Origin of the sequence: Pseudomonas sp. KCJK9016 (assembly GCF_046231795.1) — a bacterium.
Lineage (GTDB): Bacteria > Pseudomonadota > Gammaproteobacteria > Pseudomonadales > Pseudomonadaceae > Aquipseudomonas > Aquipseudomonas bananamidigenes.
The window spans coordinates 168,527-224,299 of record NZ_JBJJMM010000004.1 but is presented as its reverse complement, the minus strand read 5'-3'; the positions used below and the strand labels follow the sequence as shown (position 1 = coordinate 224,299).

Here is a 55,773-nt window from a genome sequence, read left to right as displayed (position 1 = left end):
AAATCGATGACAGCGGTCGCTTCGACCGCCCGTTCTCCTTCCCCAAAGGCAGCAACAGCGTCGAAGTCCGCAGCCCCGACGGCCAGCAACGTCACCGCACCCAATTCCTCAACGCCAGCGGCGGCGCCACCCCGGCCAAACTGCGCGTGCTGCTGTCCTGGGACAGCGACGGCACCGACCTCGACCTGCACCTGATCACCCCCGACGGCGCGCACATCTGGTATGGCGACCGCGTGGCCCCCAACGGAGCGGCCCTGGACGTCGACGTGACCACCGGCTACGGCCCGGAAATCTTCGCTATGCCGGCGCCGATCAAGGGGCAGTATCTGGTGTATGTGAACTATTTCGGCGGTGGCTATCGCGGGGATGACGAGGGCGGGGAAGAGGCGGTGCAGCCGCTGACCACCGCTCAGGTAACGGTGATTACCGAGGAAGGGACGCCGAGCGAGAAGATGGAGACGTTCGTGGTGCCGATGCGGGCGGTGGGGGAGTTGACGTTGGTTAAGGCGTTTAGTTATCCGTGAGTCAATCGGGGAAAACGCCGCACAGTGCATTGCCTTCATATCCGTGAACGATGGGTCCCAGCACCATGAGTGGACCACAAGCGTATAGCGGAGATGGCACTTTTTGCTCGGTGTCGAGCAGAACGACTTCGTTTCCGAACTCGTCTTTGCCGAAGGACTGCTCGGAATACGACGCGCACACCGGCAGTTTCAACGGCACCGGAACCAGCGCCCAGATAGTAACTCCGCACCATTCTCGGACAGGTGTCGATTTTGCTGTTCTGGTGATCTGTGGGGAAGTCGAGCGGTAGCTTTGTGCTCTGTAGGCGTCGGTTTTGAGTGTGGTTTTTTCAGGGAGGGAAACGCCTACTCCCACGCATGCTGTCAGGCTGAGGTATGCAGTCGTTGTCAGGGTCGCAGATGTCAGTCGTGAATTCATGAGGTGGGTTATCAATTTTGAAACGTCCTTGTGCACTATTGTTCCTTGCTTTTCCGTGCCGGGTAACGGTGAAACTCTCCGCGAGGTCGATGTTTCCCGGGACTGAATAATGACCTCTGTCTTAATCCAAAAGGCTGGTGCGATCAGTGCTCGTCACCATTCCTCGATATGTCATCACTCGCCAGTTCACGCTCGATTTGTTCGATGCTGGGCAGGCTGGTTTGAAGTTCTACCGGCAGAGACTCTACCAATTGGTATTCCGCCACCCCGATAGGGCGGGCGTTGTCACGTAGGGCATATTCAGCTACTACCTTATTCTTGCTTTTGCATAGTAGTAGACCAATGGCCGGGCTGTCTTGGGGGTGTTTGAGCTGTGCATCGACTGCGGTCAGATAAAAGCTCAGTTGCCCCAAATGCTCGGGCTTGAATTTGCCAGCCTTGAGTTCTATCACCACGTAGCAACGGAGCTTGAGGTGATAAAACAGCAGATCGATAAAGAACTCGTCACTGCTGACCGACGAATGCAAAGCCTGCACCCAGTTCCAAGAGGAAATCAGTGACATGCTTGATTAGAGCGTTTTCAATTTCTCTTTCTTGGGCATCTACGGTCAGACCGAGGAAATCGAAACGGTACGGGTCTTTCAGCGACTCGCGGGCCAGGTCGGAATGAGGTTTTGGCAGGTTGCTGTCGAAGTTACTGATTGCTTTGCCGCTGCGCTCCAGCAAGCGGGTCTCGATTTGCATTACTAGAATGCTGCGTGACCAGTTGTGCTCGATGGCCTGAGAGGCGTACCAGAGGCGGCTTTCTGTGCAATGTAATTTGTCCAGCAGCGCCAGCTGATGATACCAAGGCAATTGTGCAAGCACCCCTTGCACAAATGTTGCGTCCGGCCACGCCTCCGCAAAAGCGCGCATGTATTTGAGATTGCGTGGGGAAAAACCTTTCATTTCTGGAAACGCTGCGCGCAGATCCTGAGCCAGGCGGTCGATCACCTTTGCTCCCCAGCCCTGTTGCGCCTGCCGAGACAGGATATCGTGGCCGATCTGCCAGTAAAGAAGCACTAGTTCGCGATTGACTGCCAGTGTTGCGCGCTGTTGAGCGCTATGGATTCGGCTCTTGAGGTCGGTCAGCCATTCGCTGTAACCCTCGGGCTGTGTACTTAGGCTGACAGGGTTGTCGAGCATGCTATTTCCGCCTGGCTATCGGTGCTGCCTTACGGGGTTGCAGGCAAGGCTGAAGATTAGCCAGCGCAATTCTCCGGTGCAAGGTGACTGGAGCGCTCTAGGAGATTTCCTTCGGCACAAAGAGATGCGACTTACACTTTCAGGCGTCTGTGCCTTGCAGGAAAGCGGTGTTGACACTATTAATGCTGAATCAGCAGCTTTTCAGCAGGCATTAAAAAGCCGGCTTGTGGCCGGCTTCTCGGGGACTGGCTTGGTTTATTTTTGGTAAACCGCGCCAGCCTTCAAAACGTACATCCGGATCTTGCGTCCGGCTGTGGGACTTGGTCAGACAGTGGTCTGCCGCGTCAGGCGTCATCTGGGCCGCAGGGCGGGGCGATGCGCGAATGTGGGGCGCAGGATACTGAGTTTTGCCGGGGATTCCCAGCTTGAACTGCGGTTTAGAGCGATCAAACTGCAGAAAATCGAGGATTTGTACCGAGTTTCAGGGCCTCATCGCCAGCAGGCCGGCTCTCACCAGGTCAAAGAAACGGCACCACCGGCCGCCGCTTGCCCAGCGTCGACCACCAGAACACCCACCCCAACACATGAATTCTCTGCTCCTCGATCTGCGCAGCCCTGAAGATCTCGTCCGGGTATTCCGCGCTGTTGTGGCTGCGCAGGCGCAGGGCGTTGCCGGGCATGCGGTGCAGGTATTTGATGCGCAGCATGCCGTCATGTTCGATGGCGTAGATTTCACCGTCCACCACCTGGGTGAGGCTGCGGTCGATGGCGAGGGTGGAGCCGTCTTCGATTTTCTCGGCCATGCTGTTGCCGATCATGTGGGTGCAGATGGCATCGGTGGGGTGGATGTCCAGGGATTCAAGATGGCTGCGGGGCAGGCGGACGGTCTGCTCCGGGTCCTTGATGACATGGGTCTTGCCGGAGCCGGCTGCCGTGGGCGCTTCCTTGTAGAGCGGCAGTTCGATGTCGGTGGATTCGAGCACCGTGTAAACGCCACTGATGGACTGGGCATCGAACGTATCGCCCGGCCCTGCCTGCAGGCGCGGGGCGTCTTTCGGGCCTTCGCCGGTCCTCAGCCAGAGACTGTTGACCGATAACAGGCGCGCCACCTCTTCCATGCGGTACGCGGGGACGCCCCGGGTGTACCAGTTATGAACGTTTTGGGCTTCCGTGCCCCAGAACTTTGCGAATCCCGTGGTGGTGATGTTCGCAGCTTCCAGGAGTGCCTTGAATCTTGGACCGCTAGTGTTCTTTCTCATAAACACGAGTCTAAGGCCGGCCCAGAGCGCTTTGAATAAACCTGGCGTTCAAAATCGAGGCAAATTTTGCGACGGGATGTAAGACGTACTTGTGGGAAATTACACACACTAAAACTTTTCTGTAGGCAGCCATAAACAGAGCGTTTAAATCCCCGCCCGCCAGGCACAAAAAACCCCGGATCAACCGGGGTTTTCTTCAAGCATGCCGCAGGTCGAGAGGCTTAGCCTTTGTAGGCGGCAACCGACTTGGTGATCGCGGCGCGGGCAGCGTCAGCGCCGTCCCAGCCTTCGATTTTCACCCATTTGCCTTTTTCGAGATCCTTGTAGTTCGCGAAGAAGTGCTCGATCTGCTGGATCAGCAGAGCTGGCAGGTCGGTGTATTCCTTCACGTCCACGTACAGCTGGGACAGCTTGTCGTGCGGGACTGCGATGACTTTGGCATCGCCGCCGCCGTCGTCGGTCATGTTCAGGACGCCGACCGGACGTGCGCGGATCACCGAACCTGGCGCAACCGGGTAAGGGGTCACGACCAGCACGTCCAGGGGATCACCGTCGTCAGCCAGGGTGTTCGGGATGAAACCGTAGTTGGCCGGATAGAACATCGGGGTGGCCATGAAACGGTCAACGAACAGGCAATCGCTGTCTTTGTCGATTTCGTACTTGATCGGCGCGTGGTTGGCCGGGATCTCGATCGCGACGTAGATGTCGTTCGGCAGGTCTTTGCCAGCCGGAATCTTGCTGTAGCTCATTGGGCGTTGCCCCCGTTAGTAGACCAAAACACTTGGCCGGATTGACCAAAAAGTGGCGGCGATTATAGGCATATTCGACCCGCGATGCCATGCACCGAAAGTCGTCCGGGCCTTACTCGTGTGCCTGATAGACCGGGTCCGTGGCCTGAAGTTGCTTCAGTCGGGCCAATGGATCCTGGCGATAGAAAAGTCGCAGCTGCGCATACACCTGTGGATAAGCCTCGTGCAGCAGGTCCGGGGCGCTGAAAAAGTATTCGCTGGTGACGGCAAAGAACTCGGCCGGGTTCTCGGCGGCATACGGGTCGATGGCCGTTTCGGCGTCGGGATGGCGGTCGAGCTGGCGGTTGAGATCATCGTAGGCCGCCTGCATGACCTCGGCCCAGTCGCTGACCCGCATGTCGGCGTGCAGCGGCGGCAGGCCATTGGCGTTGCCGTTGAGCATGTCGAGTTTGTGCGCCAGTTCGTGGATCACCAGGTTATAGCCTTCCCAGCCACCACTGGCCATCACTCCGGGCCAGGCGAGAATGACCGGCCCCTGCTGCCAGGCTTCGCCGCTATGTTCGCCATCCCACTCGTGCTCGACGCCACTGGCATCGCGATGGCGCTGCGGGCTGAGGAAGTCGTCGGGGTACAGAATGATTTCGTGGAAGCCCTGATACCAGTTCAGATCGCCGAGGTGCAAAAGCGGCAACTGCGCCTGGGCTGCGAGCAGCAGACGCTGTTCCTGATGCAGCTCGACACCGGGCAGGGCGGTCAGGTGTTTGTCTTCGAGGAACAGTACGCAGGCTTCGCGCAACCATTGGTCCTCTGCCGGGCTGATGCCGTCAAGAAAGCTCAGATGGTGGCGCACCCGTTGCCACATGTCATCGGCAATCGGGTGCCTGGCCAGAATGCGCCGGCGTCGCCAGGCGCTCAGTGACCACATCGGATCAGCGCGACTCGGCTTTGGAACCGGCACCGCCAAGGCGGCTGCGCAGCATGCCGATGATCATCGGCACCAGCGACAGCAGGATGATACCGACCACCAGCAGCGACAGATTCTTCTTGATGAACGGTACGTTGCCGAAGAAGTAGCCCAGGGTCACCAGACCGCCGACCCACAGAATCGTGCCGAACACGCTGAAGCCGAAGAAACGCGGGTAAGGCATTTTCGCGACGCCGGCGACGAACGGCGCAAATGTGCGGATGATCGGCAGGAAGCGCGCCAGGGTCACGGTCTTGCCGCCGTGCTTGTCGTAGAAGTCGTGAGTCTGTTGCAGATAATCCCGACGGAAAATTTTCGAATCCGGATTGCTGAACAGCTTCTCTCCGGCCGTCCGTCCGATCACGTAGTTGGTGCTGTCGCCCAGGATCGCCGCCAGCATCAATAGACCGGCCAGCAATACCGGGTCCATGCCGCCGCCGGCTGCGACTGCGCCAGCGATGAACAACAGCGAATCACCTGGCAGGAACGGTGTGACCACCAGTCCGGTTTCGCAAAAAATGACCAGAAACAGGATGGCGTAGATCCAGGTCCCATAGTTATTCACCAGCATGTCGAGGTAGACGTCGAGATGCAGAATGATGTCGATCGGGTTGAAATCCATGTGGGCACCTGTGGTGATGGCCCGACTCGGCAGGCCTGTGCGGATGATTCGGTGTAAGCCTACAAGCGGGTGTAGTTTTTCTTACAAGCCGGAAAGCACAGGATTATACGATCTGATAGGTGAAAAGCGCGTTGGTTTTGTAGCGGGGCGTTTCGAGGGGAAACGACGCGCAGGCCTTGGTGGCGAGGAAGACTGCTCCTTCGCCACGATGGCCTGTTAGAAAAAATCAGAGTTCGTCGCTGATCGGCAGAATGTAGTTCTTGAACTCGGTGTCTTCCTTGAAGCCGATGGACTCGTAGGTTTTCTGCGCCACTTCGTTGTCGCTGCTGGTGGACACGCGCATGCGCACAGCCTGGGTTTCCTTGGCCATACGCTTGGCGGTGCGGATCAGATTGTCGGCGACCAGCTGACGGCGGGCATCTTCGGCAACATAGATGTCGTTGAGGATCCACACGCGCTTGAGCGACAGCGAGGAAAAGCTCGGGTAGAGCTGGCAGAAGCCCATGAGCTTCTTGTCGTCATCATCGGCCAGGGCCAGGTAAATGACCGATTCCTTGCGCCGCAGACGCTTTTCGAGGAAGGCCCGGGACGAGTCCGGATAAGGCAGTGCGCCGTAGAACTCACGATATTTGACGAACAGCGGGGCCAGCAGGTCCAGGTGTTCGAGGGTCGCTTGAATAATCCGCATGATAGGTCTCGTCTTCAAGTGGCTGTCTTCAACTGCTCTGACGGCGATGGGAAACCCGGGCGGCCGTGCGTCGATCCTGCCTGAAAGCGGCGCAGTAAGGCAATGCGGAAACGGTTCAGGCCGGGGGCGGATCGAGTAGGAAATTACTCTTCATGTCTGCACCGGCTTCCGATTCCAGCGTCTGAACCTGCGCCTCGTCCTTCAGATTGACCCCCGACAGCTGCCGTCGACAGGCTTCGCGCATCAGATACAGCAGGCGATGGGCCGCCATGCCGTAGCTCAAGCCTTCAAGCCGCACATTGGAGATGCAATTGCGGTAGGCATCGGTGAGGCCGACCTTTGGATTGTAGGTGAAATATAAACCGAGGCTGTCCGGCGAACTGAGGCCGGGGCGCTCTCCGATCAGCATTACGACCATTTTGGCGCCCAGTAACTGGCCGATTTCGTCGCCAACAGCCACTCGACCTTGTTCAACCAGCACCACGGGCGCGATAGACCATTCGTCGGCTGCCATCTGTTCTTCCAGGCGGGTGAGGAATGGCAGGGTATGCCGATGCACCGCCAGCGCCGAGAGACCATCGGCCACTACGATCACCAGATCCACGCCGCCCGGATTCGCCAGGGCGTATTCGCGCAAGGTTTGCGCCGATTGATCGCTCAACTTGCGCCCCAGATCCGGACGTTGCAGGTAACTGTTGCGATCCGTCGCCGCGCTGTGCAGCAGCAGGCTGTCGCGCTGGCGTTCGGCCAGTTGGGCACTGAGCCCGGCGTGATCGAAGGGCAGATGCACGGCATCCCGGGCCTGCGCGTGGGCGTACTGGAAATCCAGCTGTGCGCGGGTCGGCAGGCTGGTGCCGGTGCGGCCGAGGGCGATCCGCGCCGGGGTCAGGCGACGCAGCTCATGCCAGGGGTTTTGTGGATCGACGGGCGGTTTTTCCATCTGAATCATCCCAGTTGCGCCAACGCCTGGCGGAACGCCGGCGGCAGGTTGTTGCCGAAGCGGACCTTGCCGTCCGCCTGGGTGAAGATGCCCATGTTTGCCAGCCACTGCTCGAACTCCGGCGCCGGTTTCAGGCCCAGAGTCTGGCGCGCATAGAGCGCGTCGTGGAACGAGGTGGTCTGGTAGTTGAGCATGATGTCGTCGGAGCCGGGGATACCCATGATGAAATTGATCCCGGCCACGCCCAGCAAGGTCAGCAGGGTGTCCATGTCATCCTGGTCGGCCTCGGCGTGGTTGGTGTAGCAGATGTCGCAGCCCATCGGCACGCCGAGCAGCTTGCCGCAGAAGTGGTCTTCGAGGCCGGCACGGATGATCTGCTTGCCGTTGTAGAGGTATTCCGGGCCGATGAAGCCTACGACGGTGTTCACCAGAAACGGCTTGAAATGCCGTGCCACGGCGTAGGCCCGGGTCTCGCAGGTCTGTTGATCGACCCCGTGGTGGGCGTTGGCCGACAGCGCGCTGCCCTGGCCGGTTTCGAAATACATCAGGTTCTGCCCGAGCGTGCCGCGATTGAGGCTCAGTCCCGCTTCATAACCTTCCTGCAACACGTTCAGATTGATACCGAAACTGGCATTGGCCGCCTCGGTACCGGCAATCGACTGGAACACCAGATCCAGCGGCACTCCACGGTTGATCGCTTCTATGGAGGTGGTGACGTGGGTCAGCACGCAGGCCTGGGTCGGAATGTCGTAGCGCTGGATGATTGCGTCGAGCATTTCCAGCATCGCGCAGATCGAGGCGATGCTGTCAGTGGCCGGGTTGATGCCGATCATCGCGTCGCCGTTGCCGTACAGCAGACCGTCGAGAATGCTCGCGGCGATGCCGGACGGCTCGTCGGTCGGGTGATTGGGTTGCAGCCTTGTGGATAACCGTCCGCGCAGGCCGAGGGTTCCGCGAAACTTCGTCACGACGCGGATCTTCTGCGCCACCAGCACCAGATCCTGCACGCGCATGATCTTCGACACGGCGGCGACCATTTCCGGTGTCAGGCCGGGGGCGAGGGCGCGCAGGCTGGACTCGTCGGCCGCCTCGCTCAACAGCCAGTCGCGAAAGCCGCCAACCGTTAGATGGCTGACAACCGCGAAGGCCTGTTTGTCATGGCTGTCGATGATCAGCCGGGTGACTTCATCAGCTTCGTAGGGAATCAGCGCTTCCTGCAGGAAATGCGTGAGCGGGATGTCGGCCAGCGCCATTTGCGCGGCCACTCGCTCGCCATCGTTGAGCGCGGCGACGCCGGCCAGGAAATCCCCGGAACGTGCCGGACTGGCCTTGGCCATCACGTCCTTGAGGCTGTCGAAGCGGTAGGTCTGGGCGCCGACGGTATGGGCAAATGCGGCCATTGGGCGCGTTCCTCCTGAATGAATGCTTTTAGTGCAGGCACCGAGCCTGAGGCCCGGTGCCGGTGCAATCCGGATAACGTTCAGACACTTTCGAGCATAGCGTCTGCCGGTGCTTCGGAGCGTTGTTTGGCGGTCAGCTGGAAATACAGGTAACCGGCGGCCATGAAACCGACGAACACACAGCCGATCAGCGTGTTGAACCAAGCCATTGCCACCAGACACACCAGCGCCAGAAACAACGCAATTCCCGGCACGATCGGATAACCCGGGGCGCGGAAGGTGCGCTCCAGGTTCGGCTCGGTTTTACGCAGTTTGAACAGGCTGAGCATGCTGATGATGTACATCACGATAGCGCCGAACACCGACATGGTGATCATCGCGGCGGTGAGGCTCATGCCTTGCAGATTGACCAGGCCGTCGCTGTAGATTGCGGCAATGCCGATCACACCGCCGGCCAGAATCGCCCGGTGCGGGGTCTGGAAACGCGAGAGTCTGGCCAGGCTTTTCGGCAGATAACCGGCTCGGGCCAGTGCAAAGAACTGCCGCGAGTAGCCGAGGATGATCCCGTGGAAACTCGCCACCAGCCCGAACAGGCCGATCCACACCAGCATGTGCATCCAGGTCGAATTGTTGCCGACCACCGCTTTCATCGCCTGAGGCAGCGGGTCATTGATGTTCGCCAGTTGTCGCCAGTCGCCGACGCCGCCGGCCATCACCATGACGCCGATGGCCAGGAACACCAGGGTCAGGATGCCGCTGACATAAGCCTTGGGAATCGTGCGTTTCGGGTCCTTGGCTTCTTCGGCCGCCATGGCCGCGCCCTCGATGGCGAGGAAAAACCAGATCGCGAAAGGAATGGCGGCGAAGATCCCGGGAATCGAGCCGAGGCTGAATTCGCTGGAACCCGACCATCCGTTAAGTACGAAGTTGCTGAAGCTGAAGCCCGGTGCGACCACGCCCATGAACACCAGCAATTCGGCGACGGCGAGCACGGTGACCACCAGTTCGAAGGTCGCGGCAATACTCACGCCGAGGATGTTCAGGGTCATGAACACAAAGTACGCGCCGACCGCCGCGACTTTCGGATCGAGCTCCGGATACTGCACGTTGAGGTAGGCGCCGATGGCCATGGCGATGGCGGGTGGGGCGAAGACGAATTCGATCAGCGTGGCGATGCCGGCGATCAACCCGCCTTTCTCACCGAAGGCCCGACGGCTGTAGGCAAACGGTCCGCCCGCGTGGGGAATCGCGGTGGTCAGTTCGGTGAAGCTGAAGATGAAGCAGGTGTACATGGTCGCAACCATCAGGGCCGTGACCAGGAATCCCAATGTTCCTGCCGTGCCCCAGCCGTAACTCCAGCCGAAGTATTCGCCGGAAATCACCAGGCCGACGGCAATACCCCACAGGTGCAGGGTGCCGAGTGTGGGTTTGAGCTGTGTGGTGGAAGTCATAAGTCCTCTCTTTCTCTTTTTATTGTTCGATCTGTTGGACTTTCAGGTGCAGCGGTTGAGTGGGTGGATGCTGTTCACGCAGCGGCGATGCTCAGGCAAATCCTGAATGACGGGTACGCAAGGCCCGTGCCAGAGCGGCCAGGCCAGGGTTTGTCATCGGGGTGAAAGGGGCGACGCCGATCGTTCGGCGCCGCCCGGTTCTTTAGAAGAAGCCCAGCGGGTTGATGTCGTAGCTCACCAGCAGGTTTTTGGTCTGTTGGTAGTGGTCGAGCATCATCTTGTGGGTTTCACGGCCGACACCGGACTTCTTGTACCCGCCGAACGCGGCGTGCGCCGGGTACAGGTGGTAGCAGTTGGTCCACACACGACCGGCCTTGATGGCCCGGCCCACGCGATAGGCGCGGTTGATGTCGCGGGTCCAGAGGCCGGCGCCGAGGCCGAACTCGGTGTCGTTGGCAATCGCCAGGGCTTCGGCTTCGTCCTTGAAGGTGGTGATGCTCACCACCGGGCCGAAGATTTCTTCCTGGAACACGCGCATCTTGTTGTTGCCCTTGAGCAGGGTCGGCTGGATGTAATAACCGGAAGCCAGGTTGCCTTCGAGTTTTTCCACCTTGCCGCCGGTCAGCAGCTCGGCACCTTCGCCCTTGGCGATTTCCAGGTACGAAAGGATCTTGTCGAATTGCTGCTCGGACGCCTGGGCGCCGACCATGGTGTCGGTATCGAGTGGGTCGCCGCGTTTGATCTGGCTGACTTTCTTCATCACCGCTTCCATGAACTGCGGATAGATCGACTCCTGAACCAGAGCACGGGACGGACAGGTGCAGACTTCGCCCTGGTTGAAGAACGCCAGCACCAGGCCTTCGGCGGCCTTTTCAATGAAGCTTGGCTCGGCCTGCATGATGTCTTCGAAGAAGATGTTCGGCGACTTGCCGCCCAGTTCCACGGTGGACGGGATGATGTTCTCGGCAGCGCATTTCATGATGTGCGAACCGACCGGGGTCGAGCCGGTGAAGGCGATCTTGGCGATGCGCTTGCTGGTGGCCAGGGCTTCGCCGGCTTCTTTGCCGAACCCTTGCACCACGTTGAGCACGCCCGGCGGCAGCAGGTCGCCGATCAGCTCCAGCAGCACGCTGATGCCCAGCGGGGTTTGCTCGGCAGGCTTGAGTACCACGCAGTTGCCGGCAGCCAGCGCCGGGGCGAGTTTCCACGCGGCCATCAGGATCGGGAAGTTCCACGGAATGATCTGGCCGACCACGCCCAGTGGTTCATGGATGTGATAGGCAACGGTGTTGCCATCGATCTCGGCGGCGCTGCCTTCCTGGGCGCGCAGGCACCCGGCGAAATAGCGGAAATGGTCGGCGGCCAGCGGGATATCGGCGTTGAGGGTTTCGCGGATGGCTTTGCCGTTGTCCCAGGTTTCGGTGATCGCCAGGGTTTCGAGGTTCTGTTCGATGCGATCGGCGATTTTCAGCAGGATCAGCGAGCGGGCCTGGACAGACGTCGCGCCCCAGGCATCGGCAGCGGCGTGGGCGGCGTCCAGGGCCTTTTCGATATCTTCGGCAGTGGAGCGCGGGAATTCGGCAATCGGCTGGCCATTCACAGGCGAGGTGTTGGTGAAGTACTGACCTTTGACAGGCGCGACGAACTCGCCGCCGATGTAGTTACCGTACTTGCTCTTGAACGAGACCTTGGCGCCTTCAGTACCGGGGTGAGCGTAACGCATGACGATTTCTCCTTGGCTTTTGTATTTGTCGGGAGGCGCATGTGCGCTTGCCATAAGCGTAGAGCAAAGGCCGGGCCACTGCCGTGCAGCTCAGGAAAATCAAGGCCTTGGATGATTTCTGTCGGACAAGTGGCAAGCTGCTGTGACGGTATCGGCACAGCCCGGGTGACAGTTTGTACCGCTTCCGGCACAACCCGTGACCGGGCGGTCTTGCCGGCATTGCAAAGACCGGTTGGCTGGAGGATGCTGGGCATCTTGTGTCCATGGAGCAATTCTCTGTGGCGAGGGAGCTTGCTCCCGCCGGGCTGCGAAGCGACCCCACACGGTCTGCCGATCATGAACGTTGGCGAGCGCTGCGCACTCGAGCGGGAGCAAGCTCCCTCGCCACAAAGTGGTGCCAACCCCGAACTCAGGGGAGGCTTTCGGGGAGAATAATAAGAAATGCACGACAACCATTTGAGTCGCCATGCCCGACAGGTTCTCACCGTCACCCAGGGCAAGCCGCATCTGCATGGCCCCGGTGCCGATCCGTCGATTGCCCGATCGTGGCTGCGTTGTCTTGAGGACTATCACCTCGACCCGGCCCTGACCATGGCGCCGACGGTGCTCGAACACGGTCGAATCCTCGAAAGCCGCGAACGGCTGCAACAGGTGTTGCAGATCGCCGGCAATGAAATGAGCAGCCTGCATCAACAACTCTCCGGCGCCGGACACGCGGTGCTGCTGACCGACGCGCGCGGGGTGATCCTCAACTGCGTTACCGCTCCCGCCGAACGCAAGATCTTCGAACGCGCCGGCCTCTGGCTGGGTTCAGACTGGAGCGAGGCCTGTGAAGGCACCAACGGCATCGGCACCTGCCTGGTCGAGCGTCAGGCCCTGACCATCCATCAGGACGAACATTTTCGCGGTCGGCACACCGGCCTGACCTGCTCGGCCAGCCCGGTGTTCGACCCCCATGGCGAACTGCTGGCGGTGCTCGATGTTTCCTCGGCGCGGCCGGACGTTTCGCGTCAGAGTCAGTTTCACACCATGGCGCTGGTCAATCTGTCGGCGAAGATGATCGAGAGCTGTTACTTCCTGCGCTGTTTCGATAATCAATGGTTGCTGCGTTTCCATCTCCAGGCCGAGTCCGTGGGGCTGTTCAGCGAAGGGTTGCTGGCGTTTGACGGGGAAGGGCGGATCAGTGCGGTCAACCAGAGCGCATTGAACCTGCTGGGGCACATTCGTGGCGGCTTGCTCGGCAAACCGGTGGAGGCGTTTTTCGATTGTTCGCTGGATGAGCTGCTCGGTCGCGCCAGTGCCCAGGCCAGCGCCAGCTGGCCGTTGCGCACTCGTGACGGACGGCATCTGTTTGCTGTTTTGCGTGGAGAAGCGCGCAAGCCGTCCCCCGTCCTGCCGAAACCCGCAACTCCCGAAGCACCGCGCATGGCCGGCATTTGCCTGGGCGATGCCGGGCTGCAAGCGGATTTCCGCAAGGCCTTGCGGGTGTTCGAGCGCGACGTGCCGCTGCTGATCAACGGCGAAACCGGCTCCGGCAAGGAAGCGTTCGCCAAGGCTGTGCACAACGCCAGTCAGCGCGCCGGCAAAGCCTTCGTCGCGCTCAACTGCGCGGCAATTCCCGAAAGTCTGATCGAGAGCGAGTTGTTCGGTTATCGCGGCGGCAGCTTCACCGGGGCGCGCAAGGACGGCATGCGTGGCAAGTTGCAGCAAGCCGACGGCGGCACGCTGTTCCTCGATGAAATCGGCGACATGCCACTGGCACTGCAAACCCGACTGCTGCGAGTGCTGGAAGACCGGCAGGTGGTGCCGATCGGTGGCGAGCCGGAAGCGGTCAACGTGCGGATCATCAGTGCCACTCACCGCAATCTGCTGGAGCGGGTGGCGGACGGCAGTTTCCGCGAGGATCTGTATTACCGCCTCAATGGGCTGGAAGTGGCGCTGCCGCCATTGCGCGAGCGCAGTGACAAATCCCAATTGCTGGATTTCCTGCTGGCGGAAGAGGCGAGTGGTGAAACGATCCTGATCGAAGAACCGGCGCGCCGGGCCTTGCTCGGGTTCAACTGGCCGGGCAACGTGCGGCAGATGCGCAATGTGCTTCGCACGCTGGCGGCGTTGTGCGATGAAGGGCGGATCGGACTGGAGGATCTGCCGGCGATGTTCCGGCAGGTACAGCCGTTGTTGGTCAATGTCGATGAAGCGTCGTCCGCACTGCCGCTGGAGGACGCCGAACGGCTGGCGTTGCTTAATGCGCTGGAGCACACGCGCTGGCACATGACCCATGCTGCCGAGCAGCTTGGCGTCAGTCGCAACACCCTTTATAGAAAACTGCGCAAACACGGGATTGCCCGCAGCACCTGACCTCCTGAAAACGAGGGTGCGGTTTTCCCCTGCCTGGGCTACCCTGCGGCCATGTTTTACGAGGTCGACTATGCACATTCATATTCTGGGTATCTGCGGGACTTTCATGGGCTCGATGGCGGTTCTGGCCAAAGAGCTCGGCCATCACGTGACCGGCTCCGATGCCAACGTCTATCCGCCGATGAGCACCCAGCTCGAAGCCCAGGGCATTGAGTTGACCCAGGGTTACGACCCGGCGCAGCTCGATCCGGCGCCGGATCTGGTGGTGATCGGCAACGCCATGTCCCGGGGCAATCCGGCAGTGGAATATGTGCTGAATAAAGGTCTGCCGTACGTTTCCGGCCCGCAGTGGCTGGCCGACCACGTACTGCAGGGTCGCTGGGTGCTGGCGGTGGCCGGTACGCACGGCAAGACCACCACCAGCAGCATGCTCGCCTGGGTGCTGGAGCACGCCGGCATGAGCCCGGGTTTCCTGATCGGCGGCGTACCGCAGAACTTCTCGGTGTCGGCGCGTCTGGGCGGCACGCCGTTCTTCGTGATCGAGGCCGACGAATACGACAGCGCGTTTTTCGACAAGCGTTCGAAGTTCGTCCACTACCGTCCGCGCACGGCGATCCTCAACAACCTTGAGTTCGATCACGCCGACATTTTTCCCGATCTGGCTGCCATCGAGCGGCAGTTCCACCACCTGGTGCGCACGATTCCGAGCGAAGGTCTGGTAATCCATCCGACCACCGAACCGGCCTTGCAGCGCGTGATCGAAATGGGCTGCTGGACCCCGGTACAAACCACCGGTGCCGGCGGTCAGTGGCAGGTCAAGTTGTTGAAAGACGACGGCTCGGCGTTCGAAGTGATGTTCGAAGGCGAGTCTCAGGGCGTGGTCGAGTGGGAATTGACCGGTCAGCACAACGTTGCCAACGCCCTGGCCACTCTGGCCGCCGCACGTCACGTCGGTGTCGTGCCATCCATGGGCATTGCCGGGTTGAGCAGCTTCAAGAGCGTCAAACGCCGGATGGAGAAAGTAGCGGAAGTCCGGGGCATCACCATCTACGACGACTTCGCCCACCACCCGACCGCGATTGCCACCACCCTCGACGGCCTGCGCAAACGCATCGGCGATGCGCCGCTGATCGCGATCATCGAGCCGCGCTCCAACTCGATGAAGCTCGGCGCCCACCGTGACGGCCTGCCGGACAGCGTGGTCGATGCCGACCAGGTGATCTGGTACGCCCCGGCCAACCTGGGTTGGGATCTGGCAGGCACCGCCGCACTGTGCACCGTACCGTCGATTGTCAGCGATTCGCTGGAAGGTATCATCGAACGTGTGAAGAGCCAGGCCCAACCCGGCACTCATGTAGTGATCATGAGCAACGGCGGCTTTGGCGGCCTGCATGGCAAACTCGCCGAGGCGCTGAAATGAACACGCTTTCCCAGGATGGTGGCCCGGAACGCATCACGCTGGCGATGACCGGCGCGTCCGGCGCCCAATACGGCTTGCGCCTGCTGGACTGTCTGGTGCGTGAGGATCGCGAGGTGCATTTCCTGATCTCCAAGGCCGCGCAACTGGTGATGGCCACCGAGACGGATGTAACGCTGCCGGCCAAGCCGCAATCGATGCAGGCGTTCCTGACCGAATACACCGGCGCTGCCGCCGGGCAGATCCGGGTATATGGCAAGGAAGACTGGATGTCGCCGGTGGCCTCGGGTTCCGGGGCGCCGGCGGCGATGGTGGTGGTGCCGTGCTCGACGGGTACGCTCTCGGCTATCGCCACAGGCGCCTGCAACAACCTGATCGAACGGGCGGCGGATGTGACGTTGAAGGAGCGCCGCCAGTTGATTCTGGTGCCGCGCGAAGCGCCGTATTCGAGCATTCACCTGGAGCACATGCTCAAGCTGTCGAACATGGGCGTGACCATCCTGCCGGCCTCACCGGGTTTCTATCACCAGCCGCAGACCATCGACGACCTGATCGATTTCGTGGTGGCGCGGATTCTCAATCTGCTGGGCATCCCCCAGGACATGTTGCCGCGCTGGGGCGAGCACCATCTGAGCAGTGATGAATAAACTGCTGGTGATAGCGCTGGCGCTGCAACTGACCGGCTGCGCAACCGCGCGCACACTGGATGCCGCCAAACCTGGCGCGCCGGTGGTGTACTCCGGTACGCGGCTGGATCTGTATGCAATGAATGGCGGGTGTTGTGCGATGGATCGGTTTGGGGCCGAGGCGCCGAGCTATCCCGGCGTGGATCTGCCGGCCAGTGCATTGCTCGACACACTGCTGTTGCCGTTGTCGTTACTGACGGTGATCGGTGTGGGGTTCCAGGCGACTGGCGGACTTTAAAAAAGATCGCAGCCAATGGCTGCGATCTTTTTTACTTGCCGAGCTTCCTCAACTCATCCGACTCGACGATCCGCACCCCGTCCTGCTCCTCAAGTGCCAGGCGCCACATGGCCCGGGCCAGCTGGCAGGCTTCGATGCCGCGGTACTTGCCGGGAATCAGTTTCGAAAAAGGAGCGGCAAGCTGCTCACCCAGGCGCGGCTCACTGCGTTCGCCGAGAAGCAGCGAGGGCCGGCAAATGGTCAGTTGCGGCCAATCCTGCGCGCGCAAAGCCTGTTCCATCTCGCCCTTGACCCGGTTGTAGAAAATCGAGGACCGGGGATCGGCCCCCAAGGCGCTGATCACGATCAGGTGTCGTGCCCCCATTTCCCGGGCGCGCTTGGCGAACGCCACCACCATGTCCAGATCCACGGCGCGGAATGCCTCTTCGGAACCGGCCTGCTTGATGGTGGTGCCGAGACAGCAATACGCGATGTCGACCCGGCCGGCCAGTTGCGGCAGAAAGGTCTGCGGATCGCCGACGGGGTTTTCCAGGTGCGGGTGTTCGGCCAGCGGCCGGCGTGAAGGGGCCAGGACACGGGTAATCGTCGGCTCGTTGAGCAAGCGGTCGAGCAGGTGTTCACCGGTCAACCCGGTGGCTCCGGCAAGCAGGACATGCTGAGGCGTCAAGTACATAGTGTCTCTCCCTTGATACTGTTCAGCTTAGTTGCTGTTTGTCGCTCCGTCGTTCAACGCAGCACTTTGCAATGCTTTTCTAGCCTGTTGCTTGCGCAGTAGCTGCCAGTGTGAAAGCACGGTTTTCGGTGCCCAGATCTGCGGTTCGGACGCTTCGAAATTGTCCGCCAGCTCGCGCTCGGCCACGGTAGCCCTGGCCAGTTTGAAGGCTTGCTCCAGATCGTCTGTCTGATTCAGTGCCTGCGCGAACAGGGCGTCGCCGAAATACGTGAAGTTGGCTTCCTCCGAGCAGCCGAACGATACGCGATCAGCGCGCGAGGCGGTCATGATCAGTGTGCGTTCGTCCTTGAGTGCCGGAATGAAGCCGCCGGAATAGCAGGCCGAAATCACGATGATCTTGTCGCGGTTCTTCAGCGGCGCGAGCACGGTGGCGAGTTCGTCGGCGGGCAGATCGGCCAGTTCCATGCGCGGCTGGTCGAGGACCAGTTCGTGTTCGGCGGTGCCATGGCTGGTCAGGTAGATGAAGATCAGGTCTTCCGGACCGCTGCGTTCGGCCAGGGTCTGGGCGGCGCGACGCAGGTTTTCGCGGGTGGCCATCGGCCGGTCGCCGAGGTGGTCGCGATGGTTGACCAGACGGATCTGGCCAACGGCACCGAAACGGCTGGTGAGCATGTTGGCCACGTAGTCGGATTCGCGCAGGAACACGCTTTGCTTGCCGTCGCCGCCGAGGGTCAGGGTGTACAGCTCCACTGCCGGGGTCGAGGCCGGCACATTGGCCAGCGCTTCGTCGAGCAACCGCCCTTGGGCCAGCAGGCCGAGTTCAAGGGTGTCGGGCAATAATTTGCCATCGGCGTCGCGTACACGCTGGCCGTTGATCCAGGTGCCGCTGAGCACGGTGCCGTCGGTGAGCACCAGGGTGCCGCGTCCCGAGTAGCTGTCGCTGTCGAATCCGCCGATGTAGAAACTGCCATCGGACAGATTCAGACGGCCCTGGCCACTGAAACGCCAGTCGTTGAAGTAGCCGATGTAATGGCTGCCGTCGGCACCGATCAGTTCGCCCTTGCCGGTCAGCGCGCCTTCCTTGAACTGGCCGAGCCAGACATCGCCGTCAGCGTTTTCGTAACGGCCCTTGCCGTGCAGTTGATTGTTCTTGAAGCCGCCGACATAGATGTCACCGTCAGCGCTGTTGAAGGTGCCGTTGCCTTCGAGCTGGCCATTGATGAAGTGGCCGCTGAACTGATTTCCGCTGGCGTCGCCGCGCTGGCCTTCGCCGTTGGGTTTGCCGTGGAGGAACTGGCCCTGATAGGAGCTGCCGTCATCCAGCTCCAGGCGCCCGAGCCCGGAATACTGGTCGTCCTTGAATTCGCCGCGATAGGTCATCGCGTTTTCCTTGAGGGTGCCTTCGCCTTCGCGCCGGCCCTGCCTGAAACCGCCGGTATAACTGCCGCCATGGGTGGTCAGCGTACCCTGGCCGTCGAACAGGCCCTGCTGGAAGTTGCCGCGATAGACCTCGCCATTGCTGCCGTGCCATTCACCCTGGCCGTGCCACTGCCCCTTGTCGAAGGTGCCGGCGTACCAGCTGCCGTTGGGGTAGTCGACCCGTCCCTGGCCTTGCAGCAGACCGTTGACCAGTTCACCGCGGTAACGTCCGCCATCGGGCAGCCGTGCGTCCGGGGGCAACAGCGATTCGCCGTCGCCGCAGGCGGTGAGCATCAGGGTCAGGGCAAGCGGTGCAAGAGCAGCAAGTTGGCGCATAGCGGGATCCGGGCAATTAGGCGACCGAGTATGCCGCAGCTATGTGACCTTATACAGCCGGCAGAGAGGAGTGGATGCGAAACCGCGTGAGCCGCTTCGCATCCCGGCACTCAGACGAAGCAGAGCGACAGCGGTTCGGCGATGTAGGCCGGTTTGTCCGAGCCTTCGATCTCCAGGGTGGCGGTGGCCTTTAGCAGCCACTGGCCGGGTTTCTTCTCGGTCACTTCACCGAGATCGACCTTGAGCCGGACTTTGGAATTGACCTTGACCGGCTGAATGAAACGCACGCTGTCCAGACCGTAGTTGACCACCATCTTCACGCCTTGCGGCAGGATCAGGATGTCTTCCATCAGTTTCGGAATCAGCGACAACGACAGGAAACCGTGTGCAATGGTGCTGCCAAATGGCGTTTGCGCGGCTTTGACCGGATCGACATGGATGAACTGATAATCCCCGGTGGCTTCGGCGAACAGGTTGATGCGCTCCTGATCGATGGTGAGCCATTCGGAACGTCCGAGTTCCTTGCCGACATAATCTTTGAGCTCTGCAACTGGAACATAGGGCATTGAGACTCTCCTTGGGTTCATCGGTTTTATCGTTTTTCAGGTGGGGGATTTGCCCGCCCTGCGAACCACTGTAGATCATCATGGCGATTTGCCCAGGTCAACCGACCATGCTTTTGGCGAATGCCGATCCATAGCGCAGGCGTGCTTATAATGCCGACGACTTGCGGGTTGGAAAGTAAGACGGAGATGACGGATGTTGTTACGCGGCCTGACGTGGCTGGTGCTGTTTCAATTACTCGGCACGGCCCTCAATCATTTGCTGTTGCCGGTGCTGCCGGGGCCGATCATCGGTCTTCTGCTGTTGCTGGCGTTTCTGATCGTGCGCGGTGAAGTGGGCGAGCCGCTGAACCTGGCCGCCGGCAGTCTGTTGCGTTATCTGCCGTTGCTGCTGGTGCCGCCGGCGGTAGGTGTAATGGTCTATGCCACGGCGATTGCCGCGGACTTCTGGGCCATCGTCGGCGCGCTGGTGGTGTCGCTGATTCTGTCCATGGCCTTCGCCGGGGTGCTGATGCAACGCTTGGTCAAGCGTCACGCACCGCATTCGGAGGATTCCTGATGCTGTTCGACTGGCAAGGTGCCTGGGCGTCGGTGATTCACCATCCCCTGTTCGGCATCGGTATCACCCTGGGTGCCTATCAACTGGTGTTGGCAGCCTTCGAGAAAACCCGCTGGATTTTCCTGCAACCGGTGCTCGTTTCGATGTTGTTGGTGATCGCTGTGCTAGTGGGTTGCGGTCTGACCTACGCCGAATATCGCAAGAGCACGGAAATCCTCAGCATTCTGCTGGGCCCGGCGACCGTCGCGCTGGCCGTGCCGCTGTATCTGAATCTGCGGCGCATCCGCCAATTGTTCTGGCCGATATTTACTACGCTGGTGATAGGCGGGGTGGTCGCCACGGGAATGGGTGTGGCGTTGGGCTGGTGGTTCGGGGCCGATCACATGATTCTGATGACCATGGCGCCCAAATCGGTGACTTCGCCCATCGCGATGCTGGTGGCCGAGCAGATTGGCGGCGTCGCGGCGCTGGCGGCGGTGTTCGTGCTGATCACCGGGGTGATTGGCGCGATCTTCGGCCCGGCGTTGTTGACCCGCCTCGGCGTGCACAGTCCGGAGGCGCGGGGCATGGCGCTGGGCATGACGGCGCATGCGGTCGGTACGTCGGTGGCGTTGCAGGAAAGCGACGAGTGCGGCGCCTTCGCGGCGCTGGCGATGAGTCTGATGGGCGTGGCCACGGCGGTCTTCCTGCCGTTGGCGGTGACAATGGTGGTGTAAGGAAATGTCTATGAGTCTGCCGCTTTTCCCGCTGAACACGGTGCTGTTTCCCGGCTGCAACCTGGATCTGCAGATCTTCGAGGCACGTTACCTGGACATGATCGGTCGCTGCATGAAACAGGGCGGCGGCTTCGGTGTGGTGTGCATTCTCGAAGGCCATGAAGTCGGCGTCGCCCCCGAAGGTTTCGCGATGGTTGGCTGTGAGGCGCGGATTACGGATTTCCAGCAGCAGGACAACGGGCTGCTGGGTATCCGGGTGCAAGGCGGGCGCCGCTTTATCGTGCAGCGCACCGACGTGCAGCGCGATCAACTGATCGTCGCCGAGGTGGAGTGGCTGGATGAAGAGCCCGAGCACCCCCTGCAGGATGAAGACGCCGATCTGGTGGCATTGCTCAAGGCCCTCGCCGAACACCCGATGGTCGAAGCGCTGAACATGGGCACCGAAGCGGCAGGGCAGCAATCGCTGGCCAATCAACTGGCCTATCTGTTGCCCTTCGCCGAAGAGGACAAGATCGACCTGCTGCAACTCGACGACCCGCAACAGCGGCTGGATGCGATCCAGGCGCTGCTCGACGAGTTGCAGGGTGAACTGTTTGCCTGACACCGAACGGTTAATCCAGTTTTTATCCGGGATTGACCGTGAAAAGACTTCGGAACGCAACGTGTCACGCCTTGACGATGGTCAGATGCTCGATCGATATGGAACGGGATGGGTCGTTTTCGACCCGCCAGCGATGGGTGGCGACGTTGTAGAAAATCCTTCCGGGAGCGCCATCGTGCAGACGAAGGTTCGACACCGGCAAGTCATGGGTTTCCAGCTCTTCGCGTTGCCGGTGAGCCGCGATATCCAGAATCATCGCCTGAATCGTTGGATAACCCCGGGCGTCGACGGCGCAGAGTCCGATCACTTCAAACAGGACATTGATCCGGTAACGGTTCCCGGATGAAACCACCACCTCGACGGTTTCCAGCGGCAACTGTGGATCGTTGCTGTCCGGCAGTTGGACGTGGATGCTGCCGATCCTGAGCAGATCGTCCTTGATGGAGAGATCGGCGAGGCTGATCCGCTCCTGCAGATGCCGGGTATGAATGAGCCAGGTAGAGGAGCCCGAAACGATGGTGTCCGCCTGCGCGGTAGACAGCCGTAAGGAAATTGCTCTGGCGGGATACAGCTCATAGGTCGCGGATCGCCCCTCCAGCCAGTAGTCGGCATTGTGCTCGCCAGCCTGAAAGTCGACCCGCTGAGGTGTCGCCTTCAGGGTGCACTTCGTGATGTCAGGCCTGAGGAATGTGTAGCGGCCTGCGCGTTCACGCAGCGAAGCCAGGCTTTGAACGACGGTATAGCCGGTCTTCTTTGCATCATCGATGTACGAGTTGCGCGGGAAGTCGAGGTGGTAGGAAACACCGTCGCGCATCACCAGAACGATTGGATGAGTCACCTTCCAGCCTGAGGCCATGATGCCGCCCCCCGTGTCGGTTTTCTTGCCGGGTCTTTCTTTCACGACCCCGTGCAATGACAGCATGTTTGGCGGGTGCGCAAACGTGATTGTGAAGTGGACATTCGTGTAGCCAAGAAAGGTGAATGCATCGGTCTCGGTTTTCGAAACGCTGTAGATGGCCCTGACTTCGTTGATTTCGGTGCTGTCATGTTCGACGTAAATCGTACTGGAGGCGGTCGGTTCGTTTGACGTGGCGATCAGCATCGAATGACGGATCCTGCGGGAAATGAAGTAGGACGAATGTGCGCTTTGCGAAATCCTGCAGGGATAGTCATTGACCGGGACCGGGGAGGTCCTGCTCATCCCGGCTGTCAGGACAGCGACGCTGAGCGTCAGCTCGCCGGTTCCCACGATGTTGGCAGGCCATATCGGTTGCAGGTGGAAACCGTCCTGGGTCATGAACACCCATTTGTCATTGTGCAGTGAGCGTTTGCGGCCAACTGTCCGGTATACCCCTTCGAGCACCAGTTCCCGTCGCGGCGTTCCGGGCGAGTCATCGCGCAGTGATTCGATCACCAGCGCATCATCGCGCAAGTACCAGCGCTGGATGGCTTCAAGCGTCACACCCAGATAGACCGTGCTCGGCTCTGCACCGTCATCGGTGATGGACACGTTGCGACACATCGGGTCGAGAATATAGGTGTCGTTGCCGGGGCCCCCGGCGACGGATCCGTGGAGGCCGCGAACGGAAATCCGGTCATCTCCCGCACCGGCTTCAACGTGGTCGAAACCATTGGCGGAAATGATGTCCGCCTGATCGGAACCCGTCACGCGATTGGCCGCACCGGCGAGTGTCTCGACCTTTTCGATGGACTTGAGCGTCGTGTGCAGCACAGGGGCAAGTGTCGGGTTCGCTGGACGCAACATCAACGTGCCTTTCTTCAGGTCAATGTCATAACCGAGATAGCGCGGCGGGTCGGGAATGTGATCGAGGTGACGGTGTGTGCCTTGTAGCCATAGCAGATCGATACCGTCTCCTCCCGACAGTTCGCCTGGCTTGCCTGGATTGTATGAAAGTGCTTCTGAGGCCGACTGAAAGATAAAGGAGTCATCCTTTTCGCCGCCATGCAGCACTTTTCTGCCGGTGCCATAGTTGAAGAAGTTGGCTTTGTTCAATACGCCTTGCACGACGTCATGGCCACCGCCGAGACTCCAGAACACACCCTTGGCCGGATCATTTTTTACTTTGGAGAGGATGGAATCCGATGCTGGCAGGCCAGCCCTTGCGTCGTAAGCGTCATCAGTGTCAACGATAACCGGCAGGTTTTCGGTCTTGTACGGCGCCTCGCCCTTTTTCCACTGGTAGTAATAGAGGCGAGTGGGTTGCAGCCTGACCTCGAACCGGCCATTGACGATCACGTCGACGCTCTCCTTGAATTCATTGTCTAGCCAGCCGAGGCTGCGGGTCTTCAAGGCTTTGGCATAGTCGGCGGTGGTCCTGGCAATCAGAAAGCGATCCATCAGGGCCTTGTCCTGATCCTGACCGGTGAACGCAAACCAGCCGGCGCGCCAGCGTTCGTTCACGGTCAGTTCGATGTAGTCGTCGATGTCATCGACCGCTCGCACGGCGCCATAGATCTTCGCCCCGACAATCATGATTGCCGCAGCGGCGATGCCCACCGGGCCCGCGGCCTGGAACCCCGCCAGAGCTGCACAGCCGAGAGCCAGTGAAAGTACACCGCTGAATACACTCAGCCCGCCGGTAACATACAGGTCCTGCGCCTCCTTGCCCTGGGCCTTGGCGGCATCGTTGAAGGATTTGATCGCGGTGTAAATATCGAAGGGCAGTGTCAGTACGCTGGCGATCAACCCCGCTCCGCGACACAGCCATTTGCCCATGGAGGTCTTGCCGAACTGTTCGAAGGCCATGGAGCCCTGGCGGATCATTTGCTCGCCGGTCTTGCTCAAGGCGTATTCGACCCCCAGTGAGGTGATTTCCGAAAGACCTCCGCCAACGTTGATCAGCGCCTCGGCCGAGTCACCTTTCTTCAGTGCGTCGATGGCACCGATGTAAGCGCTGTAGAGTCCATACGCCTGCATCCCGGCGCCCATGCTGGCCATCCCGCGGCTTTTGGTCTTATCCACCCAGTCCGGCAGGTGTTCGGGCAACGGGTCTCGACGAATGTCCAGGCGTTGGGTGGCATTGAGCAAATGGTTGATTTTGTTCATCGCGTCGGCGAACTCGCCAGTCGGCAGCTCGCGCAGCAGCGGAGCGGCATCGGGTGAGCGTTGAGTGACTATTTCATACAGAAGAGGCGGGATCTGCCGGCTTTCCGGCGAGGGAATGGCTCTCATGCGCCGTTCGATCTGTGCGCTGTCGAACGCCAGGGTATCGATGAAGGACTGGTCAGGTTCGGAAAAATAGGTGTTGATCGGCGAAATGACCTGCCCATCGATTCGGCCACCCAAGGCTTGAAGGGTCTGGCGATCGACACTGAATTCGCCGATGCGCAAGGGACCGAACAGGGCATCCAGGTCTGCAAGCCCCGGTGTTTGACCCGAGGCCAGAAGCGGTGGCTCTGGCGGGATGTTCAGGTCGGATATCTTGATCGGCGCTGACGTCCTGTCAGTCCGGGAAGGGGTATTCAGTCGATTTGTCGAAGTCATTGCTCTTTTCACAAGTCCGTTTGTGGTTTATCTGCCGGAATGTTGCACGGGGCACGGACTTGTTCATGAGCATTTGCTTTGCCAAATGTTTGAGGACGCTCACCGGCGCGGAGTGCGCCGATGAGCGTTGAATGCGGGCTCAGTAGGCATATCGCAACAAGGTGTGTGGCAAATGCCGCAATACGAAGAACCCGAACAGGGCGACCAGTGCAGGCAGCACCAGCCACCAGACTTTCTGCGGCATCGCTTCGAGGGGGGAGCTGCGCTGAATCAGCCACAGGCTTGCTGCGCAGACGCAGGCCGCGAGCATGGCGCCGGCCAGGACATCCGTCGGCCAGTGGGCACCCAGATACACCCGCGACAGCGCGATTGCCAGCGCCGGCATGCAGCCGATCAACAGCCAGGTCAGGCGCAGTCTTGGCGGTTGCCCGCGCCCTGCCAGCACCGCGAGCGTCAGGAACAGCGCAAACGATCCGGACGCATGACCGCTGGGCATGCTGTAGCTGGTGATCGGATCGGTCAGCACTTCCGGGCGTACCCGGGCGAAAAACAGTTTTGTGCCGGTGTTGGCCAGTGCGGTAACGAGCAGCGTGCCGCCGGCGAAGATCGCCTGGCGCCACTGGCGGCACAGCAGCAACAGGCCGGTCAGCAAAATGCTGAACACCAGCATGTTGCGGAATTCGCCGATCAGGGTGAAGACCACCGCGACCTCGTCGAGCGCTGCACTGCGGTGCTCCTGCACAAGCGTCATGACACCTTGATCGAGTGCCGTCAGATAGGGATAACCGATGAACAGCGCGATCAGAATCAACAGGCTCATGCTGCTGATCCAGATGGTCGCCCGGCGGTGACGGCGCAGGCTGCTGTTGGCGCTCAGGCCGACCATCACCGCAATGCTGGCGGCGACGATCCCCGCCTGCAGCCAGAAACCTTCCGGCAGCGGCAGACGAATCGCCGCCCCGGTGGCCCAGCCCGGCAGCAGGTAGGCGATGCTCCAGCCGGCGGCTGCCAGCAGACTGACGGCCGCGAAGCGCGGGAAGGGCATGTCGCACATCCCGGCGACCATCGGCAGCATCGGTCGCAGCGGGCCGATGAACCGTCCGACCAGCAGGCTAGCGATGCCATAGCGCTGGAAGTAGGCTTCAGCGCCGGCCATCCATTCCGGGTGATGGCGCAGGCCCGGCAGGCGCCGGATGTTCTGGTGGAAGTGGCGACCCAGGAAATACGAAATCACATCCCCGAGAATCCCGCCGAGAAACCCCAGCAACAGGGTTTCGCTCAATGACAGCGCACCGCTGCCCGCCATGACCGCCACGGCGAACAACAACACCGTACCGGGCACGATCAATCCGGCAATCGCCAGGCATTCCACGAACGCCACAATGAGCACGGCGGCGGCGAGCCACTGCGGGTTGGCAGCCAGCCACCCGGTCACGCTATCGAGCCATGGGCCCATATACAACACTCCATTTCATTGATGTCCCTGGCCGGCGTACCGCAGAGAGGACGCTCACAGCAGAAAATAATCGCGACCTTCGACCTGACCCCGGCGTAGCGGGTTCCGGGTGCACCACTGGGCGTAGGACGCGTCGACGAAGCGATACATCAAATGCTCGTCACGCCCATGGGGAATGCCCAGGCGGGTGGTCTGGATGATGTGGCCCGGCGCGGGGCCGGTGTTTTCCACCAGCAGTATTTCGTGGTCGAAACGCTTGGCGTCCCACACCGGCACCTTCAGTCCAAGTGCCTTGCACAACAGGGTCTGCCCGGCACAGAGCTTTTGCGACGGTCGCGGGCGACCCTGAGCGTCGGGGTTGTTCAGCAGCATCTGTGCGAGGCTGGCCGGGCCGCTGACTTCATCGACCCACGGATAGGCCGATTTGATCAGTACCGCGTTGCCGGGACCCTGGGCGCTGAAGTTCAGCGAGTCGCCGCCACGGGCGTAGTACATATAGATGTGGCCGCCATCCAGAAACAAAGCCTTACGCTTTTCCGTGTAGCCGAGGGAGGCATGGCTGCCTTTTTCCTCGCAGTAATACGCTTCGGTTTCAATGATTCGGGCGCTGAGCCACAGGTCACCAACCCGGTGACGGATGACCTTGCCCAGCAGATCCTGGGCCAGCAGCTGCGCATCGCGGTCGAAAAACGCGTCCGGAAGGCCCAGCGGCAGGCGCCCGGCGCGGGTGCGAACGGTCAGGTTGGACATGGCAAACGGTGTTTATCCAGACAAAAGAGGTCGTGATGATAGCAATCCGAGCCTTAATTTCGGCTGAACATCGGCAAATCGCCGTCCATTTCGACCATCCGCCCGTCACCGCTGTTAGTCCCGGGGCACGACAGCTATAATCTGCCGCTTTCCTCTTTGCCAAGACCCCAGCAGACCATGACTGAGTCCGTTCTTGACTACATGACCCGATTGGGTCGCGCCGCCCGCGAAGCTTCCCGGGTCATCGGCCGTGCCAGTACCGCGCAGAAAAACCGCGCACTGCTGGCTGCCGCCAATGCTCTGGACGCCGCCCGCACCGAGCTTGCGGCAGCCAATGAACAGGATCTGGCCGCCGGTCGCGCCAACGGTCTGGAGCCGGCACTGCTGGAGCGTCTGGAACTGACCCCGGCCCGCATCGACGGCATGATCGTCGGTCTGCGCCAGGTGGCGGCCCTGGCGGACCCGGTCGGTGCGATCCGCGACATGAGCTTCCGTCCGTCGGGGATCCAGGTCGGCAAGATGCGCGTGCCGCTGGGCGTGATCGGGATCATCTACGAATCCCGTCCGAACGTGACCATCGACGCCGCCAGCCTGTGCCTGAAGTCCGGCAACGCAACCATCCTGCGCGGCGGTTCCGAGGCGATTCATTCCAACCGTGCCATTGCCGCCTGCATCCAGCGCGGTCTGGCCGAAGCCGAACTGCCGGCCGCCGTGGTGCAAGTGGTGGAAACCACCGACCGCGCCGCCGTTGGCGCCCTGATCACCATGCCCGAGTACGTCGATGTGATCGTGCCACGCGGCGGCCGTGGCCTGATCGAACGCATCAGCCGCGACGCCCGGGTGCCGGTGATCAAGCACCTGGACGGCATCTGCCACGTTTATGTCGGCGAACACGCCGACCTGTCGAAAGCCCAGCGTATTGCCTTCAATGCCAAGACCTATCGTTATGGCATCTGCGGTGCGATGGAGACCTTGCTGGTCGATCAAAGTGTTGCGAAGGATTTCCTGCCATCAATGGCAAAACAGTTCCGCGAAAAAGGCGTCGAGCTGCGTGGTTGCGAGCGCACCCGGGCGATCATCGAGGCTGTAGCGGCGACCGAAGAGGACTGGAACACCGAGTACCTGGCGCCGATTCTGTCGATCCGCGTGGTCGATGGCCTGGATCAGGCCATCGAACATATCAACCGTTACGGCTCCCACCACACCGATTCGATTGTCAGCGAAAACCTTGCAGACACCCGGCAGTTCGTGGCTGAAGTCGACTCGGCGTCGGTGATGATCAACACCCCGACCTGTTTCGCCGACGGATTCGAATACGGATTGGGTGCCGAGATCGGCATTTCTACTGATAAGCTGCACGCCCGTGGCCCGGTGGGTCTCGAAGGACTGACCTGCGAGAAGTACGTCGTGGTCGGTGATGGCCAGTTGCGCGGCCAGGCGACGGTCTGACTTGTCCGACCTCGACCCGAAAGTGCCGAAGTCCGGCAGAAAGTCCCGTCCCCGGCGTATTGGCGTATTGGGCGGAACCTTCGATCCGGTACATGTCGGCCATTTGCGTGGCGCGCTGGAAGTCGCCGAAGCGCTGGGGCTCGATGAGCTGCGCATGATGCCCAGCGCCCGCCCGCCGCACCGCGATACCCCGCAGGTATCGGCGCAGGATCGGCTGGCAATGGTTGAATGCGCGGTGGCCGGAGTGCCGCCGCTGGTGGTGGACGCCCGCGAGCTTCAGCGGGACAAACCGTCCTGGACCATCGACACCCTGGAGTCGCTGCGTGCCGAAATGGCCGCAGGGACCCAGGTTTTTCTGCTTTTGGGCTGGGACGCATTTTGCGGCCTGCCCACCTGGCATCGCTGGGAGGAGTTGCTCCAGCATTGCCACATCCTGGTGCTACAGCGCCCGGACGCCGACAGCGAACCGCCGGATGCCTTGCGCAACCTGCTGGCAGCGCGTTCGGTGAGCGACCCGCTGGCCCTGAAAGGGCCGGGCGGACAGATTGCATTCGTCTGGCAGACACCGCTCGCGGTCTCCGCCACCCAGATCCGTCAACTGCTGGCCAGCGGTAAGTCGGTACGTTTCCTGGTGCCCGACGCGGTCCTGGCCTACATCGATGCGCACGGTCTCTATCGTGCGTCGAACTGAACAAGGCGTGCTTCACTGATACGGGTCAACGTATCGCCAAGCCGCCGAATACATGAGCAAAACGAGTTTTATATGACTGACAAAGATGTAAGCAAAGTTAAGCGCAAAGGTACTTTCAAGAGCGCTCCGTTGCCGGAAGTGGCCAACACCCAGGAGCCGCTGAAAGGCGACGAACTGGTCAAGGTGGCCGTGGCAGCCCTGGAAGACGTCAAGGCCCAGGACATCCAGATCATCGATGTGCGCGACAAGCAGAGCATCACCGACTACATGATCATCGCCACCGGTACGTCCAACCGCCAGATCAACGCGATGCTGGAAAAGGTTCGCGAAGAGGTCAAGAAGAACGGCGCTCGTCCGTTGGGCGAAGAGGGCAAGGGTGACAGCGACTGGGTATTGCTGGACCTGGATCTGGTGATCGTGCACATGATGACCGCCTCGGCCCGTCAGTTCTACGACCTGGAGCGCCTGTGGGCCGGTGCCGAGCAAAGCCGTGCGAGTGATGGCAAGCACCACAGTCCGGAAAACACCCACGAGCATTTCGCCAAGCTCAACAAAGACCAGCTGTAAGGGATCGCTGTGCGCCTGCGACTGATCGCCGTCGGTTCACGCATGCCCAAGTGGGTGGAAGAAGGCTGGCATGAATATGCCAAGCGTCTTCCGTCCGAGCTGGCGCTGGAACTGGTGGAAATTCCGCTCAATACCCGTGGCAAGAATGCCGACGTGGCGCGCTTCATCCGTCAGGAAGGTGAAGCCATGCTGGCCAAGGTCGGGCACAACGAACGGATCGTCACCCTCGAAGTGCACGGCAAGCCCTGGAGCACCGAGCAACTGGCGGTTGAACTCGACCGTTGGCGGCTGGACTCGCGCACGGTCAATTTCATGGTCGGCGGCCCGGAAGGGCTGGCGCCTGAAGTCTGTGCCCGCGCTGACCAGCGCTGGTCGTTGTCGCCGTTGACGCTGCCGCACCCGTTGGTGCGCATCCTCATCGGCGAACAGTTGTATCGTGCCTGGACCGTGCTGTCCGGCCACCCTTACCACAAGTAATCCTGCCCTCATGTCCCAGCCGATCCGCATCAAGGACCACGAAAAAGACGCACGCCTGGTGCGTAGTCGCGTCGTGTTCGGGGCCATTGCGATCGTTGCACTGATCGGTGTGCTGATTGCCCGGCTGTATTTCCTGCAGGTCATCCAGTACGAGTACCACTCGACGCTTTCGGAAAACAACCGCGTCCATGTCCAGCCGATTCCACCGACCCGCGGCCTGATCTATGACCGCAACGGCGTCGTGGTGGCAGACAACCGTCCGAGCTTCAGCCTGAGCATGACCCGGGAACGTTCCGGCGACTGGCAGCAGGTCCTCGACGTGATCGTCGAAGTGTTGCAGTTGACGCCGGAAGACCGGGTGATCTTCGAAAAACGCATGCGTCAGGGGCGTCGGCCGTTCGAACCGGTGCCGATCCTGTTCGAACTGACCGAAGAGCAGATCGCCCGCATCGCGGTGAACCAGTTCCGTCTGCCGGGTGTGGAAGTGGTCGCGCAGCTGGTTCGTCACTATCCGCAGGGCGCGCACTTTGCGCACTCGGTGGGTTACATGGGGCGAATCAACGAGAAAGAGCTGAAGACCCTCGACCCCGTCAACTACAGTGGCACCCACCATATCGGCAAGACCGGTATCGAGCGTTTCTACGAAGCGGAACTGCACGGCCAGGTGGGTTACGAAGAAGTCGAAACCAACGCCCGGGGGCGTGTGCTGCGGGTACTCAAACGGACCGACCCGGTGCCGGGCAAGGACATTGTCCTGAGTCTCGACATCAAGCTGCAGGAAGCTGCCGAAGCCGCTCTGGGCGGGCGACGCGGCGCAGTAGTTGCGCTGGACCCGAGTACCGGCGAAGTGTTGGCGATGGTCAGCCAGCCGAGCTTCGACCCGAACCTGTTCGTTACCGGTATCAGCTTCAAGGCTTACGCCGAGCTGCGCGATTCCATCGACCGGCCACTGTTCAACCGTGTCCTGCGTGGTCTTTACCCACCGGGTTCGACGATCAAACCGGCGGTGGCGATTGCCGGCCTGGACGCGGGCGTGGTGACGGCGTCGAGCCGGGTATTCGACCCGGGTTATTACATGCTCCCCAACTACGATCACAAGTACCGCAACTGGAACCGTACCGGTGACGGCTTCGTCGATCTCGACACGGCGATCATGCGCTCCAACGACACCTACTTTTATGACCTTGCCCACAAGCTCGGCATCGACCGGTTGTCGTCGTACATGAACAAGTTCGGTATCGGCCAGAAGGTCTCGCTGGACATGTTCGAAGAGTCTCCGGGCCTGATGCCGTCCCGCGAGTGGAAACGCGCCACCCGCAAGCAGGCGTGGTTCCCGGGCGAGACCCTGATCCTCGGGATCGGCCAGGGCTACATGCAATCGACGCCGCTGCAACTGGCCCAGGCTACCGCGCTGGTGGCCAACAAGGGCGTGTGGAACCGTCCGCACCTGGCCAAGACCATCGAGGGCGAAAAGCCCAAGGACGAAAACCCGATGCCGGACATCGTCCTGCGCGACCCGTCGGACTGGAACAAGGTCAACCATGGCATGCAGCAGGTGATGCACGGCGCCCGTGGTACGGCACGCAAGGCATCGATCGGCGCGCAATACCGGATCGCCGGCAAGTCGGGTACGGCCCAGGTGGTCGCGATCAAGCAGGGCGAGAAGTACGATCGCTCCAAGGTTCAGGAACGCCACCGCGACCACGCCCTGTTCGTCGGTTTTGCCCCGGCCGACAACCCGAAAATCGTGGTGTCGGTGATGGTCGAGAACGGTGAGTCCGGTTCCGGCGTCGCCGCGCCCGTGGTGCGTCAGGTGATGGACGCCTGGCTGCTGGATCAGGACGGACGCTTGAAGGCCGAATACGCCAGCCCAATCAGTGCGGAGGCTACGGCCCGTGAAGAATAATTTCGATCGCATGCTCTCCAGCGAGGATGTGATGCGTCGCCGCGCGACGCTGTTGCAACGTCTGCATATCGACGGTCCTTTGCTGGTCCTGCTGCTGATTCTCGCCGCCGGCAGTCTGTTCGTGCTCTATTCGGCCAGTGGCAAGAGCTGGGACTTGCTGGCCAAGCAGGCCACTTCGTTCGGTATCGGTCTGGTATCGATGATCGTCATCGCCCAGTTCGAGCCACGCTTCATGGCCCGTTGGGTGCCGCTCGGCTATGTGATCGGGGTGGTACTGCTGATGGTGGTGGACATCATGGGCCACAACGCCATGGGCGCGACCCGCTGGATCAACATTCCAGGGGTGATCCGCTTCCAGCCATCGGAATTCATGAAGATCCTGATGCCGGCGACCATCGCCTGGTATCTGTCCAAGCGCACGTTGCCGCCGCAGCTCAAGCATGTCGGGATCAGCCTGATGTTGATCGGCGTGCCGTTCATTCTGATCGTGCGTCAGCCGGACCTGGGTACGTCGCTGCTGATTCTGGCCGGCGGCGCGTTCGTGCTGTTCATGGGCGGGCTGCGCTGGCGCTGGATCCTCAGCGTGCTGGCGGCTGCCATACCCGTGGCGATCGCCATGTGGTTCTTCATCATGCACGACTACCAAAAACAACGGATCCTGACCTTCCTCGACCCGGAAAGCGATCCATTGGGCACCGGCTGGAACATCATTCAGTCGAAGGCCGCCATCGGTTCCGGCGGCGTGTTCGGCAAGGGCTGGCTGCTGGGCACCCAGTCGCACCTGGACTTCCTGCCGGAAAGCCACACCGACTTCATCATCGCGGTGCTGGGCGAAGAGTTCGGCCTGGTGGGCATCTGTGCGCTGCTGCTGATCTATCTGTTGCTGATCGGTCGCGGCCTGGTGATTACCGCCCAGGCGCAGACGCTGTTCGGCAAACTGTTGGCCGGCGCCTTGACCATGACCTTTTTTGTTTATGTTTTCGTCAATATCGGTATGGTCAGCGGTCTGTTGCCGGTGGTGGGGGTGCCGTTGCCGTTCATTAGCTACGGAGGAACTTCGCTGGTGACGCTGCTGTCAGCGTTTGGGGTTTTGATGTCGATCCATACCCATCGCAAGTGGATCGCACAGGTTTGAATAAGGTGAAGAGTTCAATGCAAGTAATGCGTGACTGGGCGACACGATACGCACCGTGGCTCGGCCTGGTAGGCATCCTTGGCAGCGCGCAGGAAACGCTGGCCGGCGATTACGAAGGCTCGCCCCAGGTGGCCGAATTCGTCGGTGAAATGACCCGCGATTACGGTTTCGCCGGCGAGCAACTGATGGCGGTGTTTCGCGAGGCGCAGCGCAAGCAGGCGATTCTCGATGCCATTTCCAAACCCGCCGAGCGGGTCAAGCAGTGGAAAGAATACCGGCCGATGTTCATTACCGACGCGCGGATTGCCCGCGGTGTGGACTTCTGGCGTCAACACGAAGCGGTATTGGCCCGCGCCGAGCAGGAATACGGCGTTCCGGCCCAGGTGATCGTGTCGATCATCGGCGTTGAAACCTTTTTCGGACGTAATACCGGCAATTACCGGGTGATCGATGCGTTGTCCACGCTGGGATTCGACTATCCTCCCCGTGCCGAATTCTTCCGCAAGGAGCTGCGTGAGTTTCTGCTGCTGGCCCGCGAAGAGCAGGTCGACCCGTTGACCCTCAAGGGCTCCTACGCCGGGGCGATGGGCCTGCCGCAATTCATGCCGAGCAGCTTCCGCGCCTACGCGGTGGATTTCGACGGTGACGGGCACATCAATATCTGGAACAACCCGGATGATGCGATCGGCAGCGTCGCCAGCTACTTCAAGCGTCACGGCTGGGTGGCCGGCGAGCCGGTGGTCAGTCGTGCCGATGTGCGCGGCGAACAGGTGGATGAAGGCCTGACCGCCGGCATCGAACCGACGAAAACCGTCGGAGAGTTGCGAGCGCTGGGCTGGTCAAGTCATGATGCGCTGCGCGATGATATGCCGGTTACTGCATTTCGCCTGGAAGGCGACAACGGTCCGGAATACTGGATGGGCCTGAAGAATTTCTACGCGATCACGCGTTATAACCGCAGCGTGATGTACGCGATGGCCGTACATCAACTGTCTGAAGAGCTGGTAAAAGCACGGGGCGTCAAGTAATGCAGGCATGGCCTATCAACAAACCCCTGAAGCTGGTGGCATACGCCGCGCTGGCGATCATGGTCGCCAGTTGCTCGACCAGTCGTGCGCCCACCCAGAAATACGCCTCCAACACCGTTCGTGCCCAGCCCGGTCTGGACATCAACCGGGCCCACAAGGACGGCGCGCCATGGTGGGACGTCGATGTGTCGCGTATCCCGGATGCCACGCCGACCCTGCACACCGGTCCGTACAAGGCCAACCCGTATACGGTGCTGGGCAAGACCTACTTCCCGTTGCAGGAATCCAAGACCTACGTCGCCTCGGGCACGGCGTCCTGGTATGGCACCAAGTTCCATGGGCAGAACACCGCCAACGGCGAAGTCTATGACCTGTACGGCATGAGTGCCGCCCACAAGACCTTGCCACTGCCCAGTTACGTTCGTGTGACCAACCTGGACAACAACAAGAGCGTGATCCTGCGGGTCAACGATCGTGGGCCGTTCTATTCGGACCGGATCATCGACCTGTCCTATGCAGCCGCGAAGAAACTCGGCTATGCCGAAATCGGCACCGCGCGCGTCAAGGTCGAAGGTATCGACCCGCAACAATGGTGGGCCGCCCGGGGCCGTCCGGCGCCTTTGATGCTCAACGAGCCGCAAGTCGCGCAGAATAGCGCACCGGTGATCACGGCTTCGGCCGGCACCATCGAGCAGTGGACACCACCGCCGCAACAACATGCCTCTGACACTGTACCTGTACAGATCAGCGCAAAAAAAAACGCTTCTGCGCCAGCATCTGGCCAGTATCTGCAGGTGGGCGCGTTCGCCAACCCGGACGCTGCAGAACTCCTGAGGTCGAAGCTCAGCGGGATGGTGAGCGCTCCGGTGTTCATCAGCTCGATCGTGCGCAATCAGCAGACCCTGCACCGGGTACGCCTGGGACCGATCGGTTCGCCGGGTGAAATCGCCCAGGTGCAGAACAGCGTGCGTCTGGCCAATCTTGGTTCGCCAAGTGTGGTCACCGAGTAAACGTAGGACTTGATTGACGGTTCACCAGCGATTGGGGGGTGGACCAGGTTGTTGGCTCGTCGAAGAACAAAAGCCCGGCAAAGGGTGACTGGAGTGAGCAACTGAACCCGCGATGACTCGTTAGAAAGTCATCTGATTAGTTTTGCCTTCGGGCAGTTTCCATTAGCGATTTCGAGAGACGGATGAACATCACCACCTTTGCCAAACGCCTGTGCCTGCTAGTCCCGCTGCTCCTCTCGCCAGCCGCCTTCGCGGCCGAGATGATGCCGTCGCCACCTCAACTGGCTGCAAAAGCCTATGTGCTCATGGACGCCAGCAGCGGCAACGTGCTGGTGGAGAACAACGGTGACCAGCGTCTGCCGCCGGCCAGCCTGACCAAACTGATGACCGCGTACATCGCCACGCTGGAAATCCGTCGCGGCCAGATCGGTGAAAACGATCCGGTGACCGTCAGCGAAAACGCCTGGCGCACCGGCGGTTCGCGGATGTTCATCAAGGTCGGCTCGCAAGTGACCGTCAGCGACCTGCTGCACGGCATCATCATCCAGTCCGGCAACGACGCCAGCGTCGCGGTGGCCGAGCACATCGCCGGCAGCGAAGACGCCTTCGCCGACCTGATGAACAAGACGGTCGCCGATCTGGGCATGACCAATACCCACTTCATGAACCCGACCGGTCTGCCAAACCCCGAGCACTACTCGTCGGCGCACGACATGGCGATCCTGGCGCGCGCGATCATTCACGAAGACCCGGCTCACTACGCGATCTACTCGCAGAAAGAGTTCTTCTGGAACGGCATCAAGCAGCCTAACCGCAACCTGCTGCTGTGGCGCGACAAGACCGTCGACGGTCTGAAAACCGGTCACACCGACGAAGCCGGCTACTGCATGGTGTCTTCGGCCGTACGTGATGGCATGCGTTTGATCGCTGTGGTGTTCGGCACCAACAGCGAAGTGGCCCGTGCTGCCGAAACCCAGAAACTGCTGACCTACGGTTTCCGTTTCTTCGAAACCCAGACCTTCTATCAGAAGGGCACCGAACTGGCTCAGGCCCCGGTGTGGAAAGGCACCACCAGCCAGGTCAAGGCTGGCCTGGCTGAAGACCTGACCATGACCCTGCCGAAAGGCCAGCTGAAGAAGCTCGCTGCCAGCATGACCATGAACCCGCAACTGACCGCACCAATCGCCAAGGGCGACGTGATCGGTAAAGTCGAAGTGAAACTGGACGACAAGGTGGTGCACAGCGCCAATCTGATCGCCCTCGACGCTGTCGAGGAGGGTGGTATCTTCCGCCGCATGTGGGATAGCATCCGTCTATTCTTCTACGGCTTGTTCAACTGATACGAGTTGACCTGCAGGGCCCCGTTCCCCTCCGGAGCGGGGCCTTGTTCGTTACCGGGCTTACGCTTGAGAGGCCGTTACGCCATGACCGATACCGAAGTAAAGGCGCCAAAGATCGAATTTCCGCAGGTTGATTATCCAGTCAAGGTGATCAGCGACACGGGCGTCGGCAACAAAGACAAGATCATCGACATCGTCAAGAAGCACGCAAAGATCAACGATGAGCGTGTGGACGAGCGTCAAAGCAGCAACGGCAAGTACACCACCATCCAGTTGCACATCGTCGCGACCGACCAGGATCAGCTGTACAACATCAACAGCGAACTGCGGGCGACCGGCTTCGTACACATGGTGTTGTGATGCCGGGCACGCTGGGCTTTCGCGAACTTGGCCAGTTGGCTTACGAGCCGGTCTGGCATGCCATGCAACGCTTTACCAACGAGCGCGGCGGTGATGCCGCCGACGAAATCTGGCTCGTCGAACACCCGCCGGTATTCACCCAGGGCCAGGCTGGCAAGGCCGAACATCTGTTGCTGCCGGGAGATATCCCGGTGGTTCAGGTCGACCGCGGCGGGCAGGTGACTTACCATGGTCCGGGCCAACTGGTGGCTTATCTGCTGCTGGATGTGCGCCGACTGGGTTTCGGCGTGCGGGATCTGGTCAGCCGCATGGAGCGGTGCCTGATCGAACTGTTGGCCAGCTACGGCGTCACCGCCGTGGCCAAGCCTGATGCTCCCGGCGTCTATGTCGATGGAGCGAAAATCGCTTCTCTGGGTTTGCGGATTCGCCACGGTTGTTCCTTTCATGGCCTGGCCCTGAACGTGGATATGAACCTGGAACCGTTTCGACGGATTAATCCCTGCGGCTATGCCGGGCTGGCGATGACCCAGCTGAGCGATCACGCAGGATCGATTGAATTTGCCGAGGTAAGTGCCCGGCTGCGCGCGCAGCTCGTCAAACACCTCGACTATGCTGAGCAGACGACCCTGACGGGCGGAATCGACTGATATGACTACTGATGCAGTGCAAACCATGATCCCGACGCTCGACGTGACCGAGCGCCCGGCCCCGCGTCCCAAGGTTGAAGCCGGCGTCAAGCTGCGCGGCGCCGAAAAGGTTGCACGCATCCCGGTAAAGATCATTCCGACCACCGAACTGCCGAAGAAACCCGACTGGATCCGCGTGCGCATCCCGGTTTCGCCGGAAGTCGAGCGCATCAAGAGCCTGCTGCGCAAGCACAAGCTGCACAGCGTCTGCGAAGAAGCATCCTGCCCGAACCTGGGCGAGTGTTTCTCCGGTGGCACCGCGACCTTCATGATCATGGGCGACATCTGCACCCGTCGCTGCCCGTTCTGCGACGTCGGCCATGGTCGTCCGAAGCCGCTGGACGTCAACGAGCCGGAAAGCCTGGCCATCGCCATCGCCGACCTGAAACTCAAGTACGTGGTGATCACCTCGGTGGACCGCGACGACCTGCGTGACGGCGGTGCCCAGCACTTTGCCGACTGTATCCGTGAAATCCGCAAATTGTCGCCGAACGTACAGCTCGAGACTCTGGTTCCGGACTACCGTGGCCGCATGGACATCGCCCTGGAAATCACCGCGGCCGAGCCGCCGGATGTGTTCAACCACAACCTGGAAACCGTGCCGCGCCTGTACAAGGCTGCGCGTCCGGGTTCGGACTACCAGTGGTCGCTGACCCTGCTGCAGCGCTTCAAGCAGATGATGCCGCACATTCCGACCAAGTCCGGCCTGATGCTGGGGCTGGGCGAAACCGATGACGAAGTCATCGAAGTGATGAAGCGCATGCGCGAGCACGACATCGACATGCTGACCCTGGGCCAGTACCTGCAACCGTCCCGCAGCCACTTGCCGGTGCAGCGTTTCGTGCATCCGGACACCTTCGCCTGGTTCGCCGAGGAAGGTTACAAGATGGGCTTCAAGAACGTCGCGTCCGGCCCGTTGGTGCGTTCTTCGTACCACGCCGACGAACAGGCGAAACTGGTCAAGGCCGAGCTGCTCGGTTCCTGATTCGGCGCCGAATACGAAAATGCCCGCCGGGTTGAACACCCGGCGGGCATTTTTTTGCCCGGCCTACACTCGTCAGTGACTTTTCCCGCAATCTGCGGCGCAACTGAGCCCCTTCAGTTTGTTGCCGTTCCTGACTACTGTGTGTGCATGACCGCACACAGGGAGATCCATGGATGACCGTTCGACCCAACCACACCCTTTTTCCGCACAAGCCTGTGCCGGCGCTGCCGTCGGAAGGGCTGATAGGCGTCATTGCGCCAGCCGGCCCCGGTGCGCTGGATACCGACAAGGCCATCCAGTGGATGCGCGCCCGGGGTTACGGATTGCGGGTGTTCCCTGGCGTCTACGAGAAGGATGGCTATCTGGCCGGCAGCGATGAGGTGCGTCTGAATGATCTGCATGCCGCGTTCGCTGACGAAGAGGTCGATGCCATCATTTGTCTGCGGGGTGGTTACGGCACGCCAAGGTTGCTGGACCGGATCGACTACGATCTGCTGGCGCGCCATGCCAAGCCCTTCGTCGGCTACAGCGACATTACCGCACTGCATCTGGCCATCAGTCGCTACGCCGGGTTCGTGACCTTTCACGGGCCGCTGTTGAACGCCGACCTGTTGGGGGACAAGGAGCCGCCGACGGTGACGTCGTTCTTTGCCATGCTGCGCGGTCAATTGAGGGCTGGCAGCGTACTGAGTCATCCGGTGGCGTATCCGCTGACCACGGTCGAGCCCGGCGTCGCTCACGGGCGTCTGCTGGGTGGCAACCTGGCGATGATCGCATCGACCTTGGGCACGCCATACGAAATCGATGTCGAGGGTGTGATTCTGCTCATCGAGGATGTCAACGAGCCGCTGTATCGCATCGACCGCTTGCTGACCCAGATGCGTCTGGCCGGCAAGCTGGCCCGATTGCGCGGCGTGTTGGTAGGGGATATTGCGGGAGTGGATGTCAATGCGCTGAATCGCCTGCTCAAGCAGACCTTCGAGCCGCTGCGGATTCCGGTGTTGTCTGGCTGGCGCAGCGGGCACTGTGATCCGAACCTGACGCTGCCGTTGGGCACGCTGGTTCGACTGGATTCGGGGAAGAAGGAATTGATACTGGAGCAGGATGTGGTGATCAAGGCATAGAAACTGATCGCCTGATAGTCAGTCATCGCGGGCAAGCCCGCTCCTACAGTTTTCAGGGTGTACGCAGAACTGCGATCACCTCTAAACCTGTGGGAGCGGGCTTGCCCGCGAAGCTTTTACCGGTTACGCAAGCTTTCCAGCAGCTTGTGCGTCGGATAACCATCCGCCGGCCAGCCAAATGATTGCTGCGCACTGCGGATCGCCTTGCGCGTATTCGCGCCGATGATGCCGTCGGCGGTGCCCGCGTCGTAGTTGCGCGCGGTCAGCAGGTTCTGCAGCTCGATGCGCTCGGTACGACTCAGCGGCAGATCATCCTTCGGCCAGCTGCCGTTGATCAGGCCTGCACCGTTGAAGCGCTCGGACAACAGGCTGACGGCCAGGGCATAGGACGACGAGTTGTTGTACTTGAGGATCGCGCGGAAGTTGTCGAGGATCAGGAACGCCGGGCCACGATAGCCGGCCGGCAGCAGCAGGGCAGCCGACAATTGCTCGGAGCCGGCGGGTGCCTGGCCACCGTTGGGCAGGATCACACCCAGCTGTCGCCATTCGGCAACGCTCTTGCGAATCGCGCCATCCGCCAGGGTGTAATTGAAACCGCTCGGCAGCTGCACTTCGAAGCCCCATGGCTGGCCACGCTGCCAGCCGGAACTTTGCAGGTAGTGCGCGGTGGAGGCCAGTGCGTCAGCCGGGCTGCCCCAGATATCGCGGCGCCCGTCACCGTCGAAATCCACCGCGTGGGTATTGTAGGTGGTCGGGATGAACTGGGTCTGGCCCATGGCGCCGGCCCAGGAGCCGAGCATTTTTTCCGGTGTGATATCGCCCTGTTGCAGGATCTGCAGGGCCGCGATCAGTTGCGCATGGGCAAAGGCCGGACGGCGACCTTCATAGGCCAGGGTTGCCAGGGAATTGATCACCGACTTGGTGCCCTGGAACTGGCCGAAATTGCTTTCCATGCCCCATACCGATACCAGTGCCTGACGATCGACACCATAGCGTTGCTCGATGCGTTGCAGGATATCGGCGTACTGGTTGATCAGCGCCTGACCTTTGCGTACTCGCAGTGGCGACAGGGCGCCATCGAGGTATTCCCATACCGGCCGGGCGAATTCCGGCTGGCTGCGATCGGCGCGAATCACACTCGCGTCAAAGCTGACATTGGCAAAGGCCCGATCGAACACGTCAGGGCGGATACCGGCGGCCAGGGCGTCCTTGCGGAAACCCGCCTGCCACTCGGCGAACGTCTGGGTCGGTTGCAGGTCGAGGTCGTCTCCGGATGGCACTACCGGCGGGACGATGGCGGGGGCCGTGGCAGCGGGAGCGGCCTGAAGCGGTTGCGCGTCGGCGGCGGTGGGTTTTTCCGCGCAGGCGACAAGCAGAATGAAACTTGTGGCAGCGATCAGCTGGCGAACGGGCCAGCGACGGGAAAGACTGAGGGGCATGCACAGGTCCAGGGGATACGAATCAGGTGCAGACCTTAACATGAGGAGGGGGTGCTGCGCTTCAAGCGGCCAGAAAACAAGAAGCCTCCCAGCTGTCAGACTGGAAGGCTTCGCGGCGGTAGCTGCCCTTGCCCTTGGCGGGGCGTTCCTGGCGGCTGCGGAACAGGGGTTGGGCGATGATGGACTTGGCCTTGTTGTGGCCATGTTTCGATGGCTTCTTGCTCATGAGGTTCTCGCGAGTGAGTGGGTTTTGCGCGGCAAATGATCTGCCGATGTGGGGCATCTGTCTATAGGACCGAAGACGGCGGGTTCTGTAGGAAAAGCGGGATCGCACGCAGGGCGATCCCGAATTTCATTCGGCGGGTAATGTCAGGCGTTGACCTGCCATCAACAATGCAAGTCGACTCAGGCTCATCCACGGCGAACCGGCCGCCTGCCCCTTGATCTGGGCATCGATGCGCTGGGCTTCGAGCAACAACTGCGCCCAGCGTGGCGCCGAGTAGCGTTGCAGAGCCTTGCTCATCAGCGGTTTGCGCTTGTCCCAGACCGGTGGTTTTGCCTGGCTGAAGCACTTGTCCAGCGGCGTGCCCTGGCTGTATTGCAGGGAAATGTTGGCCAGCAGGCGCAGCTCCCGCGCCAGGGCCCAGAGAATCACTGGCGGTTCGACCCCTTCACCGCGCAGCCCTTCGAGCATGCGCAGTGCGTGAGCCGGTTCACCGTTAAGGACTGCATCGGTCAGGCCGAACACGTCAAAACGCGCACTGTCGGCCACGGCCGCCTGTACGGTTTCGAGGGTGATCTGCCCGTCCTCGGCCATCAGCTTGAGCTTTTCGATTTCCTGCGCGGCAGCCAGCAGGTTGCCTTCGACCCGTGCAGCGATCAGTTCCACGGCATCCTGAGTGGCCGACAGTCCGGCCTGGGAAAGGCGCTGGCGAATCCAGCTCGGCAGCTGATTGGCGTCCACCGGCCAGATCTGCACAAACTGAGTTTGCGATCCTTCGACCAGCGCTTTGCCCCACTTGGTTTTTTGCGCACTGCCATCCAGCTTGGGCAGGCTGATCAGCAGTACGGTGTCTTCGGCAGGACGCGAGCAGTATTCGATCAATGCGGCGGCGCCCTTGTCACCGGGCTTGCCCGAGGGCAGGCGCAGTTCCAGCAGGCGCTTTTCGGCGAACAGCGACATGCTGGCGCCGGCCAGCAGCAAGGTTCCCCAATCGAAATTGGCATCGGCGGCGAAGACCTGACGTTCATCGAAACCTTGTTGACGGGCAGCGGACCGAATGGCGTCGGCCGCTTCCTGGCACAGCAGCGGGTCATCGCCGCTGATGATGTAGACCGGCGCGAGAACACCTTGCAGGTGTTTGCCGAGTTGGGCGGGAGCGAGCTTCATAAGAAAGGGCGAAAGGGGCGCCTGAGCGCCCCGAACGTCTTATTGCTGCGGCAGTTCGAGCGGCGACTGCTGCGGCGTTTCCGCTTCAGCCTTTTGCGCCGCTTCCAGGGCGTCGGCTTCTGCCTTGGCCCGTGCATTGGCGGTCTGCTGCAGGGCGTCCAGCTGGGCCGGCGTCAGTTGCTGCAGACGCAGCATCATGCGCTGTACCAGTTCGCGGCGGGTTTCACGGCGAGCATCGTTGGCTTCCTGATCGGAGCCCACCAGGTTGTTGCCGTCATGGATGAACACTTTTTGCACTTCAAGCTTGTCGCTTTTGAGCAGCAGGTTGTTTTCGCCACGGATGTCGTAATTGAGCACGGTGCTCACCTGATATTCGCCCGTACGGCCGGCACCCGCGTAGCTGAGGATGCGTTGGGATTCCTGCTCATCGGCCAGATACAGTTTGTACGGCGCACCGGAGACGACCCTGACGCCGCTGGCCGTCAGTACTTGACGCAGCTGCGTCACGGTTTCGCCGTAGGCGTTGCGGGCGCTCAGATCGAGCTCCTTGATCGTCAGTTCGGTGGTGCCGGTGCCGCGCAGTTGGAAACCGCAGGCGCTCAACAGGACCGCGAGGCCCATCACCAGCAGATTGCGTTTGATCATTGTGTTGCTCCCCTTGAAACCACATGGGCCGGCTCTGCGACCCGAAAGGTTTTACAGGGCGCCAGGCAAGCCCGGCGCCCGATCCAATTAGCTGGCGACGATATTGACCAGTTTCCCGGGCACTACGATCACTTTGCGGATAGTCAGGCCATCGACGAAGCGCAGCACGTTTTCGTTGGCACGGGCGGCGGCTTCGATTTCTTCACGGGTGGCGGCGGCCGGCATTTCGATCTGGCCGCGCAGTTTGCCGTTGACCTGGATGACCAGGGTCAGGCTGTCCTGCACCAGTGCACTTTCATCGACCACAGGCCAGCCGGCATCGATCACCGGGTCAGCGTGGCCCAAGCGGTTCCACAGCTCATGGCTGATGTGCGGTGTGATCGGAGCCAGCAGCAGGGTCACGGCTTCCAGGCCCTCGTGGATCAGTGCGCGATCCTGCTCGGTGGCCTGGGCGGCTTTTTCCAGCACGTTCATCAGCGTCATCACCTGGGCGATGGCGGTATTGAATTTGTGGTTCTGGCCGACGTCATGGCTGGCCTGCTTGATCGCTTGGTGGATGGCACGACGAATGACTTTCTGCTCGTCGTTCAGGCCGGCGATGTCCAGTTTGCCCGGCAGGCCCTGGGTAACGTGTGCCTGAGCCAGACGCCAGACGCGCTTGAGGAAGCGGTGCGCACCTTCGACGCCGGAGTCGGACCACGCCGCGCTCATGTCAGGTGGCGAGGCGAACATCATGAACAGACGGCAGGTGTCCGCGCCGAACTGGTCGATCATCGATTGCGGGTCGACGCCGTTGTTCTTCGATTTGGCCATCTTCTCGGTGCCGCCGATTTCCACTGGCAGGCCGTCGGTTTTCAGTCTGGCACTGGTCACGTTGCCTTTGCCGTCGCGTTCCAGATCCACGTCCGCCGGGTTGAACCAGGTATAGGCGCCATTGGCTTCGCGACGATAATAGGTCTCGGCGATCACCATGCCCTGGGTCAGCAGGTTCTTGAACGGCTCGTTGGAGCTCACCAGGCCTTCATCGCGCATCAGCTTGTGGAAGAAGCGCGCATAAAGCAGGTGGAGAATGGCGTGTTCGATACCGCCGATGTACTGATCCACCGGCAACCAGTGGTCGGCCGCGGATTTTTCCACCAGGCCGCCTTCGAAGTGCGGAGAGGCGTAACGGGCGTAGTACCAGGACGACTCGACGAAGGTGTCCATGGTGTCGGTTTCACGCTTGGCAGGCTGGCCGCATTTCGGGCAGTCGCACTCGTAGAACTCGGGCATGCGCGCCAGCGGCGAACCGGCGCCGTCCGGCACCACGTCTTCCGGCAGTACCACCGGCAACTGGTCTTCCGGCACGGGCACGTCACCGCAGGCATCGCAGTGGATGATCGGGATCGGGCAACCCCAATAGCGCTGACGGCTGATGCCCCAGTCGCGCAGGCGGAACTGGGTGCGCGAGGCGCCGAGGTTCTTCTTGATCAGGGCGACTTCCATGGCGTCGAACGCGCCGGCGAAGTCCAGGCCGTCGAACTCGCCGGAGTTGATCAGCGTGCCATGCTCGCCATAGGCGTCCTGCCATGGAGCAGGGTTGGTGTCACCGGAACTGGTGCGCACCACGGATTTGACCGGCAGGTTGTATTTGTGGGCGAACTCGAAATCGCGCTCGTCGTGTGCCGGCACAGCCATCACCGCGCCATCGCCGTAGTGCATCAGCACGTAGTTGGCGACCCACACCGGCAGTTTTTCACCGGTCAGCGGGTGCTCGACGAACAGGCCGGTCGGCAGGCCTTTTTTCTCTTGAGTGGCGACGTCGGCTTCGGCGACGCTGCCGCCCTTGCATTCGGCGATGAACGCTTGCAGCTCGGGATTGTTTTTCGCAGCGAGGGCCGCCAGGTGGTGTTCGGCAGCCACGGCAACATAAGTTGCGCCCATCAGGGTGTCCGGACGGGTGGTGAAGACTTTCAGGGTGCCGCTTTCGCCGATCGAGTCGACGTTGTACGGGAACTGCACTTCCATCCCGCGGGATTTGCCGATCCAGTTGCGCTGCATGGTCTTGACCTGTTCCGGCCAGCCATCCAGTTCATCGAGACTCTCCAGCAGCTCATCCGCGTACGCGGTGATCTTGAAGTAGTACATCGGGATTTCGCGCTTTTCGATCAGCGCGCCGGAGCGCCAGCCGCGACCGTCGATCACCTGCTCGTTGGCCAGAACGGTCTGGTCGATCGGGTCCCAGTTCACGGTCCCGTTCTTGCGGTAGATCACGCCTTTTTCGAACAAGCGGGTGAACAGCCACTGTTCCCAGCGGTAGTAATCAGGCTTGCAGGTGGTGACTTCGCGGGACCAGTCCACCGCGAGGCCCAGGCTGCGCAGCTGGGATTTCATGTAAGCGATGTTTTCGTAGGTCCACTTGGCCGGGGCTACGTTGTTCTTCATCGCGGCGTTTTCCGCCGGCATGCCGAAAGCGTCCCAACCCATCGGTTGCAGGACGTTCTTGCCGAGCATGCGCTGGTAGCGGGAGATCACGTCGCCGATGGTGTAGTTGCGCACGTGCCCCATGTGTAGCTTGCCGCTGGGGTAAGGGAACATCGACAGGCAGTAGTAAGTCTCCTTGCCTGGCTGTTCACTGACTTCAAAGGACTTTTGCTCGTCCCAGAAAGACTGGGCGGCGGCTTCGATTTCACGGGGCTGATATTGTTCGTGCATGGCTACTTTTGTACTGGATAGGGGTGGCCTAATCCTCTTCAATGCGACATCCGGAGCGGGCCGGACGGGCTGGAAGTGGAGTTACAGGAAGCGCCGTAGCATACATGACCGCGCTTGGCCTAGGGAAACCCTGATTGCAGCCGTTTGACCCGCTGAAATCACGGCGGGGGCCGTTGGTCGCGGCGCGCAGCCGGTTTGTGCAGCGAAGCTAAGCTCTAACTGGGGAGTGAGTCTTATCTTCAATGAGGTGAGGGATGGTGGAGTCACGGCAAAGAAACATAACCAAACCCGAGTTGTACGAGCGGTTGATCGATCGTCTGGGTATGGCCCTGGACGCTGCGAAGACCGCTGGACGGCTGCGCGACGAGCGTCCTCTGGAGCTGGAATTGCGTGGCTTGAGCCCCGCCGAGTTCAATCTGGTCAAGGCCTATCTGGATCGCAGTGAGCGTGAATCCCACGGATACCTGTCACAGGCAGTGAAGCAACTCGATGCAGTCCACTCGGCCAAGGTCATCTGGCTCAAGGACAAGGCGCCCGGCAAAGATCCCGTCAAGGTCCGCACCCTGCAGGCCAAGTAAACCCGTGGCAGGTCAGAAAACGGATCTTTTTCAACGGGATCCGCACCTGCCGGTTGTCGCGCTGTATCAACCCACTTAGGCTTCGGGCATCTCTGGAGATGCCCGATGCCTTTTCGCTATTTCATTAAACAACTGTTGTTGCCGCCTGGCCTTCTCTTGCTGCTGTTGCTCGTCGCCTGGTGGTTGCGGCGTTCGCGGCCGCGACTGGCTGGATTGTGTTTTGTCCTGGGTTTTGGCGGATTCTGGCTGATGAGCCTGCCGGTGGTCGTGCAATGGGGCGCCAAGGCTCTGGAGCGTGAGCCGCCACTGGCCCGGGAAGCGTGGGCAAGCCTGGCGCAACGTGCCGATGCGATTGTGGTGCTGGGCTCCGGGCGTGAGCGCGGTGATCTGGCCTGGGGTGAGGATCAGCCGACCGGCGTCGGGCTCGAACGGCAGCGTTATGCGGCGCGCCTGGCCAAGGCGTCAGGGCTGCCGGTGCTGACCAGCGGTGGCCTGCATTACGGAACGCCGCCGACCGAGGCGAAACTGATGGCCGATTCGTTGCGTGATGATTTCGGCGTGACGGTGAAATGGCAGGAGGGTGAGAGCCGCACCACGTGGGAGAACGCCGAGTTCAGCGCCAGGGTGCTTTTGCCGGAAGGGGTCAAACGTATCGTGCTGGTGACCCAGGCCTGGCACATGCCGCGTGCCGTGTGGAGTTATCAACAGGCCGGATTCGAAGTGGTGCCGGCGCCGGTCGGCTTCCTCGGTACGGACAATGCCAGGCCGTTCGGCGGCTGGCTGCCTGAATTCAAGTCGATCTGGCAGAGTGGGCAGTTGCTGAACGAGGCGGTGGGGCAGATCGGTTATTCGTTGTTCTACCGCTGAAAAGATTTGTGGCGAGGGAGCTTGCTCCCGCTGCTCTGACGACTGCTGCGCAGCCGAGCGGGAGCAAGCTCCCTCGCCACAGCGACCGGTGTTGCTTCAGAGGGTCTTGGACATCCGGTTGGTCATCAGTGCCCAGCCAAACAGCACCATGCACAGAATGCTCAACGGCCACGAGCGCCATTGCAGGTACGGCGTCAGGTCATGCATCGGCACCACTTCGCCGTACAGCACACCTTGCTCGAACTGCGGAATGCGTTCGGTGATCTGGCCGAACGGGTTGATCAGACCGGTCACGCCGTTGTTGGTGGCGCGAATCATCCAGCGCCCGGCTTCAAGCGCACGCATCTGCGCCATTTGCAGGTGTTGCAGCGGGCCGATGGAGGTGCCGAACCAGGTGTCGTTGCTGATGGTCAGCAGCAGATCGCTGTGTGCGGCCAGGCCCGCTGCGAACTCCGGATACACCACTTCATAGCAGATGAACGGCGCAATCTGATAACCCTTGGCCTGCAAGAGCGGCTGTTCGGCCGGTCCGCGGGCGAAATCGGACATCGGCAGATCGAAGAACGCGATCAGCCCGCGCAACAGATCCTGCAGCGGTACGTATTCGCCGAACGGCACCAGTTTCTGTTTCAGATAGGTGCCATCACCTTCGCCGACCACGGTGATGCCGTTGAAGAAGCGCTTTTCGTGGCGAACGGTCTGGCGAATCGGCACGCCGGTAATCAGTGCCGACTTACGCTCGGCGGCAAAGGTGCCCATCATGTTCAGGTAGCCCTCGGCGGACTCCTTGAGTACCGGGACGGCGGTTTCCGGCCAGATCAGCAGGTCCACCGGTTTCGAACGGAAACTCAGGTCACGGTACAGCGCCAGTTGCGCGTTGAGCTGCGCCGGATCCCATTTCATGCTTTGCTCGACGTTGCCCTGAATCGCGGCAACGGTCAACGGTGCGCCGGAAGGGCTGGTCCAGGCATGGCCCTTCAAGGCGATGCCCACCGCCCATGGGCCGACCAGCAACAGCGCTCCGGCGGCGATAAAACCTTTGCGTCCGGTCTGCAGCAGACGTGGTGCGTTGTAGATCAGCGCAGCGGTCAGTGCCAGCACGAACGACACCAGCCACATCCCGCCCACCGGCGCGAGTCCGGCCAGCGGGCCGTCGAGCTGGCTGTAACCGGAGTACAGCCACGGGAAACCGGTGAGGAACCAGCCACGAAACGCTTCCTGGCCAACCCACAGCGCCGCGAAGGCCAGGGCGTCGGCCAGCGGCGCCTCGTTGCGACGCAGCCAGCGCGCCCACAGCCACGCGGGCAGAGCGAAGAACCAGGCAATGGCCGCCGTGAAGATCAGCATCAGGAACCCGGCCAGCAGTACCGAAGCGCCGCCGAAGTGGTGGATGCTGTAGTAGATCCAGCTGGTGCCGGCACCGAACAGGCCGAAGCCGAAGCACCAGCCACGACCCAGCGCCTGGCGCGGGCTCAGCTCGCGCAGGCCGGCATAGAACAGGCCGACCGCCAGCAGGGCCAGCGGCCAGAGATCGAACGGCGCCAGCGCGAAGGTGGTGATTGCACCGGCCGCCACGGCCAGCAGGTTACCGGGCCAGCCGGGGCGGGTTGTCCAGCGCATTTCAATCCTTAGATTTTTTACCGGGCGATTGGGGTCAGTCGCAGCAAATGAATCCGACGGCTGTCGGCGTTCAGGATGCGGAAACGATAGGCGCCGATTTCAGTGATTTCGTTGCGTTTTGGCAAGTGCCCGAACGCGCTCATCACCAGCCCGCCGACGGTGTCGAACTCGTCGTCGGAGAATTCGCTGTCGAAGAACTCGTTGAAGTTCTCGATCGGCGTCAGGGCCTTGATCAGGAAATCACCGCTGGGCAGCGGCTTGATGTAGCTGTCTTCTTCGACGTCGTGCTCGTCTTCGATGTCGCCGACGATTTGCTCGAGTACGTCTTCGATGGTCACCAGACCGGCCACGCCGCCGTATTCGTCGATGACGATGGCCATGTGGTTATGGTTGGCGCGGAACTCACGCAGCAACACGTTCAGACGCTTGGACTCCGGTACGAACGTGGCCGGGCGCAGCAAGTCCTTGATGTTGAAGCTGTCGCCGTTCTCCTTGAGGATCAGCGGCAGCAGATCCTTGGCCAGCAGCACGCCCATCACGTCGTCATGGCTTTCGCCGATGACCGGGTAGCGCGAGTGGGCCGAATCGACCACGGCGGGGAGGAATTCGCGAGGTGTCTGGGTCGCCTTGATGCTGATCATCTGCGAGCGCGGCACCATGATGTCGCGCACCTGCAGGTCAGCCACCTGGATGGCGCCTTCGACGATGGCCAGCGCTTCGCTGTCCAGCAATTTGTTCTGATGTGCATCGCGCAGCAGCTCCAGCAGCTCCTGGCGGTTCTTCGGCTCGTGGGCAAAAGCCTGGGTCAGTTTACCCAGCCAGGACTTCTGCCCGTTGCTCGATCGATCTTCGCTCATAGCGATTACTCTGAATCCTTTGTTGTAACGATAGGAGATGTTTCGGTTTCGTCGTCCGCGTACGGATCGGGATAACCCAGTTCGGCTAGCAACTCGCGTTCCAGTGCTTCCATTTCCTCGGCTTCCTCGTCCTCTATATGGTCGTAACCAAGCAGATGCAAGCAGCCGTGAATGACCAGATGTGCCCAATGGGCGTCAAGTTCCTTGCCCTGTTCTGCCGCTTCGCGCTCGACCACGGCCACGCAGATAACCAGATCGCCCAGCAACGGAATGTCGAGCAGCTCGTCGGGTACCTCGGCGGGAAAGGACAGGACGTTGGTCGCGTAATCCTTGTGACGCCAGGTGTGATTGAGTTCCCGACCTTCCTCTTCGTCGACCAGGCGAATGGTCATTTCCGAGTCGGCGGTGCGCTGGCGCAAGGCCAGTTCGCACCATCGGCGAAATTCGGCTTCGGTCGGCGCAGACGCTTCGGTCGCGACTTGCAGGTCAAGCTCAAGCATCGTGGCGAGTGTCCTTTGGCGCTGTATCAGCTGCACGCGTCTCGAAGCGCTCGTAGGCTTCGACGATGCGCTGCACCAATGGATGGCGCACCACGTCCTTGGGCTGGAAGTGGGTGAAGCTGATGCCCGGCACATCCTTCAGGACTTCGATCACATGGTGAAGGCCGGACTTGGTGCCGCGCGGCAAATCGACCTGAGTGATGTCGCCCGTGATCACCGCCGTGGAGCCGAAACCGATCCGGGTCAGGAACATCTTCATCTGCTCAATGGTGGTGTTCTGGCTCTCGTCGAGAATGATGAAGCTGTTGTTCAGTGTACGACCGCGCATGTAGGCCAATGGCGCGACTTCGATCACCTGGCGTTCGATCAGCTTGGCCACGTATTCGAAACCGAGCATCTCGTAGAGCGCGTCGTAGAGCGGGCGCAGGTACGGGTCGATTTTCTGCGACAGGTCGCCGGGCAGGAAGCCGAGTTTCTCACCCGCCTCGACCGCCGGACGCACCAGCAGGATGCGGCGGATCTGCTCGCGCTCCAGGGCGTCCACGGCGCAGGCCACGGCCAGGTAGGTCTTGCCGGTACCGGCCGGGCCGATGCCGAAGTTGATGTCGTTGCCGAGGATCTCCTTCACATAGCGCAGCTGATTCAAGCCGCGGGGGCGAATCATGCCTTTCTTGGTGCGCAGGGCGACGGAGGCTTCGGCGGGAGCATGGTTGTCCAGTTGCTCGACGGCCGACTCCTGGAGGAACAGGTGAACCGTATCCGGCGACAGCTCTGAACCCTTGGTTTCCCGGTACAGGCGGCGAATCAGGTTTTCCGCGGAAGTGGTGTGTTTGGGTTCGCCGATCAGCTCGAACTGATTGCCGCGATTGCGGATCTCGATGGCCAGGCGCTGTTCGATCAGGCGCAGGTGCTCGTCGAACTGTCCGCACAGGTTGGCGAAGCGGCGAGCCTCAAAAGGCTCGAGGATGAAACGATGAGGTTCTATGGGTGCGTTCAAGGTCGTATTTAGCCGCCCTGGGGCAATTGGGATGAAATCAAGGATAACGCCAGTGGCGTGGGTGCGAAAGCTCTTAAAAAGCCTGGCACCGATTCAGCCCTCTGGCGCGCTCTCCTTGCGGTGTCACTGGATCAGCGAGCCGCGCAGCGAGTGCGGTTGTGCCGAATCGATGTGCACGTCGGCGAACTGTCCGATCAGGGTCGGATTGTCGCAGCGGAAGTTGACGATACGATTATTCTCGGTACGCCCTTGCAGCTCGCCGGGGTCTTTCTTCGAATAATCGGTCACCAGAATCCGCTGGATCGAGCCGACCATTTGTCGGCTGATCTCGAAGCCTTGCTGATTCAAACGGTGCTGCAAGGCGTTCAAACGTTCTTTCTTCAGTTCTTCCGGGGTGTCGTCGGCCAGGTCGGCAGCCGGGGTGCCAGGGCGCTGGCTGTAGACAAACGAGTAGGAAAAGTCGAAACCGACGTCAGCAATCAGCTTCATGGTCTGTTCGAAGTCTTTCTCGGTTTCCCCCGGGAAGCCGACAATGAAGTCCGAGCTGATGCAGATGCCCGGTACGGCGGCGCGCAGTTTGCGCAGTTTGGACTTGTACTCCAGTGCCGTGTGGTTGCGTTTCATCGCCGCCAGGATCCGGTCCGAACCGGATTGCACCGGCAAGTGCAGGTGCTTGACCAGCTCCGGCACCTCGGCGTGAGCCTGGATCAGACTGTCGGAGAACTCCAGCGGGTGCGAGGTGGTGTAGCGGATGCGGTCGATGCCGTCGACAGCGGCCACGACGCGGATCAGTTCGGCCAGGTCCGCCAGGCGCCCGTCGTGGGTCAGGCCGCGATAGCCGTTGACGTTCTGCCCCAGCAGGGTCACTTCGCGCACGCCGTTCTCGGCCAGGTGGATGATCTCGGCGATCACATCGTCGAACGGCCGGCTGACTTCTTCGCCGCGGGTGTAAGGCACCACGCAGAACGTGCAGTACTTGCTGCAGCCTTCCATTACCGACACGTAGGCGCTCGGGCCATCGATGCGAGGCTCGGGCAGGTGGTCGAACTTTTCGATTTCCGGGAACGAGACGTCGACTTGCGGCAGCTTGCTGATGCGCGCGGCGTCGATCATTTCCGGCAGACGGTGCAGGGTCTGCGGGCCGAACACCACGTCGACGTACGGGGCGCGATCACGGATCGCCGCGCCTTCCTGGCTGGCCACGCAACCGCCGACGGCGATCACCATTTCCGGGTTGGCCAGTTTCAGTTCGCGCCAGCGGCCAAGCTGGGAATACACCCGGTCCTGGGCGCGCTCGCGGATCGAACAGGTGTTGAGCAGAATCACGTCAGCATCTTCGGCGCGCGCGGTGACTTCCAGGGCCTGGTGTTCGCCCAGCAGATCGACCATGCGCGAGCTGTCGTACTCGTTCATCTGGCAACCGTGGGTTTCGATATAAAGCTTCTTGGCCATGGAATAAAGTCGTCACGTGGTTCAAAGAACCGCGCATTATAGGGAACATGTCCCCAGGTTCCTACCGTTGCGCGTCCGGCGGCTATGCTATAGTTCGCGCCCCCATTTTTACCCCGATGTGTTGTCCGCCCACCATGACCAAACGCGAAGCTCCAATCTACAAGGTGATTTTCCTCAACCAGGGCCAGGTGTTCGAAATGTACGCCAAGCAGATCTATCAAAGTGATCTGTGGGGCTTTCTGGAAGTGGAAGAGTTCGTCTTTGGCGAGCGCACTCAGGTGGTCGTCGACCCGAGCGAAGAGAAGCTCAAGGCTCAGTTCGAAGGCGTGGTGCGCAGCTTTGTGCCGATGCATTCGATCGTGCGCATCGACGAGGTGGAGCGCCTCGGTACGCCGAAAATCAGCGAAGCCCGCGGCGGTGTTGGCAATGTGATGCCGTTCCCGGTACCGATGCCCGAGAAGTAAGCGGGGCGGGAAAGGCGTTAAGGCAGGGGCGAGAACGGCGTACGCCCGTCGGCGCTCTGCAGTTCCATCAGGTATTTACGGAAAATTTGCCCCAGGACCTGGGTTGCGGTCTCGAGATCTTCCCGGGACATCTTTTCAGACACTTCGTCGGCGGTGTCGAGCGCATCTTCGGCGCCGTTGACCGCGGCCATCTTCAGCACGATATAGGCCTGGATGTTGTTGGCCTGCACGCCTTCACCGTGGAAGAACATGGTGCCGAGCTTGAATTGCGCCTGGGCGTGGCCTTGCAGCGAGGCCTTTTCGAAATAGCTTAGGGCTTGATTGAGGTCGCGCGGCGCATTCTTGCCGTCGTAGTAGAACTCACCCAACTCGTATTGCGCTTGCGCATCCCCTTCATCCGCTGCCTTTTGGCAGGCAGCGAGGGCCTGCGTGACATCTTGCGGCTGAGTATTGAGGGTGCAGCGACCCATCGCCGGGATCAACAACGAGTTGCCGCCTGCCTGTGCATGTGCGAGCAGCGGCTGAAGGAGCAACAGGCAGCCCAAGGCAAGGGTGCGGCCGGTGCGGTTCATGGGAATCGACTTACCTCTGAAGGGCGCGCGGACCCGTCGAGGGATCCAATAAGCGCGCATTATGAAATAAGCAGGGGCCACCTTACAAAGTCTTTACTCGATTTTCTGCTGTGTGGGGCATAGATCACCCGGTTTGCGGGATGTTTTTGGCAGAAGTGTCGGAGAAAACGCTGGAATGTAGGTGAAAGCTGACGCCAGCAATGGCCAACGTCAGCGATCAAGCCGTTACTTCAGTTTGGCGAACGCGCGCTCGGCGGCGTCGAGGGTCAGTTTCAGTTCCGCTTCGCCGTGGGCGATCGAGGTGAAACCGGCTTCGAACGCGCTCGGCGCAAGGTACACGCCACCTTCGAGCATCAGGTGGAAGAAGCGGCCGAACAGCGCTGCATCGCTGGCCATCACGTCTTCGAAAGTCACAATGTCGTCAGCGCCGCTGAAGTACAGACCGAACATGCCGCCGGCCTGGGTGGTCACGAAGGGAATGCCCGCCGCGTCGGCGCGCTGTTGCAAGCCGTCGAGCAGGCGAGTGGTGTAGTCGGTCAGCTCGGCGTGGAAACCCGGACGGCTGATCAGGCGCAGGGTGGTCAGGCCGGCGGCCATCGCCAGCGGGTTGCCCGACAGCGTGCCCGCCTGGTAGACCGGGCCCAGTGGCGCGATGCGCTCCATGATCGAACGCTTGCCGCCGAAGCAGCCGACCGGCATGCCGCCGCCGATGATCTTGCCGAAGGTGGTCAGGTCCGGGGTCACGCCGTAGTAAGCCTGGGCGCCGCCGAGGGCGACGCGGAAACCGGTCATCACTTCGTCGAAAATCAGCACCACGCCGTGTTTGTCGCACAGCGAGCGCAGGCCTTCGAGGAAACCCGGCGCCGGCGGTACGCAGTTCATGTTGCCAGCCACTGGCTCGACGATGATGCACGCCACGTCCTGGCCGACTTCGGCGAGCATTTTCTCAACGGCGTCGATGTCGTTGAACGGCAGGGTCAGGGTGTGTTTGGCGAACGCGGCCGGTACACCGGCCGAGCTTGGCACGCCCTGGGTCAGGGCACCGGAACCGGCCTTGACCAGCAGGCTGTCGGAGTGCCCGTGGTAGCAGCCTTCGAATTTGATGATGCTGTCACGGCCAGTGAAGCCACGGGCCAGACGGATCGCACTCATGGTCGCTTCGGTGCCGGAGCTGACCATGCGCACCATTTCCATCGACGGCACCAGCGAGCAGACCAGATCGGCCATCTCGGTTTCCATTGCGGTCGGCGCGCCGTAGGACAGGCCGTGCTGCAGCTGGTTACGCACGGCGTCCAGCACCTCGGGATGGCTGTGGCCGAGGATCATCGGGCCCCAGGAGCCGACGTAATCCACGTAACGCTTGTTGTCTTCGTCGGTGACGTAGGCGCCTTCGGCGTGCTTGAAAAACAATGGCGTGCCACCAACGCTCCTGAACGCGCGAACCGGCGAGTTCACGCCACCGGGAATGTGTTTCTGGGCACTGGCAAACAGGGTTTCGGAACGAGACATGATCGGGCTCTCAGACTTTTAGTAATTCGTTGAATGCGCGGGCGCGGCGGGTGACTTCGGCGGTGCTGTCGGCGCCGAACAGGCCATGGACCACGGCCAGCAGATCGACGCCGTGGGCCACCAGCGGCGCGGCGTTGTCGAGGGTGATGCCGCCAATCGCACAGATCGGCAGGTGCAGCGTCTGGCGGGCCTGATCGAGCAGGTCGAGGCTGCAGGTCGGTGCACCGGGTT

The 55,773-nt window shown here is 61.1% G+C and carries 53 protein-coding genes and 1 pseudogene (2 of these 54 only partly in view); 24 read left to right on the top strand and 30 right to left on the bottom strand.

Annotation, left to right across the window (positions count from 1 at the left end; genetic code table 11):
- Window positions 1-524: the 3' portion of a YfaP family protein gene (locus tag ACK6BI_RS05595; RefSeq protein ID WP_409316296.1), read on the top strand. Its footprint begins 289 nt before the window's first position; the window shows 524 of its 813 coding nt (coding positions 290-813); the start codon falls outside the window, past its left edge; its stop codon occupies window positions 522-524.
- A gap of 1 nt (window position 525) precedes the next feature.
- On the opposite strand, the gene ACK6BI_RS05590 is transcribed toward ACK6BI_RS05595, so the two are convergent.
- The 11 genes and pseudogenes from ACK6BI_RS05590 to ACK6BI_RS05540 all read right to left on the bottom strand — a co-directional run bounded on the left by ACK6BI_RS05590 (window position 526) and on the right by ACK6BI_RS05540 (window position 11,923).
- On the bottom strand, window positions 526-978 hold the full coding sequence (locus tag ACK6BI_RS05590; protein WP_409316295.1) for a hypothetical protein: 453 nt from the start codon (window positions 976-978) through the stop codon (window positions 526-528).
- Window positions 979-1,085: 107 nt separating this feature from the next.
- Window positions 1,086-2,127, bottom strand: a pseudogene (locus ACK6BI_RS05585) (YhcG family protein).
- A gap of 518 nt (window positions 2,128-2,645) precedes the next feature.
- Complete coding sequence (locus ACK6BI_RS05580) at window positions 2,646-3,386, bottom strand: helix-turn-helix transcriptional regulator (protein ID WP_065259565.1); 741 nt, start codon at window positions 3,384-3,386, stop codon at window positions 2,646-2,648.
- Between the two features lie 221 nt (window positions 3,387-3,607).
- Window positions 3,608-4,135, bottom strand: a complete 528-nt coding sequence (gene ppa, locus ACK6BI_RS05575) for an inorganic diphosphatase (protein ID WP_065259566.1) — start codon at window positions 4,133-4,135, stop codon at window positions 3,608-3,610.
- A 112-nt stretch (window positions 4,136-4,247) separates the two neighbouring features.
- Window positions 4,248-5,060, bottom strand: a complete 813-nt coding sequence (locus ACK6BI_RS05570; RefSeq protein ID WP_065259567.1) for a zinc-dependent peptidase — start codon at window positions 5,058-5,060, stop codon at window positions 4,248-4,250.
- Between the two features lie 4 nt (window positions 5,061-5,064).
- A complete protein-coding gene (locus ACK6BI_RS05565) occupies window positions 5,065-5,721 on the bottom strand; it encodes a DedA family protein (protein ID WP_065259568.1) in 657 nt (218 codons plus the stop codon).
- A gap of 226 nt (window positions 5,722-5,947) precedes the next feature.
- Window positions 5,948-6,409 carry an N-acetyltransferase gene (locus ACK6BI_RS05560; protein WP_085712303.1) on the bottom strand — a complete coding sequence of 154 codons (462 nt, stop codon included), beginning with the start codon at window positions 6,407-6,409 and terminating at the stop codon, window positions 5,948-5,950.
- Window positions 6,410-6,524: 115 nt separating this feature from the next.
- Complete coding sequence (eutC, locus tag ACK6BI_RS05555) at window positions 6,525-7,349, bottom strand: ethanolamine ammonia-lyase subunit EutC (protein WP_409316294.1); 825 nt, start codon at window positions 7,347-7,349, stop codon at window positions 6,525-6,527.
- 5 nt (window positions 7,350-7,354) lie between these two features.
- A complete protein-coding gene (locus ACK6BI_RS05550) occupies window positions 7,355-8,749 on the bottom strand; it encodes an ethanolamine ammonia-lyase subunit EutB (protein ID WP_305835654.1) in 1,395 nt (464 codons plus the stop codon).
- An 80-nt stretch (window positions 8,750-8,829) separates the two neighbouring features.
- Window positions 8,830-10,200: an ethanolamine permease gene (gene eat, locus ACK6BI_RS05545; RefSeq protein ID WP_409316293.1), complete on the bottom strand. Its 1,371-nt coding sequence runs from the start codon at window positions 10,198-10,200 to the stop codon at window positions 8,830-8,832.
- A 202-nt stretch (window positions 10,201-10,402) separates the two neighbouring features.
- Window positions 10,403-11,923: an aldehyde dehydrogenase family protein gene (locus ACK6BI_RS05540; protein WP_409316292.1), complete on the bottom strand. Its 1,521-nt coding sequence runs from the start codon at window positions 11,921-11,923 to the stop codon at window positions 10,403-10,405.
- A 441-nt stretch (window positions 11,924-12,364) separates the two neighbouring features.
- Here ACK6BI_RS05540 and ACK6BI_RS05535 point away from each other — a divergent pair, with 441 nt between their 5' ends.
- The 4 genes from ACK6BI_RS05535 (at window position 12,365) to ACK6BI_RS05520 (ending at window position 16,622) form a co-directional block, all read left to right on the top strand.
- On the top strand, window positions 12,365-14,281 hold the full coding sequence (locus ACK6BI_RS05535; RefSeq protein WP_409316291.1) for a sigma-54-dependent Fis family transcriptional regulator: 1,917 nt from the start codon (window positions 12,365-12,367) through the stop codon (window positions 14,279-14,281).
- Between the two features lie 70 nt (window positions 14,282-14,351).
- Window positions 14,352-15,701, top strand: coding sequence for a UDP-N-acetylmuramate:L-alanyl-gamma-D-glutamyl-meso-diaminopimelate ligase (mpl, locus tag ACK6BI_RS05530; RefSeq protein WP_409316290.1), 1,350 nt, complete (start codon window positions 14,352-14,354; stop codon window positions 15,699-15,701).
- Window positions 15,698-16,345 carry a flavin prenyltransferase UbiX gene (ubiX, locus tag ACK6BI_RS05525; protein ID WP_409316289.1) on the top strand — a complete coding sequence of 216 codons (648 nt, stop codon included), beginning with the start codon at window positions 15,698-15,700 and terminating at the stop codon, window positions 16,343-16,345. The genes mpl and ubiX overlap by 4 nt, the downstream gene beginning before the upstream one ends.
- Entirely contained in the window at window positions 16,338-16,622 is a 285-nt protein-coding gene (locus ACK6BI_RS05520) for a YceK/YidQ family lipoprotein (RefSeq protein WP_409316288.1), read from the top strand. The genes ubiX and ACK6BI_RS05520 overlap by 8 nt, the downstream gene beginning before the upstream one ends.
- Window positions 16,623-16,653: 31 nt before the next feature.
- Here the strand turns inward: ACK6BI_RS05520 and ACK6BI_RS05515 are convergent, their stop codons facing one another.
- The 3 genes from ACK6BI_RS05515 to ACK6BI_RS05505 all read right to left on the bottom strand — a co-directional run bounded on the left by ACK6BI_RS05515 (window position 16,654) and on the right by ACK6BI_RS05505 (window position 19,616).
- Window positions 16,654-17,295: an oxidoreductase gene (locus ACK6BI_RS05515; protein ID WP_409316287.1), complete on the bottom strand. Its 642-nt coding sequence runs from the start codon at window positions 17,293-17,295 to the stop codon at window positions 16,654-16,656.
- 27 nt (window positions 17,296-17,322) lie between these two features.
- On the bottom strand, window positions 17,323-19,050 hold the full coding sequence (locus ACK6BI_RS05510; RefSeq protein WP_409316286.1) for a C13 family peptidase: 1,728 nt from the start codon (window positions 19,048-19,050) through the stop codon (window positions 17,323-17,325).
- A gap of 110 nt (window positions 19,051-19,160) precedes the next feature.
- On the bottom strand, window positions 19,161-19,616 hold the full coding sequence (locus ACK6BI_RS05505; RefSeq protein ID WP_007909575.1) for a MaoC family dehydratase: 456 nt from the start codon (window positions 19,614-19,616) through the stop codon (window positions 19,161-19,163).
- Between the two features lie 193 nt (window positions 19,617-19,809).
- Between ACK6BI_RS05505 and ACK6BI_RS05500 the strand changes: the two genes are divergently transcribed.
- From ACK6BI_RS05500 to ACK6BI_RS05490, 3 genes are read left to right on the top strand one after another with little or no spacing between them, the layout of a single operon-like run.
- A complete protein-coding gene (locus ACK6BI_RS05500) occupies window positions 19,810-20,172 on the top strand; it encodes a CidA/LrgA family protein (RefSeq protein WP_409316285.1) in 363 nt (120 codons plus the stop codon).
- Window positions 20,172-20,888 carry an LrgB family protein gene (locus ACK6BI_RS05495; RefSeq protein ID WP_065259581.1) on the top strand — a complete coding sequence of 239 codons (717 nt, stop codon included), beginning with the start codon at window positions 20,172-20,174 and terminating at the stop codon, window positions 20,886-20,888. The genes ACK6BI_RS05500 and ACK6BI_RS05495 overlap by 1 nt, the downstream gene beginning before the upstream one ends.
- A gap of 10 nt (window positions 20,889-20,898) precedes the next feature.
- Complete coding sequence (locus tag ACK6BI_RS05490; RefSeq protein WP_409316284.1) at window positions 20,899-21,489, top strand: LON peptidase substrate-binding domain-containing protein; 591 nt, start codon at window positions 20,899-20,901, stop codon at window positions 21,487-21,489.
- A gap of 64 nt (window positions 21,490-21,553) precedes the next feature.
- On the opposite strand, the gene ACK6BI_RS05485 is transcribed toward ACK6BI_RS05490, so the two are convergent.
- The 3 genes from ACK6BI_RS05485 to ACK6BI_RS05475 form a co-directional block, all read right to left on the bottom strand.
- The gene (locus ACK6BI_RS05485; RefSeq protein ID WP_409316283.1) at window positions 21,554-24,994 is read right to left on the bottom strand and encodes a calcium-binding protein; all 3,441 of its coding nucleotides are present in this window, start codon (window positions 24,992-24,994) and stop codon (window positions 21,554-21,556) included.
- A 139-nt stretch (window positions 24,995-25,133) separates the two neighbouring features.
- Window positions 25,134-26,450, bottom strand: a complete 1,317-nt coding sequence (locus ACK6BI_RS05480; protein WP_409316282.1) for a bifunctional DedA family/phosphatase PAP2 family protein — start codon at window positions 26,448-26,450, stop codon at window positions 25,134-25,136.
- Between the two features lie 54 nt (window positions 26,451-26,504).
- Entirely contained in the window at window positions 26,505-27,200 is a 696-nt protein-coding gene (locus ACK6BI_RS05475) for a DNA-3-methyladenine glycosylase (protein ID WP_409316281.1), read from the bottom strand.
- A gap of 177 nt (window positions 27,201-27,377) precedes the next feature.
- Here ACK6BI_RS05475 and ACK6BI_RS05470 point away from each other — a divergent pair, with 177 nt between their 5' ends.
- From ACK6BI_RS05470 to ACK6BI_RS05410, 13 genes are all read left to right on the top strand, one after another.
- Window positions 27,378-28,649, top strand: coding sequence for a glutamate-5-semialdehyde dehydrogenase (locus ACK6BI_RS05470; protein WP_409316280.1), 1,272 nt, complete (start codon window positions 27,378-27,380; stop codon window positions 28,647-28,649).
- Window positions 28,618-29,340: a nicotinate-nucleotide adenylyltransferase gene (gene nadD / locus ACK6BI_RS05465; RefSeq protein ID WP_409316279.1), complete on the top strand. Its 723-nt coding sequence runs from the start codon at window positions 28,618-28,620 to the stop codon at window positions 29,338-29,340. The genes ACK6BI_RS05470 and nadD overlap by 32 nt, the downstream gene beginning before the upstream one ends.
- Before the next feature lie 72 nt (window positions 29,341-29,412).
- Window positions 29,413-29,907 (top strand): ribosome silencing factor, encoded by a 495-nt coding sequence (gene rsfS, locus ACK6BI_RS05460; protein WP_409316278.1) that lies wholly within the window; start codon window positions 29,413-29,415, stop codon window positions 29,905-29,907.
- Window positions 29,908-29,916: 9 nt separating this feature from the next.
- Window positions 29,917-30,384 (top strand): 23S rRNA (pseudouridine(1915)-N(3))-methyltransferase RlmH, encoded by a 468-nt coding sequence (rlmH, locus tag ACK6BI_RS05455; RefSeq protein ID WP_011063671.1) that lies wholly within the window; start codon window positions 29,917-29,919, stop codon window positions 30,382-30,384.
- Window positions 30,385-30,394: 10 nt separating this feature from the next.
- Window positions 30,395-32,290, top strand: a complete 1,896-nt coding sequence (gene mrdA / locus ACK6BI_RS05450) for a penicillin-binding protein 2 (protein WP_065259589.1) — start codon at window positions 30,395-30,397, stop codon at window positions 32,288-32,290.
- A gap of 31 nt (window positions 32,291-32,321) precedes the next feature.
- Complete coding sequence (rodA, locus tag ACK6BI_RS05445) at window positions 32,322-33,425, top strand: rod shape-determining protein RodA (protein ID WP_409316343.1); 1,104 nt, start codon at window positions 32,322-32,324, stop codon at window positions 33,423-33,425.
- Between the two features lie 17 nt (window positions 33,426-33,442).
- Window positions 33,443-34,453 (top strand): lytic murein transglycosylase B, encoded by a 1,011-nt coding sequence (mltB, locus tag ACK6BI_RS05440; protein WP_409316277.1) that lies wholly within the window; start codon window positions 33,443-33,445, stop codon window positions 34,451-34,453.
- A complete protein-coding gene (locus ACK6BI_RS05435; protein WP_409316276.1) occupies window positions 34,453-35,463 on the top strand; it encodes a septal ring lytic transglycosylase RlpA family protein in 1,011 nt (336 codons plus the stop codon). Before mltB ends, ACK6BI_RS05435 begins: the two co-directional genes overlap by 1 nt.
- A gap of 182 nt (window positions 35,464-35,645) precedes the next feature.
- Window positions 35,646-36,803, top strand: coding sequence for a D-alanyl-D-alanine carboxypeptidase family protein (locus tag ACK6BI_RS05430; protein WP_409316275.1), 1,158 nt, complete (start codon window positions 35,646-35,648; stop codon window positions 36,801-36,803).
- Between the two features lie 84 nt (window positions 36,804-36,887).
- Window positions 36,888-37,163, top strand: a complete 276-nt coding sequence (locus tag ACK6BI_RS05425) for a DUF493 domain-containing protein (RefSeq protein ID WP_007958664.1) — start codon at window positions 36,888-36,890, stop codon at window positions 37,161-37,163.
- Window positions 37,163-37,810, top strand: a complete 648-nt coding sequence (gene lipB, locus ACK6BI_RS05420) for a lipoyl(octanoyl) transferase LipB (RefSeq protein WP_409316274.1) — start codon at window positions 37,163-37,165, stop codon at window positions 37,808-37,810. The genes ACK6BI_RS05425 and lipB overlap by 1 nt, the downstream gene beginning before the upstream one ends.
- A 25-nt stretch (window positions 37,811-37,835) precedes the next feature.
- Complete coding sequence (lipA, locus tag ACK6BI_RS05415; RefSeq protein WP_162803535.1) at window positions 37,836-38,834, top strand: lipoyl synthase; 999 nt, start codon at window positions 37,836-37,838, stop codon at window positions 38,832-38,834.
- A gap of 173 nt (window positions 38,835-39,007) precedes the next feature.
- Window positions 39,008-39,958, top strand: coding sequence for an LD-carboxypeptidase (locus ACK6BI_RS05410; RefSeq protein ID WP_409316273.1), 951 nt, complete (start codon window positions 39,008-39,010; stop codon window positions 39,956-39,958).
- 116 nt (window positions 39,959-40,074) lie between these two features.
- Here the strand turns inward: ACK6BI_RS05410 and ACK6BI_RS05405 are convergent, their stop codons facing one another.
- The 5 genes from ACK6BI_RS05405 to leuS all read right to left on the bottom strand — a co-directional run bounded on the left by ACK6BI_RS05405 (window position 40,075) and on the right by leuS (window position 46,126).
- Window positions 40,075-41,397: a lytic murein transglycosylase gene (locus tag ACK6BI_RS05405; RefSeq protein WP_409316272.1), complete on the bottom strand. Its 1,323-nt coding sequence runs from the start codon at window positions 41,395-41,397 to the stop codon at window positions 40,075-40,077.
- A 61-nt stretch (window positions 41,398-41,458) separates the two neighbouring features.
- Window positions 41,459-41,623, bottom strand: coding sequence for an alternative ribosome rescue factor ArfA (gene arfA, locus ACK6BI_RS05400; RefSeq protein WP_409316271.1), 165 nt, complete (start codon window positions 41,621-41,623; stop codon window positions 41,459-41,461).
- A gap of 126 nt (window positions 41,624-41,749) precedes the next feature.
- Window positions 41,750-42,787: a DNA polymerase III subunit delta gene (gene holA / locus ACK6BI_RS05395; protein WP_409316270.1), complete on the bottom strand. Its 1,038-nt coding sequence runs from the start codon at window positions 42,785-42,787 to the stop codon at window positions 41,750-41,752.
- Between the two features lie 39 nt (window positions 42,788-42,826).
- Window positions 42,827-43,432, bottom strand: a complete 606-nt coding sequence (lptE, locus tag ACK6BI_RS05390; RefSeq protein ID WP_409316269.1) for an LPS assembly lipoprotein LptE — start codon at window positions 43,430-43,432, stop codon at window positions 42,827-42,829.
- A gap of 87 nt (window positions 43,433-43,519) precedes the next feature.
- The gene (leuS, locus tag ACK6BI_RS05385) at window positions 43,520-46,126 is read right to left on the bottom strand and encodes a leucine--tRNA ligase (RefSeq protein ID WP_409316268.1); all 2,607 of its coding nucleotides are present in this window, start codon (window positions 46,124-46,126) and stop codon (window positions 43,520-43,522) included.
- A 254-nt stretch (window positions 46,127-46,380) separates the two neighbouring features.
- Here leuS and ACK6BI_RS05380 point away from each other — a divergent pair, with 254 nt between their 5' ends.
- Window positions 46,381-46,704: a hypothetical protein gene (locus ACK6BI_RS05380; protein WP_260521130.1), complete on the top strand. Its 324-nt coding sequence runs from the start codon at window positions 46,381-46,383 to the stop codon at window positions 46,702-46,704.
- Window positions 46,705-46,809: 105 nt separating this feature from the next.
- A complete protein-coding gene (locus ACK6BI_RS05375; RefSeq protein WP_409316267.1) occupies window positions 46,810-47,571 on the top strand; it encodes a YdcF family protein in 762 nt (253 codons plus the stop codon).
- Between the two features lie 96 nt (window positions 47,572-47,667).
- On the opposite strand, the gene lnt is transcribed toward ACK6BI_RS05375, so the two are convergent.
- The 5 genes from lnt to miaB all read right to left on the bottom strand — a co-directional run bounded on the left by lnt (window position 47,668) and on the right by miaB (window position 52,997).
- The gene (gene lnt / locus ACK6BI_RS05370) at window positions 47,668-49,191 is read right to left on the bottom strand and encodes an apolipoprotein N-acyltransferase (protein WP_409316266.1); all 1,524 of its coding nucleotides are present in this window, start codon (window positions 49,189-49,191) and stop codon (window positions 47,668-47,670) included.
- Between the two features lie 17 nt (window positions 49,192-49,208).
- Window positions 49,209-50,048: an HlyC/CorC family transporter gene (locus tag ACK6BI_RS05365; RefSeq protein ID WP_007909641.1), complete on the bottom strand. Its 840-nt coding sequence runs from the start codon at window positions 50,046-50,048 to the stop codon at window positions 49,209-49,211.
- A 5-nt stretch (window positions 50,049-50,053) separates the two neighbouring features.
- Window positions 50,054-50,548 (bottom strand): rRNA maturation RNase YbeY, encoded by a 495-nt coding sequence (gene ybeY, locus ACK6BI_RS05360; RefSeq protein WP_409316265.1) that lies wholly within the window; start codon window positions 50,546-50,548, stop codon window positions 50,054-50,056.
- The gene (locus ACK6BI_RS05355; RefSeq protein WP_409316264.1) at window positions 50,541-51,545 is read right to left on the bottom strand and encodes a PhoH family protein; all 1,005 of its coding nucleotides are present in this window, start codon (window positions 51,543-51,545) and stop codon (window positions 50,541-50,543) included. The genes ybeY and ACK6BI_RS05355 overlap by 8 nt, the downstream gene beginning before the upstream one ends.
- Before the next feature lie 123 nt (window positions 51,546-51,668).
- On the bottom strand, window positions 51,669-52,997 hold the full coding sequence (miaB, locus tag ACK6BI_RS05350; RefSeq protein ID WP_065259604.1) for a tRNA (N6-isopentenyl adenosine(37)-C2)-methylthiotransferase MiaB: 1,329 nt from the start codon (window positions 52,995-52,997) through the stop codon (window positions 51,669-51,671).
- A gap of 134 nt (window positions 52,998-53,131) precedes the next feature.
- On the opposite strand from miaB, the gene ACK6BI_RS05345 reads away from it, so the two are divergent.
- A complete protein-coding gene (locus ACK6BI_RS05345; RefSeq protein ID WP_007958692.1) occupies window positions 53,132-53,461 on the top strand; it encodes a DUF1820 family protein in 330 nt (109 codons plus the stop codon).
- A gap of 17 nt (window positions 53,462-53,478) precedes the next feature.
- Here ACK6BI_RS05345 and ACK6BI_RS05340 read toward each other — a convergent pair whose 3' ends face one another.
- From ACK6BI_RS05340 to thiE, 3 genes are all read right to left on the bottom strand, one after another.
- Window positions 53,479-54,033: a tetratricopeptide repeat protein gene (locus ACK6BI_RS05340; protein ID WP_003228518.1), complete on the bottom strand. Its 555-nt coding sequence runs from the start codon at window positions 54,031-54,033 to the stop codon at window positions 53,479-53,481.
- A gap of 225 nt (window positions 54,034-54,258) precedes the next feature.
- The gene (hemL, locus tag ACK6BI_RS05335) at window positions 54,259-55,542 is read right to left on the bottom strand and encodes a glutamate-1-semialdehyde 2,1-aminomutase (RefSeq protein WP_409316263.1); all 1,284 of its coding nucleotides are present in this window, start codon (window positions 55,540-55,542) and stop codon (window positions 54,259-54,261) included.
- Between the two features lie 10 nt (window positions 55,543-55,552).
- A protein-coding gene (gene thiE / locus ACK6BI_RS05330; RefSeq protein ID WP_409316262.1) for a thiamine phosphate synthase crosses the window boundary here: on the bottom strand, window positions 55,553-55,773 show its 3' end. It continues 403 nt past the right edge of the window; the window shows 221 of its 624 coding nt (coding positions 404-624); its start codon lies beyond the right edge, outside the window; it ends in the stop codon at window positions 55,553-55,555.

What these genes read in the sequence shown, in the direction of transcription:
- lipB (WP_409316274.1), top strand. Translation starts at nt 37,163, where the DNA reads ATGCCGGGCACGCTGGGCTTTCGCGAACTTGGCCAGTTGGCTTACGAG.
- ACK6BI_RS05495 (WP_065259581.1), top strand. Translation starts at nt 20,172, where the DNA reads ATGCTGTTCGACTGGCAAGGTGCCTGGGCGTCGGTGATTCACCATCCC.
- ACK6BI_RS05365 (WP_007909641.1), bottom strand. Translation starts at nt 50,048, where the DNA reads ATGAGCGAAGATCGATCGAGCAACGGGCAGAAGTCCTGGCTGGGTAAA.
- ACK6BI_RS05480 (WP_409316282.1), bottom strand. Translation starts at nt 26,450, where the DNA reads ATGGGCCCATGGCTCGATAGCGTGACCGGGTGGCTGGCTGCCAACCCG.
- ppa (WP_065259566.1), bottom strand. Translation starts at nt 4,135, where the DNA reads ATGAGCTACAGCAAGATTCCGGCTGGCAAAGACCTGCCGAACGACATC.
- ACK6BI_RS05345 (WP_007958692.1), top strand. Translation starts at nt 53,132, where the DNA reads ATGACCAAACGCGAAGCTCCAATCTACAAGGTGATTTTCCTCAACCAG.
- arfA (WP_409316271.1), bottom strand. Translation starts at nt 41,623, where the DNA reads ATGAGCAAGAAGCCATCGAAACATGGCCACAACAAGGCCAAGTCCATC.
- eutC (WP_409316294.1), bottom strand. Translation starts at nt 7,349, where the DNA reads ATGGAAAAACCGCCCGTCGATCCACAAAACCCCTGGCATGAGCTGCGT.
- ACK6BI_RS05490 (WP_409316284.1), top strand. Translation starts at nt 20,899, where the DNA reads ATGAGTCTGCCGCTTTTCCCGCTGAACACGGTGCTGTTTCCCGGCTGC.
- ACK6BI_RS05425 (WP_007958664.1), top strand. Translation starts at nt 36,888, where the DNA reads ATGACCGATACCGAAGTAAAGGCGCCAAAGATCGAATTTCCGCAGGTT.
- ACK6BI_RS05515 (WP_409316287.1), bottom strand. Translation starts at nt 17,295, where the DNA reads ATGTACTTGACGCCTCAGCATGTCCTGCTTGCCGGAGCCACCGGGTTG.
- ACK6BI_RS05570 (WP_065259567.1), bottom strand. Translation starts at nt 5,060, where the DNA reads ATGTGGTCACTGAGCGCCTGGCGACGCCGGCGCATTCTGGCCAGGCAC.
- ACK6BI_RS05405 (WP_409316272.1), bottom strand. Translation starts at nt 41,397, where the DNA reads ATGCCCCTCAGTCTTTCCCGTCGCTGGCCCGTTCGCCAGCTGATCGCT.
- miaB (WP_065259604.1), bottom strand. Translation starts at nt 52,997, where the DNA reads ATGGCCAAGAAGCTTTATATCGAAACCCACGGTTGCCAGATGAACGAG.
- lipA (WP_162803535.1), top strand. Translation starts at nt 37,836, where the DNA reads ATGATCCCGACGCTCGACGTGACCGAGCGCCCGGCCCCGCGTCCCAAG.
- ACK6BI_RS05510 (WP_409316286.1), bottom strand. Translation starts at nt 19,050, where the DNA reads ATGCGCCAACTTGCTGCTCTTGCACCGCTTGCCCTGACCCTGATGCTC.
- ACK6BI_RS05560 (WP_085712303.1), bottom strand. Translation starts at nt 6,409, where the DNA reads ATGCGGATTATTCAAGCGACCCTCGAACACCTGGACCTGCTGGCCCCG.
- lptE (WP_409316269.1), bottom strand. Translation starts at nt 43,432, where the DNA reads ATGATCAAACGCAATCTGCTGGTGATGGGCCTCGCGGTCCTGTTGAGC.
- ACK6BI_RS05475 (WP_409316281.1), bottom strand. Translation starts at nt 27,200, where the DNA reads ATGTCCAACCTGACCGTTCGCACCCGCGCCGGGCGCCTGCCGCTGGGC.
- ACK6BI_RS05485 (WP_409316283.1), bottom strand. Translation starts at nt 24,994, where the DNA reads ATGACTTCGACAAATCGACTGAATACCCCTTCCCGGACTGACAGGACG.
- mpl (WP_409316290.1), top strand. Translation starts at nt 14,352, where the DNA reads ATGCACATTCATATTCTGGGTATCTGCGGGACTTTCATGGGCTCGATG.
- lnt (WP_409316266.1), bottom strand. Translation starts at nt 49,191, where the DNA reads ATGCGCTGGACAACCCGCCCCGGCTGGCCCGGTAACCTGCTGGCCGTG.
- leuS (WP_409316268.1), bottom strand. Translation starts at nt 46,126, where the DNA reads ATGCACGAACAATATCAGCCCCGTGAAATCGAAGCCGCCGCCCAGTCT.
- ACK6BI_RS05435 (WP_409316276.1), top strand. Translation starts at nt 34,453, where the DNA reads ATGCAGGCATGGCCTATCAACAAACCCCTGAAGCTGGTGGCATACGCC.
- holA (WP_409316270.1), bottom strand. Translation starts at nt 42,787, where the DNA reads ATGAAGCTCGCTCCCGCCCAACTCGGCAAACACCTGCAAGGTGTTCTC.
- ubiX (WP_409316289.1), top strand. Translation starts at nt 15,698, where the DNA reads ATGAACACGCTTTCCCAGGATGGTGGCCCGGAACGCATCACGCTGGCG.
- ACK6BI_RS05375 (WP_409316267.1), top strand. Translation starts at nt 46,810, where the DNA reads ATGCCTTTTCGCTATTTCATTAAACAACTGTTGTTGCCGCCTGGCCTT.
- ybeY (WP_409316265.1), bottom strand. Translation starts at nt 50,548, where the DNA reads ATGCTTGAGCTTGACCTGCAAGTCGCGACCGAAGCGTCTGCGCCGACC.
- ACK6BI_RS05430 (WP_409316275.1), top strand. Translation starts at nt 35,646, where the DNA reads ATGAACATCACCACCTTTGCCAAACGCCTGTGCCTGCTAGTCCCGCTG.
- ACK6BI_RS05340 (WP_003228518.1), bottom strand. Translation starts at nt 54,033, where the DNA reads ATGAACCGCACCGGCCGCACCCTTGCCTTGGGCTGCCTGTTGCTCCTT.
- ACK6BI_RS05540 (WP_409316292.1), bottom strand. Translation starts at nt 11,923, where the DNA reads ATGCGTTACGCTCACCCCGGTACTGAAGGCGCCAAGGTCTCGTTCAAG.
- ACK6BI_RS05535 (WP_409316291.1), top strand. Translation starts at nt 12,365, where the DNA reads ATGCACGACAACCATTTGAGTCGCCATGCCCGACAGGTTCTCACCGTC.
- ACK6BI_RS05500 (WP_409316285.1), top strand. Translation starts at nt 19,810, where the DNA reads ATGTTGTTACGCGGCCTGACGTGGCTGGTGCTGTTTCAATTACTCGGC.
- ACK6BI_RS05470 (WP_409316280.1), top strand. Translation starts at nt 27,378, where the DNA reads ATGACTGAGTCCGTTCTTGACTACATGACCCGATTGGGTCGCGCCGCC.
- mltB (WP_409316277.1), top strand. Translation starts at nt 33,443, where the DNA reads ATGCAAGTAATGCGTGACTGGGCGACACGATACGCACCGTGGCTCGGC.
- ACK6BI_RS05505 (WP_007909575.1), bottom strand. Translation starts at nt 19,616, where the DNA reads ATGCCCTATGTTCCAGTTGCAGAGCTCAAAGATTATGTCGGCAAGGAA.
- ACK6BI_RS05410 (WP_409316273.1), top strand. Translation starts at nt 39,008, where the DNA reads ATGACCGTTCGACCCAACCACACCCTTTTTCCGCACAAGCCTGTGCCG.
- nadD (WP_409316279.1), top strand. Translation starts at nt 28,618, where the DNA reads ATGGCCAGTTGCGCGGCCAGGCGACGGTCTGACTTGTCCGACCTCGAC.
- eat (WP_409316293.1), bottom strand. Translation starts at nt 10,200, where the DNA reads ATGACTTCCACCACACAGCTCAAACCCACACTCGGCACCCTGCACCTG.
- hemL (WP_409316263.1), bottom strand. Translation starts at nt 55,542, where the DNA reads ATGTCTCGTTCCGAAACCCTGTTTGCCAGTGCCCAGAAACACATTCCC.
- ACK6BI_RS05550 (WP_305835654.1), bottom strand. Translation starts at nt 8,749, where the DNA reads ATGGCCGCATTTGCCCATACCGTCGGCGCCCAGACCTACCGCTTCGAC.
- ACK6BI_RS05380 (WP_260521130.1), top strand. Translation starts at nt 46,381, where the DNA reads ATGGTGGAGTCACGGCAAAGAAACATAACCAAACCCGAGTTGTACGAG.
- mrdA (WP_065259589.1), top strand. Translation starts at nt 30,395, where the DNA reads ATGTCCCAGCCGATCCGCATCAAGGACCACGAAAAAGACGCACGCCTG.
- rsfS (WP_409316278.1), top strand. Translation starts at nt 29,413, where the DNA reads ATGACTGACAAAGATGTAAGCAAAGTTAAGCGCAAAGGTACTTTCAAG.
- ACK6BI_RS05565 (WP_065259568.1), bottom strand. Translation starts at nt 5,721, where the DNA reads ATGGATTTCAACCCGATCGACATCATTCTGCATCTCGACGTCTACCTC.
- rodA (WP_409316343.1), top strand. Translation starts at nt 32,322, where the DNA reads ATGCGTCGCCGCGCGACGCTGTTGCAACGTCTGCATATCGACGGTCCT.
- ACK6BI_RS05520 (WP_409316288.1), top strand. Translation starts at nt 16,338, where the DNA reads ATGAATAAACTGCTGGTGATAGCGCTGGCGCTGCAACTGACCGGCTGC.
- ACK6BI_RS05580 (WP_065259565.1), bottom strand. Translation starts at nt 3,386, where the DNA reads ATGAGAAAGAACACTAGCGGTCCAAGATTCAAGGCACTCCTGGAAGCT.